This window comes from Acinetobacter sp. ANC_7504, assembly GCF_056779995.1.
On record NZ_JBWYIZ010000006.1, the window covers coordinates 1 to 57671 of the forward strand.

Genomic DNA, 57671 nt, shown 5'->3' on the forward strand with positions numbered 1-57671 from the left:
CAATGCCACAAACTCGTGAACACATCCTTCTTTCTCGCCAAGTAGGTGTTCCATACATCGTTGTATTCTTAAACAAATGTGACCTTGTAGACGACGAAGAGCTTCTTGAGCTGGTTGAAATGGAAGTTCGTGAACTTCTTTCTACTTATGACTTCCCAGGTGATGACACTCCAGTTATCCGTGGTTCTGCTCTTGCTGCACTTAACGGTGAAGCTGGTCAGTTCGGTGAAGATGCAGTTGTTGCTCTTGTTGAAGCGCTTGACACTTACATCCCAGAGCCAGAGCGTGCTATTGATAAAGCATTCTTAATGCCAATCGAAGATGTATTCTCTATTTCTGGTCGTGGTACAGTAGTAACTGGCCGTGTAGAAGCTGGTATCGTGAAAGTAGGCGAAGAAGTTGAAATCGTAGGTATCAAAGACACAGTTAAAACTACAGTAACTGGCGTTGAAATGTTCCGTAAACTTCTAGACGAAGGTCGTGCGGGCGAGAACTGTGGTATCTTATTACGTGGTACTAAGCGTGAAGACGTACAACGTGGTCAAGTACTTTCTAAACCAGGTGCGATCAAGCCACACACTAAATTCGATGCAGAAGTATACGTACTTTCTAAAGAAGAAGGTGGTCGTCATACTCCATTCCTTAACGGTTACCGTCCACAGTTCTACTTCCGTACAACTGACGTAACTGGCGCGATTCAATTGCAAGAAGGCGTTGAAATGGTTATGCCTGGTGACAACGTAGAAATGTCAGTAGAATTAATCCACCCAATCGCAATGGACCCAGGTCTACGTTTTGCGATCCGTGAAGGTGGTCGTACAGTTGGTGCTGGTGTTGTTGCTAAAGTAACTGCATAATAGAAGTACAAACGAAAACCGAGAGTTTCGATTCTCGGTTTTGTTATAGGTCAGTAGTTCAATTGGTAGAGCGTCGGTCTCCAAAACCGAATGTTGGGGGTTCGAGTCCCTCCTGGCCTGCCAAATTATTTTTGATAAAAAGCTTGATGCTGGCTAAACTGGTCATATAATAAGTCGCGAATTCAACGACGAGTACAAAAATGTCGAATGATAAATCGCGTGACGCATTAAGCGACGCGCCAATTCCTCAAAGAAACAATTCCGCTGAAGTCGTTAAATCTGGTTCACCAGTTGACGTGATTTTATGGATTATTGCATTGGCATTACTTGCTGGTGCACTTATGGTAAATCAACATCTTCCAGCATATTGGGTTCCCGCAAACAATATTTGGGTGCGTGTTGGGGTAATTTTGGCTTGTATCGTTGTGGCTTTAGGTTTATTATACGCCACCCATCAAGGCAAAGGCTTTGTTCGTTTGTTGAAAGACTCGCGCATTGAACTGCGTCGAGTGATTTGGCCAACAAAGCAAGAAACAGTAACTGCATCATGGCAAGTGTTACTTGTTGTTGTAATCACCGCTATTGGTTTATGGTGTTTTGATTACATTATTAGTTGGTTGATGAAGTTTATTATCGGGTAAAAGAGCTATGAAACGTTGGTACATTATTCATGCCTATTCAGGTTATGAAAAACAAGTGATGCGTTCGCTTAATGATCGAATCCAGCGTAGCGCTGTTGCCGATAGCTTTGGTGAAGTCCTTGTTCCTACCGAAGAAGTGGTGGAAATGAAGGATGGTAAGAAACGTAAGTCAGAGCGTAAATTCTTTCCAGGCTATGTGTTAGTTGAAATGGAAATGAATGACGATACTTGGCACATTGTTAAAGAATGTCCAAAAGTACTCGGATTTATTGGTGGTACGGCAGAAAAGCCTGCTCCAATTACGCAAAAAGAAGCTGACGCGATTCTTGCACGTGTACGCAATACTGGCGAAGCACCTCGTCCTAAGACAATGTTCGAGCCAGGCGAAGAATTATTGGTTACTGATGGTCCATTCACAGACTTTAAAGGTGTGGTGGAAGAAGTTCAGTACGAAAAGTCACGCTTAACGTTGACGATTAATGTATTTAATCGACCAACTCAAGTTGAATTGGAATTTCGCCAAGTCGAAAAAACAATTTAATCTGAATTGGTTGAAAACGCCCGATTTTATTAATCGGGCATTGTTGTTGTAACGGTATCGTTACTTGTAAATATTGGGGAGCCTTAATCGGCGTTTGTACCCAGAGGTAATTGAAATGGCTAAGAAGATTGACGGCTATATCAAGCTGCAAGTTCCAGCTGGTAAAGCGAATCCATCTCCACCAATCGGTCCTGCACTAGGTCAACGTGGTGTAAACATCATGGCATTCTGTAAAGAATTCAATGCTGCTACACAAAAACTTGAAGCTGGTCTTCCGATTCCTGTAGTGATCACTGTGTACAACGACAAGTCGTTCACATTTATCATGAAAACTCCACCTGCTGCTATTCTGCTTAAGAAAGCTGCTGGTATCCAAAAGGGTTCAGCTGTACCTAACAAAACTAAAGTTGGTAAGTTGACTCGTGCTCAATTAGAAGAGATCGCGACTACTAAAGAACCAGATTTAACTGGTGCTGACTTAGACGCGCGTGTACGTACCATTGCTGGTTCTGCACGTTCTATGGGCTTGGAAGTGGAGCTTTAAGACATGGCTAAATTAACTAAACGTCAAAAAGCGATTGCAGCTGCTGTAGAAGCGAACAAAGTTTATACTTTGGAAGAAGCTGTAGCAGTACTTTCTAGCCTTCCAGCTGCTAAATTCAAAGAATCTTTGGATGTAGCTGTAAATCTAGGTGTTGATCCTCGTAAATCTGACCAAGTTGTTCGTGGCGCGACTACACTTCCTGCAGGTACTGGTAAAACTGTACGTGTAGCTGTGTTTGCTCAAGGCGCTGCTGCTGAAGCTGCTAAAGCTGAAGGTGCGGACGTAGTTGGTTTTGATGACCTTGCTGAAAGCATTCAAGCGGGTAACCTTGACTTTGACGTAGTGATTGCTGCTCCAGATGCAATGCGCGTTGTAGGTAAGTTAGGTACAATCCTTGGTCCACGTGGCTTAATGCCAAACCCTAAAGTGGGTACTGTAACTCCTGACGTAGCAACTGCAGTTAAAAATGCAAAAGCTGGTCAAGCACGTTACCGTGTAGACAAAGCGGGTATCATCCATGCTGCGATCGGTCAAGTAGGTTTCACTGCTGAAGCTGTTCGTCAAAACGTTGAAGCTCTTGTAGCTGACCTTAAGAAAGCAAAACCTGCAACTTCTAAAGGTGTTTATATCAAAAAGATCACTTTAAGCTCAACTATGGGTCCTGGTCTTACTATTGATGTAACTAACGTTTCTAACTAAGTTTAACTTAGACAGAATTTTAAAGCCCTGAGTAAGATTTGAAGCGCTGCTTCAAATCTTACGCAAGATACCGGTTTTGGATTTCTTGCGAACTTAGGCAAACTTTGAATTGGTAAATGAGAATTTATCAGCGTCAAAGACCTCAGGCGAGGGGAGTTTTATGCTTCGCTCTTAATATTCCAGCCTGCGTAGACGCGGTGGTGTGATTTAGTTCATCCTCCGCGTGTTGACTCAGTGATGAGTTAACGAACTGGGAGTGTACTTCGCGTGAGTACATAAATCACCGTTAGGAGGTTTTACAATGGCTCTTCTTATCGAAGACAAAAAACAGATCGTAGCTGAAGTTAACGCTGTTGCTTCTACTGCTTTCACTGCTGTTGTTGCTGACTACCAAGGTTTAACTGTTGAGCAATTAACTGCTCTTCGTGTTGAAGCTCGTAAACTAGGTGTTACTACACGTATCGTGCGTAATACTTTAGCTAAACGTGCTCTTCAAGATACTCAGTTCGATATCTTGAACGACAACCTTGTTGGCCCAACAATTTTAGCTTTCTCGACTTCTGAAGACGACATGGGCGCAGCTGCTCGTTTGTTTGAAGAATTTGCTAAAACTAATAAAGCATTTGAACTTAAAGCTGCTGCATTCGATGGCAAGGTTTATCAAGGTGCTGAAGTTAGCGTAATCGCGAACCTTCCGAACCAAGAAAAAGCGCTTACTATGCTTGCAAATGTTCTTCAAGCTCCTATTTCGAAATTGGGTCGCCTTATTACTGCGCTCAAAGAGAAAAACGAGTCAGAAGCTGCTTAAGCTTAATAAATCAATTTCCACACCATTCAATATCCATTTGGAGTTATTCTCATGGCTTTAACTAACGAAGAAATCTTAAACGCAGTTGCTGAAAAAACTGTTCTTGAACTTGTTGAACTTATCTCTGCTTTTGAAGAGAAATTCAATGTATCTGCTGCTGCTGTAGCTGTAGCTGCTGCTCCAGGTGCTGGCGCTGCTGCTGCTGAAGAACAAACTGAATTCAACGTAGAGTTGACTTCTTTCGGTGCTAACAAAGTTGCTGTAATTAAAGCAGTTCGTGAAGCAACTGGTCTTGGTCTTAAAGAAGCTAAAGATTTAGTTGAAGGCGCTCCAGCTCTTCTTAAAGAAGGTGTTTCTAAAGAAGAAGCTGAAGAACTTAAGAAGAAACTTGAAGAAGCTGGTGCTCAAGTTACTGTTAAGTAATTTCGCCATGGGGTCAATATTAATTTGACCCCAAAAATTGGCTGATGGCTCTTGGGTCATCAGCCTTTTTGCGTTACAATTATCGGCTCGATTTTTGTTAACTTGGTGTAAAAATCATCAATACTAACTATAATTGAATAAAATCAAACGCTTACCAATATTTTTCCATGTTTAAAAATATTGTTAAGCGTTTTAATACCACTGAACATTGCAGCATTTGAACAAAGTGGTGGTCATATCGACCTGCGTAATTCCTTCTAGACCCGTTCTGCAGGCGGGTTTAGTTTACTTTCCGAGGACTCCAGATGGCATACTCATATACCGAAAAGAAACGGATCCGTAAGAATTTTGGTAAATTGCCCCAAGTGATGGATGCTCCGTACCTGCTCGCGATTCAAGTCGACTCGTACAGAACGTTCCTTCAAGATGGCAAAACACCAAAAAACCGCGAAGATATCGGTCTCCAAGCCGCATTTCGTTCAGTTTTTCCAATTGAAAGTTATTCTGGGAATGCTGCTTTAGAATTCGTTGAGTATAGCCTTGGTAAACCAGAGTTTGACGTTCGCGAATGTATTCTTCGTGGCTCAACTTATGCGGCACCAATGCGCGTAAAAATTCGTTTGATCATTAAAGATCGCGAAACGAAATCAATTAAAGACGTACGTGAACAAGAAGTGTACATGGGTGAAATGCCACTTATGACACAGAATGGTACGTTCGTGATCAATGGTACTGAGCGTGTAATCGTATCTCAATTACATCGTTCACCTGGTGTGTTCTTTGATCATGACAAGGGTAAGACGCATTCAAGTGGTAAGGTGCTTTATTCAGCACGTATCATTCCTTACCGTGGTTCATGGTTAGACTTTGAGTTTGATGCTAAAGATTTAGTATACGTTCGTATTGACCGTCGTCGTAAGTTACTTGCGACTGTGATTCTTCGTGCCTTGAACTATACAAACGAACAAATTCTAGACATGTTCTATGAAAAGGTTCCTGTATATCTAGACATGGGCAGCTATCAAATTGACTTGGTTCCAGAGCGTCTGCGTGGCGAGATGGCACAATTTGATATCACAGACAATGACGGTAAGACAATCGTTGAGCAAGGTAAACGTATTAATGCGCGTCATGTTCGTCAAATGGAAGCTGCAGGCTTAACTAAACTTCCAGTACCTGATGAATATTTATATGAGCGTATTACTGCTGAAGATATTACATTACACAATGGTGATGTGATTGCTGCAAACACGGTTCTTAGCCATGAAGTGATGGTTAAAATCGCTGAAGGCGGCGTTAAGCAATTTAACGTACTTTATACCAATGACATCGATCGTGGTTCATTCGTAGCTGATTCATTACGTGCTGATACGACTTCTGGTCGTGAAGAAGCGCTTGTAGAAATTTACAAGGTAATGCGTCCAGGTGAGCCACCAACGAAAGAAGCTGCAGAAAACTTATTCAATAACTTATTCTTCTCTTCTGAACGTTATGACTTATCACCAGTTGGTCGTATGAAGTTCAACCGTCGTTTGGGTCGTCCTTACGAAGTGGGTACAGATCAGAAGTCACGTGAAGTTGAAGGTATTCTTTCAAACGATGACATCATTGACGTATTAAAAACGCTGGTTGAAATCCGTAACGGTAAAGGTGAAGTCGATGATATCGACCACCTAGGTAACCGTCGCGTACGTTCTGTTGGCGAAATGACAGAAAACCAATTCCGTGTTGGTCTAGTTCGTGTTGAACGTGCTGTGAAAGAGCGTTTATCACAAGCAGAGACAGATAACTTGTCTCCACAAGACTTGATCAATGCAAAACCAGTAGCGGCTGCAATCAAAGAATTCTTTGGTTCAAGTCAGTTATCTCAGTTCATGGATCAAAACAACCCATTGTCTGAAATTACACACAAACGTCGTGTATCAGCATTAGGTCCAGGTGGTTTAACACGTGAACGTGCGGGCTTCGAAGTACGTGACGTACATCAAACTCACTACGGTCGTGTTTGTCCAATTGAAACGCCTGAAGGTCCAAACATTGGTTTGATCAACTCATTATCTGTATATGCGAAAGCGAATAGCTTTGGTTTCTTAGAAACTCCATATCGTAAAGTTGTTGATGGTCGTGTAACGGATGAAGTTGAATATTTATCAGCAATTGAAGAAGTAGGTACTGTGATTGCACAGGCCGATTCTCAATTGGATAAAGATGGCAACTTAACAGAAGAGTTCGTATCTGTTCGTCACCAAGGTGACTTCGTACGTATGCCGCCAGAAAAAGTAACGCACATGGACGTATCTGCTCAGCAGGTTGTTTCTGTGGCTGCGTCACTGATTCCATTCCTTGAACACGATGATGCGAACCGTGCATTGATGGGTTCAAACATGCAACGTCAGGCTGTTCCTACGCTGATTGCTGACAAGCCTCTTGTTGGTACAGGTATGGAAGCGAACGTGGCGCATGACTCAGGCGTGTGTGTGATCGCGAAACGTGGCGGGCGTATTGAATACGTAGATGCATCTCGTGTCGTTATTCGTGTGAATGAAGATGAAATGGTTGCGGGTGAAGCAGGTGTAGATATCTACAACTTGATTAAGTACACACGTTCAAACCAAAACACATGTATTAACCAAAAAGTGCTTGTGAACCTAGGCGACAAAGTTGGTCGTGGTGATGTACTTGCTGATGGTCCATCAACTGATGGCGGTGAATTGGCACTTGGTCAAAACATGCGTGTCGCGTTCATGACTTGGAACGGTTATAACTACGAAGACTCGATCTTATTATCTGAGCGTGTTCTTCAAGAAGATCGTTTGACGTCTATTCACATTCAAGAACTCTCTTGTGTCGCGCGTGATACTAAACTTGGTTCAGAAGAAATTACTGCTGATATCCCGAACGTAGGTGAGGCTGCACTTTCTAAGCTTGATGAATCAGGTATTGTCTATATCGGTGCTGAAGTAACTGCTGGCGACATCTTAGTTGGTAAAGTAACACCTAAGGGCGAAACGCAGTTGACTCCTGAAGAAAAATTGCTTCGTGCAATATTTGGTGAAAAAGCAGCTGATGTGAAAGACTCTTCACTTCGTGTTCCATCTGGTACGAAGGGTACAGTCATCGACGTTCAAGTGTTTACTCGTGATGGTATCGAGAAAGACGAACGTGCTCAAGCGATTGAAAAAGCTCAACTTGATGCATACCGTAAAGATTTGAAAGAAGAATACAAAATCTTCGAAGAAGCTGCACGTGAGCGTGTTGTACGTTTGTTGAATGGTCAAGAGTCTAATGGCGGCGGTACAACAAAACGTGGCGATAAGTTAACTGATGAAGTTCTTTCAAATCTAGAACTTGTTGATCTACTTGATATCCAACCAGTAGATGAAGGCATCGCGGAGCGTTTAACTCAAATTCAAGTATTCTTGAAAGAGAAGAGTCTTGAAATCGATGAGAAATTCGCTGAGAAAAAACGCAAGCTTTCTACAGGTGATGAGTTAACAACTGGCGTATTGAAAGTTGTTAAAGTTTACCTAGCAGTAAAACGTCGTATTCAGCCTGGTGATAAGATGGCGGGTCGTCATGGTAACAAAGGTGTTGTATCAAACATCTTGCCAGTTGAAGACATGCCACATGATGCGAATGGTGTTCCAGTAGATATCGTATTGAACCCACTAGGTGTACCTTCACGTATGAACGTGGGTCAGATTCTTGAAACTCACTTGGGTATGGCTGCGAAAGGTCTTGGTGACAAGATCGATCAAATGTTGAAAGAACAACGTACTGTACTTGAACTTCGTGAATTCTTAGACAAGATTTACAACAAAGTTGGTGGCGAGCAAGAAGATCTTGATAGCTTAACTGATGATGAAATCTTGGCACTTTCAGGCAACCTCCGTAAAGGTGTTCCACTTGCAACACCAGTATTTGACGGTGCCGAAGAAGGTCAAATCAAAGAGTTATTAGAACTATCTGGTCTTTCACGTACTGGTCAGACAGTACTGTATGATGGCCGTACTGGTGAACGTTTTGACCGTCCTGTAACTGTAGGTTACATGTACATGTTGAAATTGAACCACTTGGTTGATGACAAGATGCATGCGCGTTCTACAGGTTCTTACTCGCTTGTAACGCAACAGCCGCTTGGTGGTAAAGCACAATTCGGTGGTCAGCGTTTCGGTGAGATGGAGGTCTGGGCACTCGAAGCATATGGCGCAGCTTATACGCTTCAAGAAATGCTGACTGTGAAGTCGGATGACGTTGAGGGTCGTACCCGTATCTATAAGAACATTGTAGATGGTAACCATTATATGGACCCAGGTATGCCTGAATCGTTCAACGTATTGACCAAAGAGATCCGTTCTTTAGGTATCAACATTGAACTGAAAAATGGTGACTAATTAGTTCCATTTAATCCCCCCAGCCCCCTTTGAGAAAGGGGGAGTTCCAACTCGAAAGGGAAGGAGCTTCCTTCCTTAGAAAAATGAGGGACTGAGGGAGGATTACTCAGTTATAAAACAATATTTGTGACCCAGTTGTGAAGTGAAAATCTCCACAACACACGGAGAAAAAAATTGAAAGACTTGCTCGATATCATGCGCAAAAAGACGGATTCAGACGGTCATGCTCCTGTAGAGTTTGATCGCATCCGTATTGGTCTTGCGTCACCAGAAATGATTAAGTCATGGTCTCATGGTGAAGTTAAAAAGCCAGAGACAATTAACTATCGTACATTCAAACCTGAACGTGATGGTTTATTCTGTGCCAAAATTTTTGGTCCAGTAAAAGATTACGAATGCTTGTGTGGTAAATACAAGCGTATGAAATACAAAGGCGTCATTTGTGAAAAATGTGGCGTTGAAGTAACAACTGCGAAAGTTCGTCGTGAGCGTATGGGTCACATTGAGCTTGCTTCACCAGTTGCACACATTTGGTTCTTAAAATCACTGCCTAGCCGTATCGGTCTTCTTTTAGACATGACGCTACGTGATATCGAACGTGTATTGTATTTCGAATCTTACGTTGTGACAGATCCTGGTATGACGCCATTTGAGAAATACCAACTTCTGAATGACGAAGAATACTTCACAGCATTAGAAGAGCACGGTGATGAATTCACTGCGAAAATGGGTGCTGAAGCAGTTCAAGATTTGTTGAAAGACATCGATCTTGAAGCTGAGATTTCTCGTTTACGTGAAGAAATTCCGAATACAACTTCTGAAACGAAGCTTAAGAAAGCATCTAAGCGTTTGAAGTTAATGGAAGCGTTCAAAGAGTCGAATAACAAACCAGAATGGATGGTGTTGACTGTACTTCCAGTACTTCCACCAGATCTTCGTCCGCTTGTACCACTTGAAGGTGGTCGTTTCGCGACATCTGATTTGAACGATCTTTATCGTCGTGTGATTAACCGTAACAATCGTTTAAAGCGTCTTCTTGATCTAGCTGCTCCAGATATCATCGTACGTAACGAAAAACGTATGTTACAAGAGTCTGTAGATGCATTGTTAGATAACGGTCGTCGTGGTCGTGCAATTACTGGTTCGAACAAACGTCCTCTTAAATCTTTGGCAGACATGATCAAAGGTAAACAAGGTCGTTTCCGTCAGAACTTACTTGGTAAGCGTGTTGACTATTCTGGTCGTTCGGTAATTACTGTAGGTCCTACTTTACGTCTTCACCAATGTGGTCTTCCTAAGAAAATGGCACTTGAGTTATTCAAGCCGTTTATTTTCGCGAAATTACAAGCATCTGGCCAAGCAACTACCATTAAAGCTGCGAAGAAAATGGTTGAGCGTGAGACTCCAGAAGTTTGGGACGTTCTTGCATCTGTGATTCGTCAACATCCAGTGATGTTGAACCGTGCGCCAACACTTCACCGTTTAGGTCTTCAAGCATTTGAACCTGTATTGATCGAAGGTAAAGCGATCCGTCTACACCCACTCGTATGTGCTGCGTTCAACGCCGACTTCGATGGTGACCAAATGGCGGTACACGTTCCATTAACACTTGAAGCTCAATTAGAAGCTCGTGCGTTAATGATGTCAACGAACAACATCTTGTCTCCAGCAAACGGTGAACCAATCATCGTTCCATCGCAAGACGTTGTCTTAGGCTTGTATTACATCACGCGTGATGCAATCAATGCCAAAGGTGAAGGCATGGTGTTCGCGGATACTCACGAAGTAAACCGTGCGCTTGCAACAGGTCAAGTTGATTTACATGCTCGCGTTAAAGCTCGTGTACATCAAACTGTGATCAATGAAAATGGTGAGCGTGAGCAACAAACGATTATCGTTGATACAACGCCAGGCCGTTGTTTACTTTGGGAAGTTGTGCCAGAAGGTTTAAGCTTCGAGCAAATCAATGTTGAGATGACCAAAAAGAACATCTCTAAATTGATCAACTCTTGCTACCGTAAGCTTGGTTTGAAAGATACTGTTATTTTTGCTGACCAATTGATGTACCTCGGTTTCCGTCAAGCAACACGTTCAGGCGTGTCTGTTGGTATGGAAGACATGGTGATTCCACCTGCGAAGTATTCAATCATCGAGAAAGCTGAAGTTGAAGTTCGTGAAATTGAGCAACAGTTCGAACAAGGTTTCGTAACTGCCGGTGAACGTTATAACAAAGTTGTCGATATTTGGGCACGTACAAACGACCAAGTAGCGAAAGCGATGATGGATAACTTGTCTTACACGACTGTTAAGAACAAACAGGGCGAAGATGAGAAACAAAAATCATTCAACTCCATCTACATGATGTCTGACTCTGGTGCCCGTGGTAGTGCAGCACAGATTCGTCAGCTTGCAGGTATGCGTGGTTTGATGGCAAAACCGGATGGCTCGATTATTGAGACACCAATTAAAGCGAACTTCCGTGAAGGTTTGACAGTACTTCAGTACTTCATTTCAACACACGGTGCGCGTAAAGGTTTGGCCGATACAGCATTGAAGACAGCGAACTCGGGTTACTTGACACGTCGTCTTGTAGACGTAGCGCAAGACTTAGTGATTACTGAGCCAGATTGCGGTACTTTTGACGGTCTCGTAATGACGCCATTCATTCAAGGTGGTGATGTTATCGAGAACTTAGGTACTCGTGTGCTTGGTCGTGTATTAGCTGAAGATGCGAAGCGACCAGGTTCTGATGAAGTAGTACTGCCACGTAATACACTCATCGATGAGAAACTTGCAAACTACCTAGAAGAGCAAGGTGTCGATGAAGTTAAAGTGCGTTCAGTAGTAAACTGTGCATCTACTTTTGGTGTATGTGCGAAATGTTATGGTCGTGACCTTGCACGTGGTCACTTGGTGAATCCAGGTGAATCAGTGGGTGTAATGGCTGCTCAATCCATTGGTGAGCCAGGTACACAGTTAACGATGCGTACATTCCACGTGGGTGGTGCTGCGAGCCGAACTTCTGCTGCGAACAGTGTTCAAGTACGTAATGCAGGCTTTGTCCGTTTCCATAATGTGAAGACAGTTCAACACGCTAAAGGTCACTTAGTGTCTGTTTCTCGTTCTGGTGAGATTGGTATCACTGATGACATCGGTCGTGAGCGTGAGCGTTATAAACTTCCTTACGGTGCCTCAATCTTGATTAAAGATGGTGGTGCGGTAGAAGCTGGCGGTATTGTAGCGACTTGGGATCCGCATACGCATCCATTGGTAACAGAAGTTGCTGGTAAAGCACGTTTCAGCCAAATCGCTGATGGTGTAACTGCAACCTCGAAAACAGATGATGCAACTGGTATGACGACAGTTGAAATTTTACCTGTAACGTCTCGTCCAGCTTCTGGTAAAGACTTACGTCCAGCGATTGTATTAGATACAGTTGATGGTGGTGAACAGTTCTACTTCTTACCACAAAATACAATTGTGACTGTCCGAGATGGCGAAACAATTGGTGTGGGTGATGTAATTGGTCGTGTACCTCAAGAAACTTCACGTACTCGTGATATTACCGGTGGTCTTCCACGTGTAGCTGACTTGTTTGAAGCACGTAAGCCGAAAGAACATGCGATCCTTGCAGAAGTTTCAGGTGTTGTAAGCTTTGGTAAAGAAACTAAAGGTAAGAATCGTTTGGTGATCACACCGGATGATGGCTCAGAGATTTACGAAGAGTTAATTCCTAAGTGGCGTACGATTAACGTGTTTGAAGGTGAGCATGTTAACCGTGGTGAAACGATTTCTGATGGTCCGCAAAATCCACATGACATCTTACGTTTGAAAGGCGAAGTTGCACTTACGAACTACATCGTGAATGAAGTTCAAGACGTATATCGTCTCCAAGGTGTAAAAATCAACGATAAGCACATTGAAGTCATCGTACGTCAAATGTTGCGTAAAGTTGAGATCATCGATGGTGGTGATACAAGCTTCATCAAAGGCGAGCAAGTGGATTACATCCGTGTTGTCCAAGAAAACCAAGCAGTACTTGCTCAGAACAAGTTCCCTGCGAAGTTTGAACGTCAATTGATGGGTATCACGAAAGCTTCACTTTCTACTGACTCGTTCATTTCTGCTGCATCGTTCCAGGAAACAACACGTGTGTTAACTGAAGCTGCTGTAACAGGTAAAGAAGATGATTTACGCGGTCTAAAAGAAAACGTGGTTGTTGGTCGCTTGATCCCAGCGGGTACAGGTTTGGCTTACCACTTAGAGCGTCGTCGTCAAGAAGCAGAAGCTGCTGAACACGAATTGGTTAATGACTTCTCTGAAGTTGACCAAGCGTTCTCACAAGCATTAAATGAAGATCAGTTTTAATCTAAACTGAATTAAGAAGGCACCTACGGGTGCCTTTTTTTATTGAGTTTGATAATGTGAATTTGAGGCTAAATATCTATTTTGAAAAAAACTCTTTACAAATAGCATCATTTTCGCGTTGTCTTGTAACAGAAATTGAAAATTTTATTCTCTAGATCGCGATATGCTTATATAAATAGACAAAGAGGGACATCAAGATGAAAAAGTTAACAGCTGTCATGGCGATGGCAACCGTATCTACAATGCTACTTGCAGGTTGTGAAAGCATGACGCCGAATCAACAGCGTATTGGTGCAGCTGCTGCAGGCGGTGCACTTGGTGGTGGTGTTGGTAATAATGTTGGTGGTGGTGTTGGTGCAACGCTTGGTGGTGGTGCAGGTGCCGCTGTAGGTAGTAAAGCTCAAGGGGGCTCAGATCGTAATGCCACTTATAGTGGTGTAGGCGGTGCAATCGGGTCTGCAGTCGGTAAAAGTATTTTTGGTGGTAACTCTGGCGCTGCAATTGGTGGTGCAATTGGCGGCGGTGCAGGAGCAGCGATAGAGCAAAAGCGATAGAACAAAATAATCGTTAATTTGCTAAAGTAATAAAAAAAGCGCTCATAGAGCGCTTTTTTTATTAACGGAAACGTGTGGCTTTTGCCTTCTTGCGACGGATATACACAGTTTTGTGAACTTCTGCGATCCGTAAGCCTGATTCATCCATAATATTCACAGTATAGTTACGGTAAACAGGAGCATGATTGCTAGCGAGCTCTTTGATGAGTTGTATTTCACTGGAATCAATGCGGATATCTGCATAAACAGTGCTACGACCAGGAGTTAAAAAATCGATGCTTGCAGCCTTATCCCAAACAATATATTTATCACCTAAGTGATACATGAGTAATGTCATATAGAATGGGTCAACCATAGAATAAAGGCTACCGCCAAAGTGGACACCCACAATATTTTTATTTTTTCGTGTAAGTGGCATTTTTACACGAATATGATGATTTTTTAAGTCGATTTTATCGATAGTAATGCCTGCGCCTTGAAAGGGTGCAAAGCTATTAAACATATACTTGGAGATTAACGGAATTGTCGTTAGCTTTTTCAAAATACTCATTTAGGTCAATTATTTTTATTTCATTAGTTAGCATACTAAAGTACAAAAAATATTCTGGCATTGATCGAAAATCATCGTAGACCAAGAAAACGGTCAATCAATAACAAAAAAGGTTGAGCATATTATGCAATTTGAATCGCATTGGATTAACACCACAGATCAACAAAAACTCTATGCTAAAACATGGGGAGATCGGAATAAGCCGGCATTGGTGCTTGTGCATGGTTATCCAGACAATCAAGAAGTATGGGAACCAATCATTTCGAATTTAATCGAAGATTATTTTGTTGTAACTTATGATGTGCGTGGCGCTGGTCAATCGAGCGTACCGAAAAAGATTCGCGCTTATGCATTAGCTCAACTGTCTTTGGATTTGGAGAGTGTGGTAAATCATCTGTTGCCAAATCGAAACTTTCATGTGGCAGCACACGATTGGGGCTCAATTCAAACATGGGAATCCGTAACAGAATCTAAATTTAAAGGTCGTATTCTTTCATATACCACTATATCTGGACCATGCTTGGACCATGCTGCTTATTGGATGCGTGAACAATTCAAACATCAAAAACCAAAGTTCTTTAAGCAATTGATTAAGTCTTGGTACATCGTACTATTTCAGCTACCCGTAGTTGCACCGACGATGTGGAATTTTCTCAATCCAGATCGCTGGGGCAAAATATTTGAAATTCTTGAAGATACAAAAGGCTTACCTGTAAACCAAAATATCTCTAAGGATGGTGAGTATGGTGTGGCACTGTATCGCGCGAACTTTATTCCACGTCTAACGATGCCTCGTCAACGTCATGCGATTTGTCCCGTTCAAGCGGTGGTCTTAAAACGTGATAAATATGTAAGTCCTGAGTTGATTGATGAAATTCCAAAATGGGCGACAGGTTTTGAACGTGTTGAGGTAGATGCGAATCACTGGGCAGTTTTAAGTCGTGCACAAGAGATCGCATCGTATATTAAACAATTTGCAAAAAAAAATGCGCAAGGCGAATAGAATCTGACGAGTGAAGGTTTCAACCCCTGATGAGCAGATTTATTACAAACAAATTCTGATAAAATAGTTTTTTTGTCTGATTCCTATTTCTTATGTTTGCAATTCTTGCTGCCATTGGGGTCATGTTTGGCCTCTCTTTGGCTCGTGTGCCTGTGGTATTTGCACTGATCATTGGTGCTGTAACAGGAGGCCTATTGGCTGGTCTTGGTTTACAAGGCACTATGGAAGCGTTTAATGGTGGTTTGGGCAAGGGTGCCCAGATTGCTTTAGCTTATGGTGTACTTGGTGCATTTGCCTTAACTTTGGCTCGTTCAGGTTTGCCAGATCTTCTAGCATATAAAATGATTAATTCACTTAAAGGTGAGGCTAATCTTAAAATACAAAATCGTGTCAAATATGCCATCTTTGCAACGGTTGCAATAGCGGCTGTTTGTTCTCAAAACGTAATTCCCGTGCATATTGCTTTTATTCCTGTATTGATTCCACCATTATTGATGGTATTCAACCATTTAAAGCTTGATCGACGATTGGTTGCATGTCTACTCACATTTGGTTTATGTGCAACTTATATGTTGATCCCAGTCGGTTTTGGTGCAATTTTCCTAAATGATATTTTAGGTCAAAACATCAATACTTTTGGTGAACCACTTGGCTTCCAAATTGATTATGATCAAATCCCTTCTGCGATGGCGATTCCTGTGTTTGGGATGTTCGTAGGTTTATTAATCGCAGTGTTTTATAGCTATCGTAAACCACGAGAATATCGTGACATTCATCTCGAAGAACAACCACAAAGCATTTCGGGTGAAATGGGTGTTCAAGAAGGTTCTGCGAGACCGGAGGTTTCTAAATTTACGATTTATATGGCGGGGGGTGCTGTTTTAGCAACGCTTGCAGTGCAATTGTATTCTGATTCGATGATTTTAGCTGGTTTAGTCGGCGTGGCGATCCTAAGCTGTGCAGGTATTTTCAAGTGGAAAGAAGCTGACGATGTCATCATTACTGGTATGCGTATGATGGCACTCGTGGGTTTTATTATGATCGCAGCACAAGGTTTTGCAGCCGTGATCGGCGCTACTGGTCAGGTTCCAACGCTAGTTGAGGCTTCAGTCGCATGGATTGGTGATAGTCAAGGTTGGGCAGCATTCTGGATGTTACTCATCGGATTGTTAATTACACTAGGTATAGGATCATCATTCTCCACAGTGCCAATTCTTGCAATCATTTATGTCCCATTATGTATTCAGTTTGGTTTTAGTCCAGCAGCAACAATTGCGCTCATAGGTACTGCTGCAGCTCTAGGTGATGCAGGCTCTCCAGCTTCAGACTCGACTTTAGGACCAACATCAGGCTTGAATATGGATGGTCAACATGATCATATGAAAGACAGTGTGATTCCGACATTTATTCATTTCAATATTCCATTGATGATTTTTGGTTGGATCGCGGCAATGGTGCTATAACTATATTTAAAAAATGATTGAATAAAAGGCGATTAATATAATCGCCTTTTTTATTTTAAATCAGATTAAAGTAGTGGGTTTAAATAAAAAAATCCCGAGTAAAATAATATGATTAATAATTTATTTAAAATAATTGATGATTTTATAATTGACTAAATTAGTATGATTTAAAATAAATTATCATTGTAATCAATTGTTTATAAATACAATGTATTTTATTTAAATTTTAAGAGTTGCATATTAATTTTTGACATGTTTATTATATTTAAATAGTGGTTTATTTAGATCAATCTTCCAGAGGTTATAATAATGTTAAATAAAATTGCACTGATTGTTTTGCTTGGAATGTCTGCAAATGCACTGGCAGGAGAATGGCAACTTAAGTTAGGTGCATCTGCAATTTCTCCAACGCAAGATACCGCTGTGGCCTCTCTAGGAGGAGCTAAAGTGGAAGCCGATGATGAATTTGCTTTTACCCCTTCGGTGGAATATTTCTTTAATGATCAAATTTCTGCTGAATTATTATTAGCCACACCAGTTCGCCATGATGTTTTGATTAATGGCGCTGATGCAGTGACGATTAAACATTTACCACCAACACTGACTGCGAAATATCATTTTAAAAATAACTCGGGATTTACACCTTATGTTGGTCTTGGTGCAACAGCATTTATTGCTTGGGATGAGCAAGGCGTTCAAAGTGTAAAAGAAGATTTTGGTTATGCAGCGCAGTTAGGTTTCAATTTCCAACCAGCTGATGCAAAAAACTGGGGTGTATTCGCTGACGTACGTTATGCAGATTTGAACCCTGAAGTGAATGTAGATGGAACAACAAAGTTCAAGCTAGATATAGATCCAGTCATCTATAGCATTGGTTACAGCTACAAATTCTAAAAATAAAGTTGCGCCTAGCCCTATTATTCAATAGGGCTTTTTTTATGTGTTGTACTATAACAGGTAGAAAATACCATATAAAAAAACAATTTTTTTCAATAATCTAGAAAGCTCATAACCGAGTAGTATGCATGAAGAACCAATTCATAAAACTCATCATTGTACTGGCTGCATGTGGAAGTGTTCCAGTATTTGCAGCGAGTTTTGATTGCAAAAAGGCGCAGTCCGAAACTGAGAAAGCTATTTGTGAACATCGTATCTTGAATGATGCAGATGTTAAAATGGCTACGACTTATCAAATTCTACGTCGTTTAGTACCGATGGGAATGCGATCAATCATTCAGAATGAACAAGTCAAATGGCTGGAATTACGTGATCAATGCCAAGCAAATTTGCAATGCTTAAATCATGTCTATCAAATGCGTCAGCAAAAACTAGAAATACATCTTGATCGAATTTACAAACAAGGTCCTTTTTAAAAAAATTTAATTTTGACCATTGAAAAAATTAGAAGCTACACCATTCATTAAGCATTCAAAAAAATTGTTTTGATGTGTTTAAGGAGTAGTTTATGAGCGAGCAGAATACACAAAAACATAGTTTCCAAGCGGAAGTTGCTCAGCTTTTACATTTAGTGACGCATTCACTTTATTCAAATCCAGAAATTTTCCTTCGTGAGCTAATTTCAAACGCTTCAGACGCATGTGATAAATTACGTTTTGAAGGGATTAATCATCCTGAATACTATGAAAATGATCCAGATTTACGTGTACGCGTACAATTGGATAAAGATAATAAAACCATCACCATTTCAGACAACGGTATTGGTTTAAGCCAACAAGAAGCTATTGATAATTTGGGTACGATTGCTAAATCTGGTACTAAAGACTTTATGTCTAAATTAACCGGTGATCAAAAGTCAGATGCACAGTTAATTGGTCAGTTTGGTGTCGGTTTTTATTCTGGCTTTATTGTCGCTGATAAAATCACAGTTGAATCACGTCGTGCAGGGGCTGAAGCTTCAGAAGGTGTACGTTGGATCAGTGGTGGTACAGGCGAATTTGAAGTTGAGCAAATTACAAAAGAAGGTCGCGGTACAGATATTATTCTACACTTGCGCGAAGACGCATTAGATTATTTGCAAAGTTATAAAGTAAAGCAAATTATCAATAAATATTCAGACCATATCAGTTTACCAATTCAAATGGAAAAAGAGGTATGGCAACAAGAAGAAGCAGCTGAGGGCGAAGAAGCGAAACCAGGCCAGTATGTCAAAACGGGTGAATGGGAGGCGATCAATTCTGCCAGCGCATTGTGGACACGTAGTAAGAATGACATTACTGAAGAACAGTATATTGAGTTTTATAAAAACTTAAGTCACGACTTTGAAGCACCGATTACTTGGGCGCATAACCGCGTAGAAGGGAGCACTGAATATACGCAATTACTGTATATACCAAGTAAAGCACCGCACAACATTTTCTCACGGGAAGCGAAAGCAGGTATCAAGCTCTATGTGAAACGTGTCTTCATCATGGATGATGCAGATAATCTCATCCCGAACTATTTACGTTTCGTACAAGGTGTTGTGGATAGCGCAGACTTACCGTTGAATGTGAGTCGTGAATTACTTCAAGAAAGTCGAGATGTTAAAACCATCCGTGAAGGCAACACACGTCGAATCTTAACAACTTTAGATACTTTAGCTAAATCTGAAGATGAAGCAGATCAAGAGAAATTTAAGAAGTTTTATGCTGAGTTTGGGTCTGTCTTAAAAGAAGGTTTGGGTGAAGATTTCACCAATCGTGACCGAATTTTGAAGCTTCTACGCTTTGCAACTTCAAACAATGATGAGGTCACTACTTCATTGGCTGACTACAAAGCAGCAATGAAAGAAGGTCAAAAGGCGATTTATTATGTAACGGCGGAAAGCTTAGCCGCTGCTAAAAACTCGCCACAACTTGAGTTATTCAAGAAAAAAGGCATCGATGTTCTGCTAATGACTGAACGTGTAGATGAATGGGCAATGGAATTTGTTCATGAGTTTGACGGGACACCAATGCAGAATGTCGCAAAAGGTGCTGTAGACTTAGGTGATTTACAGGATGCTGAAGAGAAAAAAGCATTAGAAGCGGCGGCTGAGCAGTTTAAACCTGTGGTTGAAAAGCTGTCTGAGTCATTAAAAGACAAAACCAAAGAAGTACGTGTAACCACTCGTTTGGTTGATTCTCCAGCGTGTCTAGTAACTGGTGAAGGCGAATTGTCTCCACAGTTGATTCGCATGTTAAAACAAGCAGGTCAAGCAGTCCCAGAAAGCAAGCCAATTTTAGAGATTAACCCTGAGCATCCATTGGTGAAAAAGTTGGATGGTTCAGCACAATTTGACGATCTTGCAAATGTGATTTTTGATCAAGCGATGATTGCGGAAGGTGGTTTACCAGAAGATCCAGCTGCATATTTAAAACGCATTAACAGCTTATTATTGAAATAAGCGCATATTTTAAATTGTGATCGAAAGCCTATCTTCGGATAGGCTTTTTTAATGCAGCGCCGTCGTAGGATGCAAAATGAGCTATTTAAGCTTTGGGTTAAACTAGATAAATTTTTTCGATGTTGATGATAAAAAAATACGTCCAAGTTTCGATTTGTAAAACATATTAAAAAACAATAATTAATCTATAATAGCGATCATTAAATATTGGGAATATTCTATGAAAACTTCAATGATGCTCGCATTTAGCATGTTTTGTCTGAGCTTAACCAATGTCTCTTATGCAGAACAAGATGTGAAAAAAATTGTTCGAAATGATCGTGTAACCGTGGTGAAGCATCAAATTCCACAGTTTGATATTAATCCTTTTGTGGATAGTAAACGTATCGCACGCACAGATCGTGTCGGTTATGTTTTACCTAAAACTGAAGCTGAAGTGGCGCCTAAAAAAACACGTATTATACGTAATGATCGTATCGTGATTCAAAAGCCTGTCATTTGAGAATCTAAGATCCAAAAAAGCCCATCAATGATGGGCTTGATTTATGACTATTATCGAGCGCTAAAATCTAGCTTCAAGACGAACTAAAGCACGAGGATAGTGTGATCGATCTTCACGCTTGTCATTAAAATAGTTAAGATCACCTTGAACAAAGAACCATTCGCGGAATAAGGGTTGGCGCCACGAAACAAAAGGTCCCCAACTGTTCATACGTAAATCATCGTTGTTGTAATAACCACCCACATACATACCGTAGTTAAAGCGGTTATCATGGAAAAACTGATGTTGGCGATAGGTACGATTATCCCAAGTCCAATCATCATCCTGCTCATCTGCATAAGTTAGATAAAGCTGATTTGAAATAAACGCTTCATTTGGACGTGCGTGGGTGAGTTCCAAATTGGTTCTTAGATAATTTTCACTATCTATACCATAACGATAGATTTGTTCAGCATGAAAGGAAAAATCATTCCCGAGAGTCCAATCTTTTTTTGCCTTCAAGCGGGCATAAATGTCATCTCCAGATCGAATACCTAAATCAGCATCTAAATCGAAAGGTAACTTATCAGACAGTTGTGACCAACGTAAGGCGATCGAACTGTTATCTTCACGGATTCGCTTAGTGTCGACATTTTTGTCGGGATCAGCAGCGGGATTTTCATTGGTAATGGCAATATTGTTGTCAATTTCATTATCCAGTGAATCATCACCAAAGACTAAACTTAATTTACGCTCTAAGGTTGGTAAGTCGATTTTACCGCGTATACGTGGCTTGAATTCGTAATCATCATACTTATTCCATTTATTATCAAAGATTACACGTAGCGTTGCTTTGGCGGTTTCATCTTCATAACCTTCACCAAACCAACCATCGATTCGCTGAGCGGTTCGGTCTGCCCAGTGGCGAATCGATTTTTGACGTCGGTCAATCCATGATAAATCTTCAGTCGCTTGGGTCGGGGCGTATATTCTTTTATTGGATTGTTCAGGGAATAGTGTGGGGGTTGAATCTACCATGCGAGGAACGTAGTTAATCCAACCTAAGCTATTTTCATCCGATGTTGGCCAATCTTTTTGTTGAAATTCTAAAGGATAGTCTAAAGTAGGGAATTCGCTACTGACACTGATTTCATCTGTTTGATAAGGATCAGTCAAGTGATCTATCTGATCTTGGCTATACACGAAAGTACTTAAAAAGCTACAACTTAAGACAAGACTTAAGGTTGACGGTTTGAACTGCTGCATGATTCTTTTCATATTCGCTCTAAGTCATTTTCATTGTTAAGCCGCTGAATTTATTTATAAAATTAAAAATGGGCTTAAGCATCGTGATATTATTAAAAATCAATGTTTGATCTATTCTAATGAATTGTTCAACAAAATTCACAATAAACAACAATGAATTTAAAGTGATTTAAAATTGGAACAGATAATGAGAAGACTTGAAACTGAAATAATTTTATTAAATGATTGTTTTATAGATAAAAAAAGACCTCCTTGGGGAAAGAGGTCTATAAAAATTTACCATGTATAGAGTCATGCAGTGAATCTATACATGAAGTATATTCAGTTCCGATTCACTTGAATAGGCTTGTTTATGCAACGCTGAATTCTATTTTTATAACAGTCTAAATATGGCTTAAGTCATGCAACCTTAAGCCAGTATTTAGGTTCTCGAAGATGTTTTATGATTTGCTTGGTGGCACGTCACAATGTTCATCAGTACAAGTTTCTGCATCTTCAACAGTGGGTTGATCTGTTTGTTCATTGGCAGTCGTTAATACTTTGTTGATCACATCTTGGAAGACTTGAGTCGGTTGAGCACCAGCCAAAGCCACACGCTGATCGAATACAAAAAATGGTACGCCAGTCACTTTTAATTGATCACGTGCAAGTTCTTCATCAAATTGGACAAAATCGGCATATTGATCAGAATCCAAAATATCATCCACTTCAACTGGATTTAAACCAATGCGCGAAGCAACATCTTCGAGAGTTTCACGCTCGCCAATGGCTAAACCTTGGGTCATATAGCTATAAAAAAAGGCTTCTTTTGCTTCCGAACCCAATCCTAAGCTTTGTGCATGATGAATAATTCGATGGGCGTTGAATGTATTTCCTGAGTTGGCATTTTCCCAATTGAACTCGATGCCTTCTGCTTTTGCCATTTCCGCAATATTGCGTTGCATTTCTTCAACTTCAGCGACAGTACGCCCATATTTCAATGCCAAACGTTCGCTATTTGAGACTTCTTGACGTGGCGGTGAATCAGGATCTAACTGGAAACTGTGCCAATGGACTTCAAGTTCAACACCAGTTGCAGCAGCTGCTGCTTCTAAACGTTTTTTTCCGATATAGCAAAAAGGGCATACTACATCTGACCACACATCTACACGCATAAAAAATCTCTAATCATCATTTATGAATCTATAGTGTGGGCAATGACAACAAAATTAAAGGTCTAAATCTGAAACGCAGAGTTTCAATCCGATATATTTCTGTCGAAAATATGAATTTTGCGTAATAAATTATTGAAACTTGATCACAGAATCACGAATAAATCGACAAAATCACAGCAATATCCACTAAATTCATTCCTATTTCTGCTTAAAAAATATGCTATACAATACACATCATGTGCTTGTCATTGTTCGCAAGTGATTCATTACTCAAACAAAAAAAAGGATAGGAGTTTGAGATGCGCGGAATTTTAGCGGTGGTTATCGTCATGGTGACCTTATTATTTGGTTATTGTGCCTACGCGCAAAATGAAAAAAATGATGAAGTGCAACGTCAACAATTTGATTTGGTGATGACGGAAAAAATTGAGCAGCTTTATGTTCAAGCGAAGGATTGGAAAACCCCTCTGAATTTTAAAGTTGAAGATGAGCGTTTGGATGGTGACTATAAGGTACTTTCTGAATTTATTTTGAAGTATTGGGTAGACAATATTGAATCACGAAATATGTATTTACGTGAGTTAGATCAAGCCAAGTGGGATGAGTTTCTGAACGTTCGTCGCCTAGAATTAGATAAAAAGAATAAATATCAAAACACCGAAAAGATGTTTGTCCAAGTGAAGAAAATTCAATCTGAATATCAAATGCGTGACCAACAAATTTATGCGACAGCTTTACAAGCGCTTGATGCTTTGGACATGAAATCAGACTTGCGTGAGCCAATGAAAGAAAAGTTAAAATTCAGCCGACAGCATAATAATGATCAAGCTTTGTTTGCTTTAGAACTTAAGATCACAAAAAAAGCTGAAGAAATGTTTGAGTTTTTGAAGAATCATGACTGGCAACGCCGTAACGAAATGATCCTATTTAAAAGTGATCTCAGTGTGAATCGCTTTAACGAGTTATATCGCGAATTAAATCAATTACAACGTGAAATTGATCAGTTAAAAAATCAAAATGCCGAAGTGATTGAAGCACAAACAGTGAATCAAAGTCCAAGTTCAGAGCCTGCTGTTCAGGAAGAAACGCAATAAACAAACTTTCTTGGTTGTTTCTTTCAGCGTGGTTATAAAAAATGGACGCATGCTTTACTCACGGAGTAAGGCAGAAAAGGCTTTACTTGAAAGTAAATGTACATCATGAACATGCTCAATTTTAGGATTAATGTGTGCTTTTTCTTTCCATTGATCTAATGTGATACCATTATCGAGTACTTTTTTGTCATATAAATAGTTTGGAATTAAACCTGGTAAGGTCACGCGATAATCTCGTGGAATTTGTCCTACTGCATGTTCTAATAAATCAAACAAGATGGTCGTACAATTACTGATATAGGTGTTATACCAAACTGGGGTATGATTTAGCCGATTGGCTTTGTTCAGGAATTCTAAAAACAACATCTGAATTTCGGTTTGATTCATTTTAATTGGATAAATATAGACATCTTCTTCGCGAATATTTGAGCGAGTATAAATCAAATCATTTTCATCACCTACGACCAGTGCCAATTCATACTGCCGAAAAAACCCGCCAATGGTGGAGAAACCTTCATCCTTTTCCTGACGAACCTCTAAAGAAAATGCGAGATGTTCGCCACCATCAAAACCAAATGTAATAAAAACATGCGCAATAGGACCTTGCATAAAATGAGATACCACTAAATCTATACGATCTAACTTTTCTAAATCGTATTGTCGTGTTTCCCATCGCGTCACGTAGTCTTTATCACTGTGCCAAATAAAATTTCTGACATTCTGTAATTCCACTTTGCCATCTTTGAATTGGAATTGAATAATTTTGTCGGTTTCATCCTGCCAAACGCGATCATTGCGCGGCTCTAAGGAAAAAAAGCTAATCATGGCAATCAAAAAAATAATCAAATACGCCCATGTGAAATAGGGCTTATAGCTGTGTTGCTTGAAATGGAATATCCCTGTAATGATGGCAAGTCCAACCCAAAACAAGATCAGTGCATAAGTGAAAATGGCATTAACAGGCTGATGTGTCCAAATGAATAAGATTGCCCAAAGTGATGTGAGACATAAAAATATAACGAGTAGGCTGTTTTTTATTTTAGTTTTCATGGCTGATGGATATGTATGAGTTTTCTATTTTTATAATGAATTGAAGTTAAGCTTTGAAGTCCATATTTGTAAAATCAGACCGAGTCTTGAAATTCAGTTGCTTAGCAAAACTTTTAAAAAAAACTTGAAACATTTATCTGAGTGCTGATGAATAAGTAAATAAATTGGTGTAGTTTAATTAAAGAATGGCTCTATTTGTTTAGTTATTCTTGTTTCTTGATGCTCAATTTGAACGATGCATGTCAGAGTCTTACTTATGACTAATTCTAAATTATGTTTGATGTTCGGTGTGATCTCAGCCTTGCTGATGAGTTTGTCTCATGCTGAAGATGTTGCAAGCCTGCCTTCAATTCAATTGATGGCGGACGATGACTTACGTGATGAAGTTGTGACGACTGTTACACCTTTTCAAGAGGATCAAAAGGTGCGTCAATCTTTGCAACATCAAGTGATCAAAAAAGAGCAGAATATTCAAAATGCTGCTTTAGAGCAAAGTTCACCTGCACTGAATATTCAACCGAAAACTCCAGTGCCTGATATGAGTCATCTATCACCTTTACAGCAGCAGTATGTTTTGTCTGTTGCAGCAGGTTTACAGTCGAATGATCCGAGTTCAGGCATTTTTAGAATGTTGGAGCCTTTAGGGATTGATCGGGACAAAGCATTGACTCATATCCAGCAGGGTGGAGGCGCGATTCCAATGACCTTTGATGAGCAACGTTTAAATCAGTTGTTGGGTGATGGATGGCGGAGTAATCTAAAATAAAATTTGATTTCTAAAGTATAAAAATCCCGCAAACAGCGGGATTTCTTCTAGTCACGTATCTAAACTTAAACACGTTTGATAATTTGCAAATTATCTTAAAGCCTAGGTAAATTATAGTAGATTAATTCACATGAATTTAAAGTGTTAAGATCTAAATTGATATTTTGTTGAGCAGATACATGGTTGCTCAAGTGTTGATTTTGTTGTGCACTAAAGCCCAAAAAAGAATTATAACCTTCAATTTGAATTTTATATTTCTGAATATTAAGGTTCAAATTTTGAGTTAAGCAATACTGCTTTAATGAGTATTCTCTCTTATTATCAGATAGCGTAAAATTTATCTTGTGAGTAACAGTATCAATAACATAAATAGAATGTTTGTGTGAGCCAATATTAATTTTTTGTTGATGAGTTGGATTAGCTTGTACCGTACCGTTAAATAGAAATTCTTTGATAACTGGCTTGCCAATGACTTCATTTATTTTGATCAGAGCGAAGTTTGTAAGCGTGATAAATTGCGGGGAAAATAACCTCTAAACAAAAAATAACACAAACCCTGTAAGAAGTATAAATATAAAATAATTCATGAATTTATTAATTTTTTTATAACGGAATTTTTTGCGATTCTCCTCAATTTCTCGGACATAAAACTGATTGATAACAACAAGAAAAATGGGAGTTAAAAAAGTAATAGCCAGTCCATAAGCAATACTAGAAACTAATAGAGGATTAAAGAAAGGCAATTCATATTGATTTTCTAACTTCCATCCAAAATAGAAAATTATAAGACTGAGAACGATATAAAATACTGGATAGAAATATGTCTTTTTTTTCTTCATATTTATAAATTTTTTAACAAGATTTTTTTTTAGAGAAAAAACCCCGCATTAAGCGGGGTTTCTGTTGGTCACGTATTTAAAACTTAAACACGTTCGATCACAGTTGCGATACCTTGACCAAGACCGATACACATCGTCGCAAGACCGATTTGTGTATCTTGTTGTTCCATCACGTTTAACAACGTCGTTGTGATACGCGCACCAGAACAACCCAATGGGTGACCAAGCGCAATCGCACCACCGTTTAAGTTCACGATGTCTTGTTTGTCATGTAAACCTAGACCTTTCAATACTGAAAGACCTTGAGCAGCAAATGCTTCGTTTAACTCAACAGTCTGAATGTCACCAATGCTCAAGCCAGCACGTTTCAGCGCTTTTTGAGTTGCTGGAACTGGTCCATAACCCATGATCGCAGCATCACAACCTGCAACTGCCATAGATCGAATTACAGCACGTGGCTTAAGACCGAGTGCTTGCGCACGCTCAGCAGACATCAATAACATTGCAGATGCACCGTCAGACAACGCTGATGATGTAGCAGCAGTCACTGTACCGCCTTTAGGGTCAAACACAGGACGCAACGCTTTAAATGCTTCAAGGTTCGCATCTGGACGAATCACTTCGTCTACATCACAAAGGATTTTGAAGCCATTTGCATCATGACCTTCAACACCAATGATTTCGTTTTTGAAACGACCTTCTTGAGTAGCAGCCCAAGCACGACGGTGAGATTCAACACCAAAAGCGTCTTGCTCTTCACGGCTAATGCCATTCATACGACCTAACATTTCAGCAGTTAAGCCCATCATGTTAGATGCTTTTGCATAATGTTTAGATGCTTGTGGGTTCAAGTCGATACCATGCATCATGCCAACGTGGCCCATGTGCTCAACACCACCGATGATGAAGATATCACCTTGGTTTGTCGCAATTTGAGCAGCTGCGGTATGAATTGCTTGCATTGAAGAACCGCAAAGACGGTTAACAGTTTGACCTGCAACAGTTTTTGGTAAGTCTGCCAATAACACGATGTTACGACCGATGTTCATGCCTTGCTCTAGAGTTTGGTTCACACAACCCCAGATCACATCTTCAACTTCGTTCACATCAAACTGGTTACGAGCAACCAATGCACGAACTAATTCAGCAGATAAGTTATCGGCACGTACATTGCGGAACATACCATTTTTGGTTTTACCCATTGCTGAACGTACGCCATCAACGATGACAACGTCACGTGGATTTAAAGTAGCCATTCACGTTGCTCCTTAACCGTAGAATTTTTTGTTGTTAGCAGCCATGTCACGCAACATTTGTGGCGCTTCATAAGCCTTACCTAAATGCGCATACTTGTCGCAAAGCGCAACATACTCAGCTACACCAGTTTGATCGATGTAACGGCATGGACCACCACGGAATGGAGGGAAGCCTACACCCATTATCATTGCCATATCTGCTTCGTTTGGTGTTGCAACGATGTTGTCTTCTAAGCAACGAACAGTTTCGTTACAGAAAGCAATCATCATACGGTCAATGATCTCTTGAGAATCAAATTCACGTTTTTCACCAGTCACGACAGAAGCAATTACGTCATACGCTGTTGGATCAACAGTTTTTGCTTTCTTGCCTTTCTTGTCCAATTCATATTTGTAGAAACCAACATCGTTCTTTTGACCGAGACGTTGTGCTTCATACATTGTTTGGATTGAACCTTTGAAATCAGGCTTCATACGGTCAGGGAAACCTTCAGCCATCACTTCTGCACCGTGAACGCCAGTATCAATACCGACAACGTCCATTAAGTATGCAGGACCCATTGGCCAGCCAAATTTTTCCATCACTTTGTCGACTTGTTGGAAGTCAGCGCCGTCTTTAAGAAGAAGGTCAAAGGCACCAAAGTAAGGGAACAATACGCGGTTTACAAGGAAGCCCGGACAGTCGTTTACAACGATCGGAGTTTTACCCATTTTTTGAGCGAGGACGACAGTCGTTGCAATCGCTTCAGGTGAAGTTTTTTCACCACGAATCACTTCAACCAAAGGCATCATATGCACTGGGTTAAAGAAGTGCATCCCTACAAAGTTCTCAGGACGCTCTAGGTTTTCAGCCAAACGCGTGATTGAGATCGTAGAAGTGTTTGATGCAATGATCGTGTTTTCACGTACTTTAGACTCAGTTTCTTTGAGTACGATGCCTTTCACTTTCGGATTTTCTGTTACCGCTTCGATCACGATATCGACTTCTTTAAACTCATCATAGCTTAATGTCGGACGGATACGTGCAAGCGTTTCACCCATTTGAGCAGGCTTGATTTTCTTACGTTCAACTTGTTTAGTCAGAAGACCGTTTGCTTCTTTCATTCCTAAAGCAAGTTGTGGGTTACCAATATCTTTCATGATAATTGGTGTGCCTTTGCTTGCCGCTTGATAAGCAATACCACCACCCATGATACCTGCACCAAGTACTGCAGCTTGATTTACAGGGTGAGCGCCTTGTTCATATTTTTTCGAAGTTTTCTTCACAACTTGGTCGTTGATGAATAGACCAATCAACGCGCCTGCTTGTGGCGTTACCGCTGCTTTTGCAAAGTGTTCAGCTTCTTGGCGAAGTGCACCAGCACGATCTAAGCTTGAACCTGCTTGCATAGAATCAAGCAATAATTTTGGCGCAGGGTATTGTGCAGGATTAGCTTTCGCAAGCACCACACCTTTAGACGAGTTGAAAGCCATCATTTGTTCTAATGGATTCAACTTAATTGGATCTAATTTTTCTTGACGCTTCGCTTTCCAGTCTAAACGACCTTCGATTGCTTGTTTAACGATAGAGATCGCAGCATCTTGTAATTTATCAGCAGCAACCACCGCATCGACCGCACCATCTTTAAGTGCAGCAGGTGCTTTTTTCGGGTTCGCCATTGCCATCCATTCAACAGCGTTATCGATACCGATAACACGGCTTAGACGAACAGTACCACCGAAACCAGGAATGATCCCAAGTTTAATTTCTGGAAGACCAACTTGTGCTGATTCTGACATCACGCGATAGTCACACACCAAGCACATTTCGAAACCGCCGCCCAATGCCATACCATTGATTGCAGCAACTTTAGGAATATTTAAATCTTCGAATGAATTGAAAATTTCATGAACAGGCATCGCCCAATCTACAATGACTTGTTCGCCTTGCGCAAAGTTTTCACCAAACTCAGTGATGTCTGCACCAACGATAAATGTAGATTTACCAGATGTAACGATAAGACCTTTGATCTCAGCGTTTGATTGAACAGCAGCAATTGCAGCTTTAAAGTCGTCAATTGTTGCGCGGTTGAATTTATTAACCGACTCACCTTGTAAGTCAAAGCGGAATTCTGCAATTCCGTCCGAAAGCATTTGGACGGTAATGGCATTGCCAGCGTGGATCATGCCCTGATCTCCTTTTTTTTGGAGGACTTCTAAGTTGATGTTGTGAAGCAAGTGCGTATTTCCTGCGCACATTAAAGCTTCGCTAATCTTACGATAACTATATCGAAAAAGAACATAACAAGTTGTATCAAGCCGTGACGCAATGGTCATCTATTTATTGCACCAGCATGCGTTATAAAACAGCAGATGCGAATGTAGAGTTTGTTCTTCTTACAATAAAGCGATTGTTTCAATTGGCATTTTATTTAAAAACACTTCAACTTATATCTGGGGTAGGTAGGTAATTTCAAGTTATTTTGCACTTTAAATTTCGTCATAAAAGTCAATAAACTGAAATATAAAGCCATCAAAAGTCTATTTGTAGAACACAATGTTTCGTTGTTTGGGGTAGTCGTTATACAATTTACGTGATTATCTATACATCTAAATTGGAACAATTCATTTTCAATTTAGGTGCAGCATCTCCTCATTTAACCCGCTAACCAAAGATAAACCGAGTCAATCAATGATCAAGTGGATTATTCTCGCGATATTCATCATATCGGCACTGTATATTCAACGTCGTGGAAAAGTACGACATTCGTTGTATCGTCAATTCTTTGATCATTCGACCATTTTGGCACCTATTAATTTTTTGATGTATATGTTCTCTAAGGTGCCAAACCAGCCTTATATCGACACACAGCATTTTAAAGATTTAAAAGTGTTAGATGAAAATTGGGAAATGATTCGTGATGAAGCCAAAGCTTTATATGAGCAGGGTGGGATCAAAGCCTCTGAAAAATATGATGACCTAGGCTTTAACTCATTTTTTAAAACTGGTTGGAAGCGTTTTTATTTAAAATGGTATGACTCTGCACATCCTTCAGCAGCAGAACTGTGCCCTAAAACGACAGCATTGCTTAAAACATTGCCAACCATTAAAGCGGCGATGTTTACTGAGCTTGCTCCTGATAGTCGCTTGGTTCGTCATCGTGATCCTTATGCGGGATCTTTACGCTATCATTTAGGGTTGTTGACGCCAAATGATGATCGTTGCTTTATTGATGTAGATGGTCAGCGGTATTCATGGAGAGATGGTGAAAGCGTTGTGTTTGATGAAACCTACATTCATTATGCAGAAAACACGACGGATCAAAATCGTATTATTTTCTTTGCTGATGTAGAGCGCCCTTTAAAGACACGTTGGATGGAACGGTTTAATCATTGGTTTGGTAAAAATGTAATGACTGCGGCAAGTTCACCGAATGAAGCAGGGGATCAAACGGGTGGTCTGAACAAAGCATTTGGTTATATTTATCGCTTGCGTGTGAAAGCAAAAGCACTGAAAGCGAAGAACCGTCAGTTATATTACTTTTTAAAATGGTTCTTGATGTTAGGGATATTCTTCCTGATTTTTATTCGACCTTATGTGTTTTAAGAGCATTCAGATCAAAATGCGCCTCAGGGCGCATTTTTTAATTTTACTTAAAATTATGTAAATTAAAATTGAGAAGTTGTTCAATAAAAGCTATGCTTTTGTGTGTAAAATATACAAAAGAAAATTCAAATGAATCTCAAAAAAACAATATTGGCTCTAAGTGTTTTACCGTTTTTTTTAAGTGCCTGTGGCGGCGGTGGGTCGGGAGATTCGTATGAATCATCACCGAGTACACAATTTCGAAACGGTGATCAACTCTATTCAATTTACTATAATTCCAATGATCGATTCGGCTTAAATTATATTGAATTTCAAAATGGACAATTTACTTATACGGATAGTTTTAAACCGTTGAATAGTGTGATTGTGACGCGAAATCGTATCTATCAAACCTATGATCAAGCCCAAAATACGCTCAGTGTGAATAGTCCTAGTCATTGGACGATGAATATCATTGGTGACATACAAACGGATATCGAAATGGAGCGTGTAAACCTATCGGGTAAAAATGTTTTTGATACAGTTTTACCAGGTTATCGCAACATTGATCGAAATGATTTGAGCCCTAATGTGAGATTGTTTATCGCCAAAGATGGTCTTAAAAATTTTTCTTCAGGTAGCTATTGTTATAGAAAGAAAGCAGAACAAAACCGAGTAGATTATTTACAACTCTATCCAAACACGAGTGAACCATTGGAAGAGAGTTTTAACCAATTTTATGAAGATAACTTGCTGTATCTTGATCTTTTAAATGAAAAAAATCCAATAGTTAAATTTCAACTTGCTAAAGATCGTTGGATGGGTATGAATTTTAGCAGTATTTTTGACACCAGTATGAAGATTAGTTTAGATGATTCAACAGCCATTGAATTTGAAAGCAAACTATATCCTGCTGAATATCATCAAACTTTGAAGCGTACGACTGATGATGAATATAAGCTCTATGAAAAATTGCTAATGAACGATGATGTTGCAGAAAATAGACAGCGTTATCAGTTATTAATGGCAAATATTGAAAAAGGGTGTACGTATTATAATAAAACGGCAGCAGAATCCTTTGTCACGATTCCTGGTTTAAGATGATTTGTTTAAAAAAAGCCCATAATGGGCTTTTTTTATTAATTGATGATCGTGAGCTGACCGTCTTTGCAATCCAGCTGGAGATGAAGTTGATCTGGATGCTTTAGAAAGTAGATCGCAATAATGGGTTCTAGTTCAGTTCTTATTTTACGTGCTAAATGACGTGCCCCAAAGCGGATATCATGACCCTGATAGAAATATGCTTTGGCAAGGTCTGATAAATGAACCTGACGTTTTTGATGTTGCAAACGAATGTTGAGTTTTTCCAGTTCAATATCAACCAATTTAGGGAGTGCATCATCTTGAACAGGTTGATAATGAAGGATACGATCAATTCGATTCAGAAATTCGGGATCAAAACTGCGATGCAGTATTTTTTCAATAATGGCTTTCGTGGGTAGGCGTTTTAAACATAGATTTTGAAGTTTTTGCGGTAAAACATTTAATTTATCTAAATATTGTTGTGCTGCGCGTGCTCCTGCATTACTGGTCATAAAGATCATACAATTACGAAAATCAATCGTTTTTGTTCCAGCAGTAAGGGTTAGACGACCTGTATCCAACACATTCATTAAGCCACGAATCACTTCGGGAGAGGCTTTTTCAAGTTCATCAAACAGCATAATGCCAGGACGGGTATGAGAGCCATTAATCGCAGTTTCATCGAATAAACTGTGACCTTCTTTCGAACCGACATATCCGGGCGGAGCGCCTGTTAAAGCGGCTGCATAATGTTCTTGAGCCAGTGTATTCATATCGATACGACAAAACGCATCAGGACGACCATAAATCGCTTCAGCAATCAAACGAACAGTCTCTGTTTTACCAACACCTGTTGGTCCAAGCATTAAGGTGACGGACAAGGGGCGTTCAGGACTTGAAAAGTCAGCTTTGACCACGTGAAGCAGTTTTTCGATTTCATCTAAGGCTGGATTTTGCCCAATGATACGATCACGCAATAACTGCATCACTTTGGCTGGTTCAAAATGAAAGCGAGACTTTCCAATGAGTCGATCTTTTTCTGAAGGACTATGGGATGAGAGTGCAGGTTGTATGGCGTGAAAAGCACGATCGGTCGCAGTCATGTTGGCGCATCCATGAATGAATCAGTTGAAAAGCATATCAAACTTGAATTTAACAACTCAGACTTTTTAACAATCAGCTGATTATAAAATCTGCGATCATTGCCCTGAACTGTTGGATCAACAAGGTTTTAAAATCGTCTACCGAAATGCACTTGAAATAGAGCGCGTTACCATCACAATAAGCTCATGCTGTTGCATGAATGACTGACTCTACATTAAAGGCTGCTTGTGAACGAAAACGCACGTGAACACATTGAAAAAATCTTAGCCAATCTTACGACTTTGCCTGGTGTCTATCGCATGTTAGGTAAAGATGGAGAGTTGTTGTATGTGGGAAAAGCCAAGAATTTAAAAAATCGTGTTTCTAGCTATTTTGTTAAAACTATTGAGCATCCCAAAACACAGGCTTTAGTTGCCCGCATTCATGATATTGAAACCATGGTGGTCCGCTCAGAAACGGAAGCATTACTTCTTGAACAAAACTTAATTAAGCTTCATCGACCGCCGTATAACATCATGCTGCGAGATGATAAATCTTACGTCTATATTTTTGTGTCCAGTGATAAGCCTTATCCACGTATTGCAGCAGGTCGTGGTAAGGGGAAACATCAAGCAGGTAAATTTTTTGGACCTTATCCAAGTGCTTTTAATGCACGTGATACATTGGTGGTCTTACAAAAATTATTCAATGTCCGCCAATGTGAAAATAGTTATTTTGCGCAACGTAAAAGACCGTGTTTGCAGTATCAAATTAAACGTTGCTCAGCTCCATGTGTGGGCATGATATCACCTGAAGATTATAAAGATGATGTCGATAACTCAATTCGTTTTTTACAAGGGGATACACGTGAGCTTAATCAAGAATTAATTGCCAAAATGGAAGCGGCAGCAGATGCTCTTGAATTTGAAAAAGCCGTTTTTTATCGTGATCGGATGGCATTATTGCGTGATGTACAAACGCAACAAGCGATTTATAAAGTCAAAGGTGAAGCAGATATATTGGCGATCGCATACCAAGCGGGGGTAACGTGCGTTCAGATTATGCATGTGCGTAATGGGAAGATGTTGGGTGGAAAAAGTTATTTCCCAGATATGTTGGGCGATGATTTGGGACAAATGCTGGCAGATTTTATCGCGAACTTTTATTTCCAAGTTGCCGATGAGATTCCAACAGAATTAATCGTCAACGTGGAGCTGCCAGACAAAAAAGACATAGAAGAGGCACTACAACAAAATTTTGGCAAAAAAATTCTGATTAAATCAAAAGTTCGAGAAACCCGTGCAGAATGGCTCGAGCTTGCGATCATGAATGTACAGCATGCCATTAAAGGACAACTTGCTAACCATTATGAATTGAATGAACGTTTTCATCAGTTAGAAGAGGTGGTCGGACGTCCAATTGATCGTATCGAATGTTTTGATATATCCCATACGATGGGCGAAGCAACAATTGCTTCTTGTGTTGTCTTTGATAGTGGAGGGGCTCGCAAGCGCGATTACCGTCAGTTTGCTATCGAAGATATCACTGGCGGTGATGATTATGCTGCCATGCGTCAGGCTTTAACACGACGCTATAAGAAAGCAATGCTGCCAGATTTGCTTCTCATCGATGGTGGTAAAGGGCAATTACATATGGCAATGCAGGTCATGCAAGATCTTGGATTGGATGCATTCATGGTGGGGGTTTCAAAAGGGGAAGGGCGTAAGCCTGGTTTGGAAACCTTACATTTCACTGATGGTACAAAGATTCAACTGCCTGAAGACCATAAAGCGCTACATTTAATTCAACAGGTTCGTGATGAGGCGCATCGATTTGCCATTACTAAACATCGTGCCAAGCGCGATAAACGTCGTGGGCAGTCAGTTTTAGAAGCTATTCCAGGGCTAGGACCAAAACGTCGCCGTGATTTATTAACACATTTTGGTGGGATTCAAGGGGTATTAAAAGCCTCTGAAAAGGATCTGAATTTAGTCCCAGGTTTTGGTGCAAATCTCGCTCGGACTGTGTACAAAATCTTGCATGAGTAATCATGCATATCAATTTGCCAAAATGATCATTGACCTGCGAGTCATTGATCATTTACCTCAATCTGAAAATTCAGCATGCTAGCGCGATAAGAAATTTAAAATAAAAGGGTTGCACATGTCATTTGGACAGGTATTTCAAGAAATTGATCAACAAGAATGGGTGGGGATCCCTGAGGGTTGGTTGCAAGGTCGTACCATTTTTGGTGGTTTAACCACGGCGATGATGCTACACAAAGCAACACAAATGATTCATGACCCTCAAAAAAGATTATTGAGCACCAGTGTGGTATTTGTGGGTCCTGTTCAGGAAAAGCCAGTCAAAGTGACAGTGGAAATTTTAAGGCAAGGTAAATCTGTGACTAATATTGAGGCTCGGATTTGGCAGGATGATGCTGTACAGGGAATTCTGCTGGCAAGTTTTGGTTCAGACCGTGAATCAGTTGTGAATATGGATCAAACTCGCACAGCACCACAGTATGATTCACCTGAAAGTTTAGTTAAGTTGCCTTATCATCCTCTTATGCCGCAATGCTATCAGAACTATGATCTGATTTGGGCTGAAGGGAAATACCCTTGTACGGCTGCTGAAAAGCCCGATTTTGGTGGGTGGTTTCGATATGCAGAATCTAGATTTGAAGCAGGTCCGCTGAGCATGCCTGAATTTATAGCAATGTTAGATATTTGGCCTGCAGGAATTTTTCCTATATTAAAAAAACCAGCACCAGGAAGTTCAATTTCTTGGTATGTGACGCTGTTAGAACCTATTCAAGCTGACCGACGAGATTGGTTTAAATATAAAGTATTTACAGATCATTCTGCGCATGGTTATTCTACTGAATATGCCCATATTTGGGACCATAATGACCGTCTCGTTGCAATTTGTAGACAGACTGTCGCGATTTTTGCCTAGTCGACAGCGGGTAGTGAATCGTTTAAAGTAAGCGGATTAAAGAATCAAAGCTCAAGTTTTTATTGCAAATTTTAGCTGTAATTGGGGCAAACTGGCGGTGTCTATGTCTACAGGTCGCATCCTGAATATACCAAATATCTTGACGCTAGCACGTATTGCGTTAATACCTGTTTTTTTAATTATTGCCTATTGGCCTCCTGCGATTGGTGTGGGTGGGCATGAAGGGGGTATGACGCGTCATATCATTCTGACTGCAATTTTTGTGATTGCTGCTGTCACAGATTGGTTTGATGGTTACTTGGCAAGAACATTGAATCAGACTTCTGCATTCGGACGTTTTTTAGATCCTGTTGCGGATAAATTAATGGTCGCGGCAGCATTGATTGTTTTGGTGCAATGGCAACCTACAATTTCGATGGCTTTTGCTGCGATTGTGATTATTTCACGCGAGATTACGGTTTCTGCTTTACGTGAGTGGATGGCTGAGCTCGGTGCACGTACCAATGTAGCTGTATCTACGGTTGGCAAATATAAAACAGCTTTTCAGATGATTGCTATTTCCGTGTTCTTACTCAATTGGAAACCACTTGAATTAGTTGCATATGGTTTGTTATATACCGCTGTAATTTTAACACTGTGGTCCATGTTTATTTATTTAAGAGCGGCATGGCCATATCTAAAACAACCCTAATGTATTTAAAGCGCCAAAAGGCGCTTTTTTTATTTCGTTGAGAACGTGATTTAAAAAATGAGAAGTAAATTTGCTATTGCTTTGAGTATCTTGTCGAGTTCAAGCATTTATGCGGATGATTTATCACGGGCACAAGAGTATTTGCATAATGATGGAATCGCGTATTGTCTATCTCATTCTGAGATTTATGCAAATGAAGCAAATATTGCGAGAGGTGGATATTTTCAACTCGGTGAGCATAGCCATGAGGCGGCAAAACAAGTGCAAAATTATATTGATCAAGCGCTCAAAGAAGCGTTAGGCAGCTATCAATATTCAAAAGAGAAAGCATACCTTATGCGTTGTTTGGAAATCTCTTATTCAACGCAGTATCGAAATTATATTAAAACTGTTTATGCGTTAGATGTTATCGAAAATCAAAAATAACCTTAATTGCTTAAGCTTTTCTGGTGATGGTTAAAGTAATTCATATTGTGAGATTCAACTGCTTTAAAGTTGAATCATCTTAGAGATTAAAAATAACAATGAAAAAAATACACTTTCAAAAAGTCATTGATGACTTAAACCTTATGGAAATACTCAAGTGGTATCAAGTTACAGTGGTCGGTACGCCACCTTTAGGAATTGCAACAGCACAAAGTGATATCGACCTCATTTGTAGTTATCCGATTGAGCAAGAGAATCATTTGATTGAAACACTAAAATTATTTCAAACATTTAAGGCATGGTGCATTGAGCGAAGTTATTTTGAACGTGATACTTGGATTTACCGATTTGAATATTGTGCTTGGTCAATTGAGATATTTTGTTCTACAACACCAATTGATCAGCAGGCGGGATTCCAGCACTTCTACGTTGAACATAGAATATTAGATTTGGCAAATGACCAATTTAAACAGGAAATCATTCGCCTTAAGCAAAAAGATATAAAAACTGAACCTGCATTTGCACAAATATTAGCGCTCGATGGTGATCCTTACACGAAGTTAAGTCAGCTATATGAAGCAGATGACTGTGTATTGATTCAACTGCTTCAATGCCAAGGTTACCTAGATTAAACTTTAACTATGGGTTTCCTCATCCCCATCGTCTTCAAAAGTTTTTGCAATTTTTTCGATATTCAAACTTTTAGCCATCGCATCAAAAATTTGTTTATATACACCGTCTTGATGGTAAAGAGCATCATGTTCTCCATGCTCGGCAATTTCGCCTTCTTTCATGACATAGGTGTAATCCGCATCAATAATTTGCGACAGGCTGTGCGAGATAATAATGACAGTACGTCCTTGTTTAATCTCATCAAGGCTTTGTTTAATTTGTTCCGAAGCAATGGCATCCAAACTCGCTGTCGGTTCATCTAAAAAGATAATCGGTGGATTTTTCAAGAACATACGAGCAATCGCAATACGCTGTTGTTGTCCTCCAGAGAGTTGCAATGCATCGGAATGATAGCCATCTGGAAGTTGTAAAATTTGCTCATGAATGGATGCTTTTTTAGCAGCAATGATCACGTCTTCTTCAGTAGCATCTGTTTTACCATAGCGAATATTTTCAAGAATAGTCCCTTGGAAAATATGATTTTTTTGTAGGACTAATCCAATATGATCTCTCAAATATTGTGTATCAATTTGATTGAGATCGATGCCATCGAGTTCGATACACCCCTGATTAGGTTCATAAAATTTATCTAAAAGACTGATTAAGGTTGATTTTCCCGCACCTGATAAGCCAACTAATGCAGTAATTTTATTGGGTCGAATCTCCATATTGATATTCTTTAGTGCGTGATGACCGTTTGGATAAAAGAATTCAACATTTTTCAGCGTAAATTTTCCTTGAATTTGCGGTTTGAGTTGACCTGTAGGTTCAATTTGATCATCTGCTTCTAAAATTTTAAAGAAGCTTTCCGAATAGATCATGGCATCATTCACTTCATCATATATACGATGTAAGGAGCGAATTGGCGCGGATACATTATTGAACAAGAGCACATGAAACATGATCATACCGATGCTCATCTGACCATCAAGCACAAAATACGCAGTTAGGATGATGATTAAAACAATACCTATTTGTTCAATAAAGGTTTTTAACCCATCAAATAAAAAGCTGACTTGACGGGTTTGCATTTGATTATCTGTGAGTTCTTTTTGTAGTTTGAGTTGTTTGGTTGATTCTATTGACTCGCGGTTGAAAGATTTGATAACCGTAATTGAATTAATAATTCCGAGGATACCTTGGCTTTTCTTTTCTCGACCATCACGTAAATTTCGACGCCAGCCTCCGAGTTTTTGTGCTTGTTTATAAGTTAACCAGAAGTAGATTGGAACGATAGTGGTCGCCACCAAGCCAACATAAAAGTTGGCGTAGTACATTAATCCTAAAGCCACGATCGCACTGGTAAATAACGGCAAAATGTCAATAAAGAATATTTGAACTAGACGAGTCAGAGAGCCAATACCACGATCGATTCGTGTTTGTAATTTGCCCGCCTGATTATTCTCTTCGTTGAAAAAAGCTAATCTATAGGTCAGAAATTTTTCAATGATGCCTTGTGCTAAATCTTGTGAAATAAAAATTCTAAGTTTTTCACCATAAAACTTTTGTCCGAATTGCACAAAAGCATTAATCACTTCTTTACCCAATAATATCGCTGTAATGGTAATCAGGATATTCCAGCCTTCAGCTAAGCCAAAACCATTTTCAACCAGCGCATTAATTTCATCAACCGCATACTGCAAAGTGAGTGCATTCACTTGAGCTGTGAAAGAGCCGATGAGTGTAAGAAAGAGAGTGGCAATCACTAAAAAGCGATAAGGTCGAACGAAAGGTTTAAGTTTTAGAAAAAGTTGCCATAAATTCATAAGCGATTGTTTTTATTGTCTAGATTTATGCCAGTCTAAGCTTGATTGTCCAGTGTCACAAGCGTTCACAATGTTTCAATTTGTCAGTTAAAATATTCAGCTAATATACGGTTATATTTTCATGGCAAATTGGTTATGAACTTCGAGCTGTTTGCACCCGAACCCAATTCAAACCTCCTACCTTGTGATGGGATTGTAGAAGATTACGGCCTTATACTTACTTATGCTGAATCACAGGATTATTTCGATTATTTTTTAGAAGGTTTGGCTTGGAAACAGGATGAAGTGATTTTATACGGCCAATATTTTAAGACGGGTCGTAAAGTCGTATGGTATGGTGACCAAAACTATCAATATCACTATTCAGGAATGGATAAACAAGCACAGATTTGGGATTTGAAATTATTAGCACTCAAGCAAAAAATTGAACTTATAACAGGAGTTCAATTTAATTCTTGTTTGGCCAATTTGTACGAAGATGGAACTCAAGGTTTAGGATGGCACAGTGATGATGAGGCTGCATTAAGAGATCCTGAACATGGCGAGACCGTCATTGCCTCACTGAGTCTCGGCGCAACCCGAAAATTTAGATTTAAACATCGTGATAAAATTCATAATGCGGAAATGTATCTACAATCAGGACAGTTGATTGTGATGAAAGGTCAAACACAGCGTTTTTGGAAACACACTTTAGCGAAATCAACCAAAGTATTAGAGCCTAGAATCAATTTAACCTTTCGCTATTTTTATCCTAGATGAAATGATAAGTATTCTATTAAGGTTGAATACCTTGAGGATTACGATACCAACTTTCAATAAATAAAGCAGCTGCCAAGCTGTCTGCGGACAACTTTTTTCCACGCCCTTGCGCCTGATAATGATCGAGTTCATCACGCGCTTCGCGAGTTGTTAATCGCTCATCCACCATCCATGTTTCTATATTGGTTTGGTGTCTTAAACGACGAGCAAATTTACGTGCTCGTGTTGATAGTTCCGATTCGCTATCATCCATATTCAGTGGTAGCCCGACTAAAAACAGATTTGGAGAATGCTGTTTTACAATTTTGAGTAGATCATCCCAATTGGGAATGCCATCTTTCATCGGTAAAAGTGAAAGTGGCGTAGCACTTTCAATAATGGACGATCCTACAGCCATTCCTGTTTTTTGTGTGCCAAAGTCAAAGGCCATAATGAGTTGAGCGGTAGTTGAATCAGGCATGTCCAATCTCAGATGAAAGCCATGTACGATCGACCCCCATTTTTCTATAGGCAGCGTCCCAGCGATCGTCATAGGGTAAGTTAAAAATCAAATCCATATCAGAGTCACAAATGAGCCAGTCACCTCGAGCGATTTCTTGCTCCAACTGGTTTTTACTCCAACTTGCATAGCCTAAAGCAATTTGATAGCGACCAACACCTTCATTGTGTGCGATTGCATCAAGAATATCCTTTGAAGTTGTTAAACAGAGATTTTCACCTACAGCGATGGACGCATGCCAAGTAGGTTGACCCGTATGAAGTACAAAACCCGCTTCTGGTCGTAAAGGACCACCTTGTAAGACATCATGTGGGTGAACATGATCTGCAACGATATCAAGATCTGTTAAGAGTTCTTTAACCTGAATCCCAGCTGGACGATTGATCATAATTCCCTGCGCACCTTCATGATCATGACGAGCAATATAGACCACACTATTTGCGAAGAAATCATCTGCTAAATCAGGTGGGGCAATCAGGCAACGGTGCGTTAGAAATTGTTTACTCACCTAATGGCTTCTCCTATGTTTGAGTATCACTTTACTTCAACATACTAGACTTATGGGTTTTCAACAATCCTTTTAAAATAATCAAGATGTGCTGGTCTGAAACTTTAATTGCCTTAATTGTTTTGCATGTTGAAGGGTGGTCTCGCTAATTTCGACACCACCAGTCATGCGAGCAAGCTCTAATATCCGTTGATCTTCATCAAGCTCAACGATAGTGCTGCTAGCAGGGTCTGTTTGCAGTTTTTTCACTAACAAATGTTGGTCCGATTGCGCTGCAACTTGGGCTTGATGTGTAATACATAGAATTTGAACATGTTGACCTAATCCAGCCAATAAGCGACCGACAATTTCAGCTGTTCCACCGCTGATGCCCACATCAATTTCGTCAAAAACGAGTACTTCAGCTTCAGTTTTTTCTGCATTCATGACTTGCATGACCAATGCAATACGTGACAATTCACCACCAGACGCAACCTTCGCAAGTGGTTGAGGTGGAATCCCTTTGTTTGCTGTGAACAATAATTGAATAAAACTAAACCCTTCAGATGAAGGTTGCTCCAGAGGATCAAAACGGAATTCAAAATGAGCTTCTGGTAAAGCCAGTTGCTTGACTTGTTCTGTTAAGAGTTTGGCTAAGGGTTCTGCTGCTTTACGACGGATATCATCCAGATATTGAGCTTTCTCTATAAACTGTTGATGTGAAATTTCAACTTGTTCAGCCAAAGTCTCTGGATCTTCAAGCTGATGTAATTGTTCTAGCTCTGCCTGCCAATGTTCGTATTCTGATTTTAAATCTTCGGGTTGTACTCGATATTTGCGCGCTAAACGATGGAATATTTCCAGTTGTGTGTTTAACTCTTCCATTCGTTCAGGATCAAAACTCTGACGGTCAATGAATTGTTTTAAATTCGCACTGGCATCATCGAGTTCACTTTGCGCATTTAATAATGAGTTATAAATTTCAGAGAGTAAATCACTACGACCTGCATGAGATTCAAGCTTGCGAATAATACTTGAAATTTCCTGAGTGATATTTTGATCAGACTCATCTAAAACGTTGATTGCATAACTACAATCTTGCATGATGTGTTCATGATGACTTAAGCGATCGAACTCTTGTTCAATTTCTTTATAGTCAAGTCGAACCACTTCTTCTAATTCTTCTAATTGAAGATTAAGTGTCTCAATGCGTTGAAGGCGGGTGGTCTGTGCATCAAGCGCAGCTTGATGCTGTCGGATATTTTTTTGCCATGTGTTATAACTGTCTTTGACAGCAAGCGTATGTTGACCAAAGTTGCTGTAACGATCTAACCAATGTTTTGGATAGGGCGGTTCTAACAGTTGTTGCTGACTATGCTGGCTGTAAAGTTGGACTAAGAGTCTGCCTATTTCCTTTAATTCTGACAGACTACTTGGACGTCCATTGATCCAAGCTTTACTACGACCTGTAGCAAATATTACCCGTCTTAGATGAATTTCACCCGATTCATCTGCCAGCTCATGAGTGCTTAACCATTCAGCTTCAGGACTTTGATCTTGATAACTAAATACGGCTGTAACATCAGCCTTATCTGAACCATAACGAACGTAATTCGTATCAGTACGCTCGCCTAAACACGCTGATAATGCATCGAGTAATAAAGATTTACCTGCACCAGTTTCACCCGTAAGAACATTGAAACCTTGATCAATATCAATGGCTAAGTTATCGGCTAAAGCAAAGTTGATCAGATTAAGGTGTGTCAGCATAAACGCATCCGAGCTGCGAAAGTGTGGATTCTAAGATAGAGAAATTTTGTTTTAGTCTCAAGTCACGACATTTGAATATGAGAACTTTTAGTTTGCATTTTAACTGAAATTAGGTTGATTACTAGTGACTGAATATATTCTTTTACCTGTGTACAAAAGATATATAGAAGAAATCAAAAAAATCTTTAAATTTCATCATTAGGGAACAAAAGTTGCTTATAAAAACCATTGCAAAACACTGATTGATTAGTTGCTCGAGCGCAATTAAACTACGGCAATTAAAATTTATAAAATGCGCATTATTTGGAGAATACGCATGTCATCACAATTTGATCATGTATCTGTCGTAAAAAAATCAAATGTTTATTTTGGCGGGACGTGTATTAGCCACACTGTTCAATTTGAAGACGGTACGAAAAAAACACTTGGGGTTATTCTACCGACGGAACAACCGCTTATTTTTGAAACACATGTACCAGAGCGTATGGAAATTATTTCTGGTGAATGTCGTGTCACAATTGCAGACAATGAAGAACATGAGCTTTTCCGTGCAGGGCAGTCGTTTTACGTGCCTGGTGAGAGCCGTTTCAAAATCGAAACAGATGACGTATTAGACTACGTTTGTCATTTCGAAGGCTAATTACCCAAAAAAAATTTGACCAACATTCAATGGTCAAATCGGTTAAACTATTCGCTATATAAAATCCTGTAAAGTTGGCTTTGCGGGATTTTTCTTTTCTATATTATTGTATTGTCTTAGTGAGTTGAGGTCGTTCATGGCTAAACCCGAATATTATTATGGCGTTCATTCTGTGGAGTCATTGTTGGAGTTAGAACCTGAACGCGTTTTGACTCTATTTGCACTAAAAGGTCGTGAAGATCAACGTTTAAAACGTATTTTTGAGTTGGCTGAACCTTTCGGAATTAGTATTCAAAAAGCGAGCCGAGACAGCCTTGAAAAACTGGCTGGACAACCTTTTCATCAAGGTGTCGTTGCTGCAGTTCGTCCTCATCCAACGCTGAATGAAAATGATCTTGAGCAATTAATCAAAAGTACAGACAATGTTTTTTTACTGGCGCTTGACCAAGTGACGGACCCGCATAATTTGGGTGCGTGTATTCGAACTGCGGCAGCCATGGGCGTACACGCGGTTGTTGTTCCTCGTGATCGTTCTGCGAGCTTAACACCAACGGCTCGTAAGGTTGCTGCTGGTGGTGCAGAGAAAGTTAAATTTATCCAAGTGACGAATTTGGCTCGTACTTTAGCCAAAATCAAAGATGATTTTAATGTACGAGTGATTGGCACGATGTTAGATGAGCATGCTCTACCTATTCACGAATGTGATTTGACTGGTCCTGTTGCAGTGATTATGGGTGCTGAAGATACTGGTTTAAGACCGATTACACAGGCGCAATGTGATCATAAAGTTTATATTCCAATGAGTGGCAATTTACAAAGTTTGAATGTGAGTGTGGCGACAGGCATGGCACTTTACGAAGCTTGTAGACAACGTCAAGCCTAATTAGAGATGGCACTTTCAGATCGAGCCCAAGGCTATTTTTTTCTTATTACTACCATGTGCATCTGGGGGGGATTTACCCTCACTGCACGATTAAATGCGCTATGGCATATCAATACGTGGGACATTGTGGCACTGCGTTTTTCACTGGCTTTTTTGATCTTAATGCCGATTCTACTTTATCGTAGAGAAGCCTCTTTTTTACTTAAAAAAGAACCATTTATCTTGGCAATGATTGGTGGTGTGATCTATTGTTTGTTGGCTTATAGCGCATTTCACTATGCACCGACTGCGCATGCTGCAATTTTTCTCAATGGTTGTATTCCTATTTGTACTGCCATTGTGGCTTTTATATTGATGAAGCAGGCTTTTGATCGTCATACATGGGCAAGTTTGATCATTATGATCACCGTGCTCGGTATTATGAGTCTCCTGATGTATCGTGAATCAGGCATTCCTTTTGGTGCTGGTGATGGATTATTCTTCTTGAGCGCCATTTTTTGGGCAATATTTACCGTATTACTGCGTAAATTCCAACTGAGTGCATGGCAGGCGATGTGTGGAGTTGCCATCTGGTCAGCCGTGATTTATGTACCCATTTACGTGTTATTTTTACCTAAAAATCTTAGTACTCCTGAGCCTCAGCATTTACTGTTTCAAACAATATTTCATGGCATATTCGTGGTCATTATTGCAACATTAACTTATGTGGAAGCGATTAAAAGACTCGGGGCTTTTAAAGCAGGGAGCATTACCAATTTAGCGCCTTTTTTAGCTGCAATTTTGGCAGTGCCTTTGTTAAATGAACCTTTAAGTATTGCAATGTTATTTGGGTTGTTGGGTATGGCGATAGGCGCATTACAACCATGGCGATGGCTGGGTCGCCAAGATGCACTAAGCCAAAAACTTGAGCAACAAAAAAAGCAGTCTTCTTAGACTGCTTTTTTTTAATCTAAGCTTGTTGTGCAAGACTAAGATAATATTGGTGTTTTACAGCGAGTTGTTGATAGAGATGATCAAGCTCACCATCATTTATAACAACATCGTCTGCACGTTTTAATTTTTCTTCACGAGACATTTGCGCACTCATTATCTTTTTAATTTGCTCAATGTCTTGATGATCACGTTGCGAAGCACGCAAGATTTGTAATTCTGTTGATGCATCGATCAGTAAAGTACGTTGAGTAAGTTGGTGTTGATTGGTTTCAAACAAGAGTGGGGAAACTAAAATGGCATAAGGACTGGTCGCCCGTTGTAGTTGTTCAATAATCGATAGGCGAATTGCAGGATGCGTAATATTTTCTAATATCTTTCTAGCTTCAGGATGTTTAAAAATATGGTCTCTTAACGCTCTGCGGTCGAGTGCGCCATCTTCCAATAGCACCCAATCCCCAAAATGATCTTTAATTTTTTGTAGTGCAGGTTTTCCAATTTCAACCACTTCACGTGCCACGATATCTGCATCAACAACGGTAATCCTTTGTTTTTCAAACCACTGACTTGCAGCAGTTTTTCCACTACCAATACCACCTGTTAAGCCCAAAATAAAGCGCATGTAAAAAAACCTTGTAATTATCATAATGGGGCTTATTTTAGCTTAACCCCCTAAATAAACCTTCATAATTTCGTTACCCCATAAGAATGCAATCCATCCAGCAATCGCAATATAAGGTCCAAAAGCAAAGGGCTGATTTTCTTTTTTGACTTTCATCAAAATGATGCCGATGATTGCACCGACTAAGGATGAAAGTAGGACAATGAGCGGTAATAAAAATGGACCCATCCATGCACCAAGCGCGGCCAGTAATTTGAAGTCGCCATATCCCATTCCTTCTTTGCCTGTCACGATTTTAAATAAATAGTACACCACCCATAAACAGAGGAAACCAATCAAATATCCCCAAATTGCGGAGGTAGGTGAGGTGTAGAGTGCATAGCTATTTACCGCTAAACCAAGTGCAGCCAAGGGGAGAGTATATCGATCGGGTAAAAGTTGTGTATCGAAGTCGATGAATGTGAGTGCGATCAGTGTCCACGTTAAAATTAAGCCAAAAAGCATTTGTAGGCTTGGACCAAATACCGCGACGACCATTAATGAGCAAACAGCAGTCAAAACTTCTACCAGTGGATAACGAATGCTGATCGGATTTTCACATTCACCACATTTTCCACGCAAAAATAACCAACTTATCACGGGGATATTTTGATACCAACGAATAGGTGTTTTACATTTTGGGCAGGTCGATGCAGGTTTACTTAGCGTGAGCTTATCTTCATCAATTATGGCTTGGTCGGGATGTAAAAACATCTGACAGTCTTGACGCCATTCTTGCTCCATCATTTTAGGTGTGCGGTAAATGACAACATTTAAAAAACTGCCGACACATAAGCTGATGATTCCTACAGTTAAATAGAGTGCTGTAGGCGATTGAATTAAATACGCAATTATTTCGTTCATTACACCACAGAACCCATTTGGAAGATTGGAAGATACATTGCGATGACTAAACCGCCGACCAAGACACCTAGAATGGCCATAATCAAAGGCTCCATCATGGAGGTTAAGCCATCGACAGCATTGTCGACTTCACTTTCATAATGGGTTGCAACCTTATCTAGCATAGCATCGAGTGAACCCGATTCTTCACCAATCGCTACCATTTGCACAGCCATAGATGGGAATAAATTGGTCGAGCGCATAGCGAAATGAAGTTGTTGACCAGTCGCAACGTCGTCACGAATACGCATAACTGCTTGCTCATATACCACGTTATTCGTTGCACCAGCTGTTGATTGGAGTGCATCGATTAAAGGGACGCCGGCAGCAAATGTGGTTGAAAGTGTACGGCTATAACGTGCGATAATTGCTTTATAAACCAAATCACCAAAAATAGGCAGCCTTAAAGCCGTGCGATCTAATGCATCCGCAAATTTTTGACTACGTTTTTTGGCTTCAATAAAGCCGATAATGGTCAGCGCGATACCGATAATTAAAATAAACCAATATTTTTGCACCCACTCAGACATTGCCACTACGAGTTGCGTGAACGCAGGTAAGTCTGCGCCAAATGAGCTAAACATCTCAGAGAAGACAGGAACCACTTTGACCATCAAAATAATGGTCACAATAATTGCAACAACAATGACAGCAATTGGATACTTCATCGCTTTTTTAATTTTTTGTTTGAGAACTTCACTTTTTTCTTTATAAATCGCGACTCGATCGAGCATGGTTTCAAGCGCACCTGATTGCTCACCTGATTCTACCAATGAGCAGAATAACTGATCAAAATGCTGAGGATATTTGCGTAGTGCACCTGCAAAAGTATTACCACCTTCGACCTCAGTTTTAATACCCAAAACCACTTCACGCATTGCAGGATTATCTAAGCCTTCTGCAACAATTTCAAAGCTTTGAACAAGTGGTACACCTGCTTTCATCATGGTGGCAAGCTGACGCGTAAAGATGGTGATGTCCAAAGTAGACACTTTCTTCTTCATTAAGCCTTCAAGAATATTCTTGCGCTTCTCGCGGATACTACGCACCGTAATGCCTTGTTTGCGGAGCATGACTTTTGCAAGTTGAATATTACGCGCAGGCATTTCACCTTTAACTTTGGTTCCCTTGCGATCCACGCCGTCATATACAAACGTTGGCATCATCTGTGCTTTTTTCACCGCCATAATGATTTCCTTATTTTTAATTATTCACTGGTCACTCGATTCACTTCTTGTAAAGAAGTAAGTCCGTTCATGACCTTAATTAATCCTGAACGTCGAAGATTCTTAAACCCCAGTCTTTCAGATGCAGCTGCAATCTCTAATGCATTGCCATCATCCATAATAATCTTCGAAATTTCAGGTGTCACTTTCATGACTTCATAAATACCGACACGTCCTTTATAACCATCACGGCACTCAGGACAACCGACAGGTTGATAAATTTTAAAATCTGGATCTGCTAAATCCTGTTCTGTGAATCCCATTTCTAACAAACTTGGTTTAGGAATATCAGCAGGTACTTTACAGTGTACACACAGTCGTCTAGCAAGTCGTTGAGCAATGACGAGATTCACCGAAGTTGCAATATTAAAAGAGGGAACCCCCATATTGCGCAACCGGGTTAAGGTTTCAGGAGCACTATTGGTATGAAGTGTAGACATCACCATGTGGCCTGTTTGTGCTGCCTTAATTGCAATTTCAGCTGTTTCGAGATCTCGAATCTCCCCGACCATAATAATATCAGGATCTTGACGCAGGAATGATTTCAATGCGACTGAGAAGCTTAAGCCCACTTTATAGTTGACGTTGACCTGATTAATGCCTTCTAAGTTAATTTCTACGGGATCTTCTGCTGTAGAGATGTTGGCATTTTCAGTATTTAAAATATTCAATCCTGTATAAAGCGATACTGTTTTACCAGAACCTGTTGGACCCGTAATCAGTAACATGCCTTGAGGCTTCTCAAGTGCCTCAAGGAATAAAGCTTTCTGATCTTCTTCATAACCTAATGCATCAATACCGAGCATTGCACTAGACGGATCCAAAATACGTAATACGATTTTTTCACCAAATAAGGTTGGCAATGAGTTAACACGAAAATCAATCGCTTTAGTACGAGATAATTTAAGCTTAATACGGCCATCTTGAGGAATACGCTTTTCTGAAATATCCATTTGAGACATAACTTTCAAGCGTGAAGCTAATCGATTCGCGAGTTGCAATGGTGGATTTGCAATAGTTCTTAAAACACCATCAACGCGGTATCGAACTCGGTACGTTTTTTCATAAGGTTCGAAGTGTAAATCTGATGCACCCATGCGAATGGCGTCAACCAAAAGCTTGTTGATGTACTTAACAATCGGGGAATCATCACCTGAAGGACCATCATCGTTATTATTTTGCGGTGTATCGTTCTCGACCACGTTAACGTCAAGATCTTCATCACCGAAATTGAAATTCTCATTTTCAGAAAAATGCTTTTCGATCAGTTTTTCAAGTTTATTATGTTCTACAGTAATAGGAACGACGTTTAATTTACTATTAAATCGAATTGCTTCCAATGCTTCGATATCTGTAGGATCACTCGTCGCTACAAATAAAGATATACCTCGTTGATATAAAGGTAAGATTAAATGTTTTGTAACAAGATTTTCTGCAACGATATCTTTGGGTAGTAACTCAACATTATATGCATCTAAATCGAACAATGGCTCCCCAAACTCTTGAGCAACCATTTCAGCAATCGTATTTGCTCGTATTTTGAGATGTTCAACGAGGTAAGGTACTAATTTTTGATGAGATTTTTTTGAATTAATAATAGCATTTTGCATTTGCTGGGAGGTCAAAATGCCTTCATCAACCAAACGACGACTTAACCCAGAAAATTTTGGCCCACTTTGATCTAAAGTCATCCCCAATACGCCTTAAATTCATTTTATAATTCGAATATTAAAATTATACGGTTATAAGTAGAAAATTCTATACTTAAAATCATTAATATTATCCGAAAACTATGAAAAAATTGAATTTTTTCACTTATTCTGTTGGGTATTGTGTCTTATGTTGTCTTTTTTTAAAGAATTCTAGGTGCTGAATCTGTATCCATTGAATTTTTACGTTAATTTTTTAAAATCCGTGTAGAATGTGCGCATTTTTGATAGAAGGTTAGATCTATGTCGGGTTCGACAATTACTCCGTGGGTTGTAGGCAATTGGAAAATGAACCCAATGCAGGCTAACACGCAACAGCTTTTAGCTGATTTGAAACAACAGCTTGAGCAAGCTTCAATCGCTCATGATGTTTGTAAAATTGGTGTTGCGCCAACTTTATTGGCTTTACTCCAAGTAAAAAATGAACTTGCAACAGATGCTCATGAAGTGTTTGTGGTCGCTCAAGATGTATCACGTATTGCGGGTACTGGTGCATTTACAGGTGAAGTTAGCGCAGATCTTTTAAAGGATAGCCAAGTCGATTATGTATTAATTGGACATTCTGAACGTCGTGAAATATTTAATGACACGCCTGCGATTCTTAATGAAAAAATAAAAAATGCTTTAGCTGCTAACTTACATATCATCTATTGTGTGGGTGAAAGCCTTGAACAGCGTGAAAGTGGGCAAGCTGAGCAAGTGGTGTTACAACAAATTTGTGACATTGCAGGTGTTGTGAATCCAGAGCAATGGGTGCATATTACCGTCGCCTACGAGCCAATTTGGGCAATTGGAACTGGTAAAACAGCTTCCCCGGATGATGCACAAGCAATGCATGCTAAAATTCGTGAAGGATTGAGTCAAATTACACCTGAAGGTCAAAACATAGCAATTCTTTATGGTGGTAGTGTAAAACCTGAGAATGCTGTTGAATTGGCAGCATGCCCTGATATCAATGGTGCCCTCGTAGGCGGTGCATCACTCAATGCAGAATCATTTGTTCAAATTGCGCAAGCATTTGCCCAATCAAAATAATTAGGAGTTCATCATGCAATCTTTTGTACTGGTGCTACACATCATTTTAGCGTTATTGATGATTATTTTAATTCTAGTACAGCATGGTAAAGGTGCAGATGCAGGTGCGTCTTTTGGCGGTGGCGGTGCAGCGACTGTATTCGGCGCTTCTGGTTCTGGTAACTTCTTAACTCGTTTAACCGGGATACTTACTGCTTTATTCTTTATCACAAGTATTAGCTTGGCTTACTTTGCGAAGCAGCAAACGACAGATGCTTATGGTTTGAAAACGATTAACTCAACTGAGCAAGTTGATCAAAAATCGCCTGAAACTTCATCAACTGCACCAAAACCAGCTGAATAATTGAATATTTCGCTTTCAATTTTTCATTGAAACCACTAGAATGCGTCACAGCTGCGGTGGTGGTGGAATTGGTAGACACGCTACCTTGAGGTGGTAGTGCTTTCGGGCGTGGGGGTTCAAGTCCCCCCTTCCGCACCAACTTATAATCCAGAAGTTTAAGTTGGTGTTTGCGGCAAAATCTGTTGATGCGGGATGGAGCAGTCTGGTAGCTCGTCGGGCTCATAACCCGAAGGTCGTTGGTTCAAATCCAGCTCCCGCTACCAATCAATCCTATAATTAAGATGCAAACTTAAGATAGGCAACTTAAACAAAGTTTGAGTTGAGATATACTTTTTGCACGTTGATGCGGGATGGAGCAGTCTGGTAGCTCGTCGGGCTCATAACCCGAAGGTCGTTGGTTCAAATCCAGCTCCCGCTACCACTTTTGATTAAGGTGCAACTTAATCAAGTCTAATTAGAAAGTTTTTCTGATTGAAAAATGATTCAAATTTAGATATAATTTTGCACGTTGATGCGGGATGGAGCAGTCTGGTAGCTCGTCGGGCTCATAACCCGAAGGTCGTTGGTTCAAATCCAGCTCCCGCTACCAAGTTTCTAAAGAGGCTCACAACTAGGTGGGCCTTTTTGCACAGTGGGCATTGCTTTTCTGTGCAATAATGGGGGCGAATGCGCCCTTTTTTGTTATCTATCGTGTAGTGTGGACATCAATTGGTCAAATAATCATGCTATCACTATAGTTAGTCTGTGTCGGTCTGTTGGCCGATTGAATCGCACATAAATGACGAGAGTAAATGAAGTTATCAAATAAAACCCAAGCATTGTATGAACTGATCGCACCCGCTGTTGAGGCGTGCGATGTTGAACTATGGGGTTTAGAATTTACACCTCAGGGTAAGCGTTCGCTAGTACGTATCTACATTGACAAGCCTGAAGATCCAAACAAAGAACCTGTTATTTCCGAAGACGGTGAAATTGATCTTGGTCGTGGTGTGGGTGTGCAAGATTGTGTACGTGTTACCCAACAAGTTGGTGCAATCCTCGATGTTCATGATCCAATTTCTGGTGAATATGCATTAGAAGTTTCATCACCAGGTTGGGATCGCACTTTCTTTAAACTTGAACAGATGCAAGCATATATTGGTCAACAAGTTGCTTTACGTTTGATTTCTGCAGTGGATAACCGCCGTAAATTCCAAGCGAAACTGGTTGCTGTAGATGTAGAAAATGAAATGATCCAAGTTGAAGTTGAAAAGCAACAAGTGCTCGAGATCGATAGTCACAATATCGATAAGGCCAACTTGATCTACCAAGACTAAATTAATCTTAACTAAAAGAATTTGAATAGTAGGTGACTTATGGGCCGTGAAATTCTTACCGTTGCTGAGACGGTTAGTAATGAAAAAGGTGTTAGTCGTGAAGCGATTTTCGAAGCGCTCGAGCAAGCTCTAGTTGCTGCAACGAAGAAAAAATTCTACGAAGGCACAAATTCTGAAGAAGCACAGTTGCGCGTTGAAATCGATCGTAAGACTGGTGAATACCGTACTTTCCGTCAATGGACTGTAGTAGCAGATGAAGATCATGAAATGCCTGCATGCCAAGACGCGATTTCTGATGTGGACCCAGCGAAATGGTCAATCGGTGATGTGCGTGAGCTTGAAGTAGAATCAATTGAATTTGGTCGTATTGCAGCTCAAATCGCGAAGCAAGTTATTGTTCAGAAAATTCGTGAAGCTGAACGTGCGCTTATTGCAGATGCATATGAATCTAAAGTTGGTGAGTTAATTTACGGTGAAGTAAAGAAACAAACTAAAGATGGTTTCATTATTGACCTCGGTGAGAATGCGGAAGCATATCTTGCACGTGAAGAAATGATCGCAAAAGAAATTTTACGTCCTAAACAGCGTGTAAATGCGATTTTATTTAACGTAAACCGTGAAGGTCGTGGTGCACAGCTACAACTTTCTCGTGCTAAGCCAGAAATGTTAATGGCATTGATGAAAAAAGAAATTCCAGAAATTTCTGAAGAAATCATCGAAATTAAAGCTGCTGCACGTCAACCGGGTGTTCGTGCTAAAATTGCAGTGAAAACGAACGATCATCGTATTGATCCAGTTGGTGCATGTATTGGTATGCGTGGAACACGTATCCAAGCTGTACAGCAAGAATTGAACGGTGAGCGTATTGATGTTGTAGTTTGGTCAGATGATCCAGCTCAATATATCGCAAGTGCTTTAGAGCCAGCAGATGTATCGGGTATTGTGATTGATGAAGAAGAACGCACAGCAGATATTATTTTTGCTACAAGCGATCAATTGGCGCGTGCAATTGGTTCTCAAGGTCAAAACGTACGTTTAGCTTCTGAGTTAACTGGTTACAAGCTCAATATGATGCTTGAAGAAGAGTACCGTGCTCGTCAACAAAATGAAGCACAGCAATATCTCGATATGTTTGTAGGTCGTCTTGATATTGAAGAAGACCTTGCGATGGCATTGGTAGAAATGGGCTTTACTTCACTTGAAGAGATTGCTTACGTTCCAGCTGAAACATTTGATGAAATCGAATTAGATGCAGAAACGGTTGAGCTTTTACAAAGCCGTGCGAAAGAAGTTGCATTAGCAGATGCACTGAAAGAGCAAGAAAATATTCAAGAACCGAGCGAAGAGCTTCTAGCGATGGAAGGAATGAGTTCAGAGCTTGCTTATGCATTAGCGGCTCGCGGTGTAATCACAGTAGATGATTTAGCAGATCAGGCAACTGATGATATCTCTGATATCGAAGGTTTAGGTGCTGAGAAAGCAGGTCAATTGATCATGAAAGCACGTGAATCATGGTTTAATTAACGAGGAGGTCATACATGACGGATAAGTCAATTAAAGAGTTAGCAGTCAGCGTAGGTCTTCCAGTTGAAAAACTATTAGATCAGGTGCGAGATGCTGGGTTGCCTCAATCTAAGGCAGAAGACACAATCTCAGTAGAACAGCAAGACCGTTTAGTCGCTCATTTGAAAAAAGCGCATGGGCAAGACAGCGGCAGCGCAGGAAAAATCACGTTGAAACGTAAAACTACGAGTACTGCAAAAGTAGCAAGTACATCAGGTAAAGCTAAAACTATTAACGTAGAAGTTCGTAAGAAGCATACGTTCACTAAGCCAGATCCTGAACAAATTAAAGCTGAAGCATTGGCAAAAGCAAAAGCTGAAACTGAAGCAAAGGCACAGCAAAAAGTTGAAGTTAAACCAGCTCAAGCTGAAGAGAAAGCGCAACCTGCAGTAAGTAAAGCGAAAGCGAACTTAGATGCAATGCGTGCTGCAGCGAAACAATCGAGTGAGAAGCAAGAAGTTGCTAAAGCTGCGGTTGTGGTTAAGCGCAAGTCAACAAATAAACCGATTGTTAAACAAGCAACTAAGCCAACTGAAACTGCAGAACAGAAAAAAGCACGTGAAGCTGAAGCTGCTAAATTAAAAGCAGTCGAAGAAGCAGCACGTCGTAAAGCAGCTGAAGAAGCACAACAACGTACGCTTGAACAAATGCGTCAGATGGCTTCTAAGTACTCTAATGAAGATGCAACTGCAACGATTCGTGTGGTCGATGATTCTCCATTGGCTGCTGGTCTTGTTGGTCAAGCATACGAAGATTCATTCGCGAAAGAAGACCGTGACATTAAGCGTGGTAATAACACACCAGGTGCACGTTCTCCTAAGAAAGGTGGTCGTCGTGGTCAAGAAGAGCAATCTTTCCGTGACAACTCTCATAAACGTGGTTTGAAATCAAGCCAAGCTAATAAACATGGTTTCGAGAAGCCAGTTAAAAAGCAAGTTTATGATGTTGAAATCGGTGCAACTATTGTTGTTGCTGACCTTGCTGCCAAAATGGCGATTAAGGTTCGTGAAGTAATTAAAACACTCATGAAAATGGGTGAGCTTGTCACTCAAAACCAATCAATCGACCAAGATACAGCAGTTCTAGTGGTTGAAGAAATGGGTCATAACCCAGTTCTAGTATCAGATACTCAAGCGGAAGATAACTTGCTTGAAGCGGCTGAAGAAGCACGTGGTGCACAAACAACGCGTCCACCAGTGGTTACTATCATGGGTCACGTTGACCATGGTAAGACATCGCTTCTTGATCGTATTCGTCGTGCGAAAGTAGCGCAAGGTGAAGCGGGCGGTATTACACAGCATATCGGTGCTTATCACGTTACAACGGATAAAGGTATTATCACTTTCTTAGATACTCCGGGACACGCAGCATTTACTGCGATGCGTTCACGTGGTGCGAAAGCAACTGATATCGTTGTATTGGTGGTTGCAGCTGATGATGGTGTTATGCCACAAACAGCGGAAGCGATTGACCATGCTCGTGCAGCAGGTACGCCAATCATTGTTGCAATCAACAAGATGGATAAAGAATCTGCTGATCCAGATCGCGTATTGAATGAATTGACAACTAAAGAAATCGTGCCTGAGCAATGGGGTGGTGATGTCCCTGTCGCGATGGTTTCTGCGCACACCGGTGCAGGTATTGATGAACTTCTTGACTTGATCTTGATTCAATCTGAACTTCTAGAGCTTAAAGCTTCTGAAGAAGGTGCGGCACAAGGTGTTGTAATCGAAGCACGTGTTGATAAAGGCCGTGGTGCGGTTACTTCGATTCTTGTTCAAAATGGTACATTAAAAGTAGGTGACCTTGTTCTAGCTGGTGCATCTTACGGTCGTGTACGTGCGATGACTGATGAAAATGGTCAACGTATTAAGTCTGCAGGTCCATCGATTCCAGTTGAAATCTTAGGTCTTCCAGAAGCGCCAATGGCAGGTGACGAAGTTCTTGTTGTAAATGATGAGAAGAAAGCACGTGAAGTGGCTGATGCGCGTATGGATCGTGAACGTCAAAAACGTTTAGAGCGTCAATCTGCAATGCGTCTTGAAAACTTAATGGCTTCTATGGGCAAAAAAGATGTGCCGATTGTGAATGTTGTTCTGAAGACAGATGTTCGCGGTACATTGGAAGCGCTTCATGTTGCATTGGCTGAACTTTCAACTGATGAAGTGAAAGTGCGTGTAATTGGTTCAGGTGTTGGTGCGATTACTGAGTCTGATGTCACACTTGCAGAATCTTCAGAAGCATTCTTATTAGGCTTTAACGTTCGTGCAGATAATACAGCGCGCCAAAAAGCTGACGCAGATGGTATCGACATCCGTTACTACTCAATCATTTACCAATTGATTGATGATGTGAAAGATGCAATGAGTGGTAAGCTTGCACCAGAACATCGTGAAACAATTCTTGGTGTGGCTGAAGTACGTGAAGTATTCCACTCGAGTAAGTTTGGTGCTGCAGCAGGTTGTATGGTTCTTGAGGGCTTATTACACCGCAATAAACCAATTCGTGTCTTACGTGATGACGTGGTTGTGTTCCAAGGTGAACTTGAATCACTTCGCCGTTATAAA

Annotated in this window: 49 protein-coding genes and 5 tRNA genes (1 of these 54 running past the window's edge); 39 read left to right on the forward strand and 15 right to left on the reverse strand. The window is 40.2% G+C overall.

From position 1 onward, the window contains the following. From AC1M9F_RS07900 to AC1M9F_RS07950, 11 genes are all read left to right on the forward strand, one after another. Positions 1-857 (forward strand): elongation factor Tu (locus AC1M9F_RS07900; protein WP_481597492.1); only part of this gene is annotated, 857 nt, incomplete at its 5' end. A 47-nt stretch (positions 858-904) separates the two neighbouring features. Then, positions 905-980 (forward strand) — tRNA-Trp (locus AC1M9F_RS07905). 77 nt (positions 981-1057) lie between these two features. Further along, positions 1058-1498 carry a preprotein translocase subunit SecE gene (gene secE, locus AC1M9F_RS07910; protein WP_035265936.1) on the forward strand — a complete coding sequence of 147 codons (441 nt, stop codon included), beginning with the start codon at positions 1058-1060 and terminating at the stop codon, positions 1496-1498. A gap of 7 nt (positions 1499-1505) precedes the next feature. Then, positions 1506-2039, forward strand: coding sequence for a transcription termination/antitermination protein NusG (gene nusG / locus AC1M9F_RS07915; protein ID WP_035265938.1), 534 nt, complete (start codon positions 1506-1508; stop codon positions 2037-2039). 115 nt (positions 2040-2154) lie between these two features. After that, positions 2155-2583, forward strand: coding sequence for a 50S ribosomal protein L11 (rplK, locus tag AC1M9F_RS07920; RefSeq protein WP_004813566.1), 429 nt, complete (start codon positions 2155-2157; stop codon positions 2581-2583). A gap of 3 nt (positions 2584-2586) precedes the next feature. Next, on the forward strand, positions 2587-3282 hold the full coding sequence (gene rplA, locus AC1M9F_RS07925; protein ID WP_035265940.1) for a 50S ribosomal protein L1: 696 nt from the start codon (positions 2587-2589) through the stop codon (positions 3280-3282). Between the two features lie 301 nt (positions 3283-3583). Continuing rightward, a complete protein-coding gene (gene rplJ / locus AC1M9F_RS07930) occupies positions 3584-4090 on the forward strand; it encodes a 50S ribosomal protein L10 (RefSeq protein ID WP_035265941.1) in 507 nt (168 codons plus the stop codon). 51 nt (positions 4091-4141) lie between these two features. Further along, positions 4142-4513 carry a 50S ribosomal protein L7/L12 gene (gene rplL, locus AC1M9F_RS07935; protein ID WP_035265942.1) on the forward strand — a complete coding sequence of 124 codons (372 nt, stop codon included), beginning with the start codon at positions 4142-4144 and terminating at the stop codon, positions 4511-4513. 305 nt (positions 4514-4818) lie between these two features. Then, positions 4819-8907 (forward strand): DNA-directed RNA polymerase subunit beta, encoded by a 4089-nt coding sequence (gene rpoB / locus AC1M9F_RS07940; RefSeq protein ID WP_481590119.1) that lies wholly within the window; start codon positions 4819-4821, stop codon positions 8905-8907. Between the two features lie 174 nt (positions 8908-9081). Continuing rightward, the gene (rpoC, locus tag AC1M9F_RS07945; RefSeq protein ID WP_035265945.1) at positions 9082-13275 is read left to right on the forward strand and encodes a DNA-directed RNA polymerase subunit beta'; all 4194 of its coding nucleotides are present in this window, start codon (positions 9082-9084) and stop codon (positions 13273-13275) included. 197 nt (positions 13276-13472) lie between these two features. Next, positions 13473-13829 carry a hypothetical protein gene (locus AC1M9F_RS07950; RefSeq protein WP_035265949.1) on the forward strand — a complete coding sequence of 119 codons (357 nt, stop codon included), beginning with the start codon at positions 13473-13475 and terminating at the stop codon, positions 13827-13829. A 61-nt stretch (positions 13830-13890) separates the two neighbouring features. Here the strand turns inward: AC1M9F_RS07950 and AC1M9F_RS07955 are convergent, their stop codons facing one another. Further along, positions 13891-14379, reverse strand: a complete 489-nt coding sequence (locus AC1M9F_RS07955) for a DUF4442 domain-containing protein (protein WP_035265952.1) — start codon at positions 14377-14379, stop codon at positions 13891-13893. 124 nt (positions 14380-14503) lie between these two features. Here AC1M9F_RS07955 and AC1M9F_RS07960 point away from each other — a divergent pair, with 124 nt between their 5' ends. From AC1M9F_RS07960 to AC1M9F_RS07985, 6 genes are all read left to right on the forward strand, one after another. Beyond that, complete coding sequence (locus AC1M9F_RS07960; protein ID WP_481587408.1) at positions 14504-15382, forward strand: alpha/beta fold hydrolase; 879 nt, start codon at positions 14504-14506, stop codon at positions 15380-15382. A 92-nt stretch (positions 15383-15474) separates the two neighbouring features. After that, a complete protein-coding gene (locus AC1M9F_RS07965) occupies positions 15475-16845 on the forward strand; it encodes a Na+/H+ antiporter family protein (RefSeq protein ID WP_481597493.1) in 1371 nt (456 codons plus the stop codon). A 309-nt stretch (positions 16846-17154) separates the two neighbouring features. Beyond that, entirely contained in the window at positions 17155-17739 is a 585-nt protein-coding gene (locus AC1M9F_RS07970; RefSeq protein ID WP_481597494.1) for an OmpW/AlkL family protein, read from the forward strand. A 131-nt stretch (positions 17740-17870) separates the two neighbouring features. Further along, on the forward strand, positions 17871-18218 hold the full coding sequence (locus tag AC1M9F_RS07975; RefSeq protein ID WP_481597495.1) for a lysozyme inhibitor LprI family protein: 348 nt from the start codon (positions 17871-17873) through the stop codon (positions 18216-18218). A gap of 92 nt (positions 18219-18310) precedes the next feature. Then, positions 18311-20230, forward strand: coding sequence for a molecular chaperone HtpG (gene htpG, locus AC1M9F_RS07980; protein ID WP_180028982.1), 1920 nt, complete (start codon positions 18311-18313; stop codon positions 20228-20230). A 220-nt stretch (positions 20231-20450) separates the two neighbouring features. After that, the gene (locus AC1M9F_RS07985; RefSeq protein ID WP_481597496.1) at positions 20451-20732 is read left to right on the forward strand and encodes a hypothetical protein; all 282 of its coding nucleotides are present in this window, start codon (positions 20451-20453) and stop codon (positions 20730-20732) included. 60 nt (positions 20733-20792) lie between these two features. Here the strand turns inward: AC1M9F_RS07985 and AC1M9F_RS07990 are convergent, their stop codons facing one another. Both AC1M9F_RS07990 and AC1M9F_RS07995 read right to left on the reverse strand, forming a co-directional pair. Beyond that, positions 20793-21989: a hypothetical protein gene (locus AC1M9F_RS07990; protein WP_481597497.1), complete on the reverse strand. Its 1197-nt coding sequence runs from the start codon at positions 21987-21989 to the stop codon at positions 20793-20795. Between the two features lie 428 nt (positions 21990-22417). After that, a complete protein-coding gene (locus AC1M9F_RS07995; protein WP_481597498.1) occupies positions 22418-23131 on the reverse strand; it encodes a DsbA family oxidoreductase in 714 nt (237 codons plus the stop codon). A 299-nt stretch (positions 23132-23430) separates the two neighbouring features. On the opposite strand from AC1M9F_RS07995, the gene AC1M9F_RS08000 reads away from it, so the two are divergent. Further along, positions 23431-24225 carry a hypothetical protein gene (locus AC1M9F_RS08000; RefSeq protein WP_481597499.1) on the forward strand — a complete coding sequence of 265 codons (795 nt, stop codon included), beginning with the start codon at positions 23431-23433 and terminating at the stop codon, positions 24223-24225. A 54-nt stretch (positions 24226-24279) separates the two neighbouring features. On the opposite strand, the gene AC1M9F_RS08005 is transcribed toward AC1M9F_RS08000, so the two are convergent. Further along, positions 24280-25275, reverse strand: coding sequence for an Lnb N-terminal periplasmic domain-containing protein (locus AC1M9F_RS08005; RefSeq protein WP_481597500.1), 996 nt, complete (start codon positions 25273-25275; stop codon positions 24280-24282). A 256-nt stretch (positions 25276-25531) separates the two neighbouring features. On the opposite strand from AC1M9F_RS08005, the gene AC1M9F_RS08010 reads away from it, so the two are divergent. After that, on the forward strand, positions 25532-26041 hold the full coding sequence (locus AC1M9F_RS08010; protein ID WP_481597501.1) for a hypothetical protein: 510 nt from the start codon (positions 25532-25534) through the stop codon (positions 26039-26041). 922 nt (positions 26042-26963) lie between these two features. Here the strand turns inward: AC1M9F_RS08010 and fadA are convergent. Both fadA and fadB read right to left on the reverse strand, forming a co-directional pair. Further along, positions 26964-28136, reverse strand: a complete 1173-nt coding sequence (fadA, locus tag AC1M9F_RS08015) for an acetyl-CoA C-acyltransferase FadA (RefSeq protein WP_035265978.1) — start codon at positions 28134-28136, stop codon at positions 26964-26966. A 12-nt stretch (positions 28137-28148) separates the two neighbouring features. Then, positions 28149-30302 (reverse strand): fatty acid oxidation complex subunit alpha FadB, encoded by a 2154-nt coding sequence (gene fadB / locus AC1M9F_RS08020; RefSeq protein ID WP_092766638.1) that lies wholly within the window; start codon positions 30300-30302, stop codon positions 28149-28151. Between the two features lie 505 nt (positions 30303-30807). On the opposite strand from fadB, the gene lpxO reads away from it, so the two are divergent. Further along, positions 30808-31722, forward strand: coding sequence for a lipid A hydroxylase LpxO (lpxO, locus tag AC1M9F_RS08025; RefSeq protein ID WP_481597502.1), 915 nt, complete (start codon positions 30808-30810; stop codon positions 31720-31722). Between the two features lie 129 nt (positions 31723-31851). Continuing rightward, the gene (locus AC1M9F_RS08030) at positions 31852-32805 is read left to right on the forward strand and encodes a hypothetical protein (protein WP_179998808.1); all 954 of its coding nucleotides are present in this window, start codon (positions 31852-31854) and stop codon (positions 32803-32805) included. A gap of 35 nt (positions 32806-32840) precedes the next feature. On the opposite strand, the gene AC1M9F_RS08035 is transcribed toward AC1M9F_RS08030, so the two are convergent. Continuing rightward, positions 32841-33887 (reverse strand): AAA family ATPase, encoded by a 1047-nt coding sequence (locus tag AC1M9F_RS08035; RefSeq protein ID WP_481597503.1) that lies wholly within the window; start codon positions 33885-33887, stop codon positions 32841-32843. A gap of 228 nt (positions 33888-34115) precedes the next feature. Between AC1M9F_RS08035 and uvrC the strand changes: the two genes are divergently transcribed. From uvrC to AC1M9F_RS08060, 5 genes are all read left to right on the forward strand, one after another. Continuing rightward, complete coding sequence (gene uvrC / locus AC1M9F_RS08040) at positions 34116-35915, forward strand: excinuclease ABC subunit UvrC (protein ID WP_481597504.1); 1800 nt, start codon at positions 34116-34118, stop codon at positions 35913-35915. Positions 35916-36030: 115 nt separating this feature from the next. Continuing rightward, entirely contained in the window at positions 36031-36825 is a 795-nt protein-coding gene (locus tag AC1M9F_RS08045; RefSeq protein WP_035265992.1) for an acyl-CoA thioesterase, read from the forward strand. Positions 36826-36928: 103 nt separating this feature from the next. Then, positions 36929-37516: a CDP-diacylglycerol--glycerol-3-phosphate 3-phosphatidyltransferase gene (pgsA, locus tag AC1M9F_RS08050; RefSeq protein WP_035265993.1), complete on the forward strand. Its 588-nt coding sequence runs from the start codon at positions 36929-36931 to the stop codon at positions 37514-37516. A 57-nt stretch (positions 37517-37573) separates the two neighbouring features. Then, positions 37574-37942 (forward strand): hypothetical protein, encoded by a 369-nt coding sequence (locus tag AC1M9F_RS08055; RefSeq protein WP_481594804.1) that lies wholly within the window; start codon positions 37574-37576, stop codon positions 37940-37942. Between the two features lie 98 nt (positions 37943-38040). Further along, positions 38041-38574, forward strand: coding sequence for a DUF4269 domain-containing protein (locus AC1M9F_RS08060; protein WP_481597505.1), 534 nt, complete (start codon positions 38041-38043; stop codon positions 38572-38574). A gap of 3 nt (positions 38575-38577) precedes the next feature. Here the strand turns inward: AC1M9F_RS08060 and AC1M9F_RS08065 are convergent, their stop codons facing one another. After that, positions 38578-40380 (reverse strand): ABC transporter ATP-binding protein, encoded by a 1803-nt coding sequence (locus AC1M9F_RS08065; protein WP_481588591.1) that lies wholly within the window; start codon positions 40378-40380, stop codon positions 38578-38580. Positions 40381-40515: 135 nt separating this feature from the next. On the opposite strand from AC1M9F_RS08065, the gene AC1M9F_RS08070 reads away from it, so the two are divergent. Beyond that, on the forward strand, positions 40516-41139 hold the full coding sequence (locus AC1M9F_RS08070) for an alpha-ketoglutarate-dependent dioxygenase AlkB family protein (protein ID WP_481597506.1): 624 nt from the start codon (positions 40516-40518) through the stop codon (positions 41137-41139). 16 nt (positions 41140-41155) lie between these two features. Here AC1M9F_RS08070 and ruvX read toward each other — a convergent pair whose 3' ends face one another. The 3 genes from ruvX to recN all read right to left on the reverse strand — a co-directional run bounded on the left by ruvX (position 41156) and on the right by recN (position 43895). Next, positions 41156-41599 (reverse strand): Holliday junction resolvase RuvX, encoded by a 444-nt coding sequence (gene ruvX, locus AC1M9F_RS08075; RefSeq protein ID WP_035266001.1) that lies wholly within the window; start codon positions 41597-41599, stop codon positions 41156-41158. Further along, positions 41592-42146, reverse strand: a complete 555-nt coding sequence (locus AC1M9F_RS08080) for a YqgE/AlgH family protein (RefSeq protein WP_035266003.1) — start codon at positions 42144-42146, stop codon at positions 41592-41594. The genes ruvX and AC1M9F_RS08080 overlap by 8 nt, the downstream gene beginning before the upstream one ends. An 81-nt stretch (positions 42147-42227) precedes the next feature. Further along, positions 42228-43895: a DNA repair protein RecN gene (gene recN / locus AC1M9F_RS08085; RefSeq protein WP_035266004.1), complete on the reverse strand. Its 1668-nt coding sequence runs from the start codon at positions 43893-43895 to the stop codon at positions 42228-42230. 316 nt (positions 43896-44211) lie between these two features. On the opposite strand from recN, the gene ppnP reads away from it, so the two are divergent. The 3 genes from ppnP (at position 44212) to AC1M9F_RS08100 (ending at position 46351) form a co-directional block, all read left to right on the forward strand. Then, entirely contained in the window at positions 44212-44535 is a 324-nt protein-coding gene (gene ppnP, locus AC1M9F_RS08090) for a pyrimidine/purine nucleoside phosphorylase (RefSeq protein WP_035266006.1), read from the forward strand. A 136-nt stretch (positions 44536-44671) separates the two neighbouring features. Beyond that, entirely contained in the window at positions 44672-45418 is a 747-nt protein-coding gene (gene rlmB, locus AC1M9F_RS08095; RefSeq protein ID WP_035266007.1) for a 23S rRNA (guanosine(2251)-2'-O)-methyltransferase RlmB, read from the forward strand. A gap of 6 nt (positions 45419-45424) precedes the next feature. Further along, positions 45425-46351, forward strand: coding sequence for a DMT family transporter (locus tag AC1M9F_RS08100; RefSeq protein WP_481597507.1), 927 nt, complete (start codon positions 45425-45427; stop codon positions 46349-46351). 16 nt (positions 46352-46367) lie between these two features. Here AC1M9F_RS08100 and coaE read toward each other — a convergent pair whose 3' ends face one another. From coaE to pilB, 4 genes are read right to left on the reverse strand one after another with little or no spacing between them, the layout of a single operon-like run. After that, positions 46368-46970 carry a dephospho-CoA kinase gene (gene coaE, locus AC1M9F_RS08105; RefSeq protein WP_481597508.1) on the reverse strand — a complete coding sequence of 201 codons (603 nt, stop codon included), beginning with the start codon at positions 46968-46970 and terminating at the stop codon, positions 46368-46370. A 42-nt stretch (positions 46971-47012) separates the two neighbouring features. Continuing rightward, positions 47013-47873, reverse strand: a complete 861-nt coding sequence (locus tag AC1M9F_RS08110) for a prepilin peptidase (protein ID WP_481597509.1) — start codon at positions 47871-47873, stop codon at positions 47013-47015. Further along, entirely contained in the window at positions 47873-49099 is a 1227-nt protein-coding gene (locus AC1M9F_RS08115; RefSeq protein ID WP_035266014.1) for a type II secretion system F family protein, read from the reverse strand. Before AC1M9F_RS08115 ends, AC1M9F_RS08110 begins: the two co-directional genes overlap by 1 nt. A gap of 20 nt (positions 49100-49119) precedes the next feature. Then, complete coding sequence (gene pilB / locus AC1M9F_RS08120) at positions 49120-50829, reverse strand: type IV-A pilus assembly ATPase PilB (RefSeq protein WP_035266015.1); 1710 nt, start codon at positions 50827-50829, stop codon at positions 49120-49122. 261 nt (positions 50830-51090) lie between these two features. Between pilB and tpiA the strand changes: the two genes are divergently transcribed. The 9 genes from tpiA to infB all read left to right on the forward strand — a co-directional run. Continuing rightward, a complete protein-coding gene (gene tpiA / locus AC1M9F_RS08125; RefSeq protein ID WP_035266016.1) occupies positions 51091-51882 on the forward strand; it encodes a triose-phosphate isomerase in 792 nt (263 codons plus the stop codon). A gap of 13 nt (positions 51883-51895) precedes the next feature. Further along, positions 51896-52225 (forward strand): preprotein translocase subunit SecG, encoded by a 330-nt coding sequence (secG, locus tag AC1M9F_RS08130; protein WP_481597510.1) that lies wholly within the window; start codon positions 51896-51898, stop codon positions 52223-52225. 53 nt (positions 52226-52278) lie between these two features. Then, positions 52279-52363: transfer RNA gene (locus tag AC1M9F_RS08135), tRNA-Leu, on the forward strand. 48 nt (positions 52364-52411) lie between these two features. After that, positions 52412-52488: transfer RNA gene (locus AC1M9F_RS08140), tRNA-Met, on the forward strand. Positions 52489-52569: 81 nt separating this feature from the next. After that, positions 52570-52646, forward strand: a tRNA-Met gene (locus AC1M9F_RS08145). A gap of 91 nt (positions 52647-52737) precedes the next feature. Beyond that, positions 52738-52814: transfer RNA gene (locus AC1M9F_RS08150), tRNA-Met, on the forward strand. Between the two features lie 202 nt (positions 52815-53016). Next, positions 53017-53541: a ribosome maturation factor RimP gene (rimP, locus tag AC1M9F_RS08155; protein ID WP_035266019.1), complete on the forward strand. Its 525-nt coding sequence runs from the start codon at positions 53017-53019 to the stop codon at positions 53539-53541. Between the two features lie 39 nt (positions 53542-53580). Continuing rightward, positions 53581-55065: a transcription termination factor NusA gene (nusA, locus tag AC1M9F_RS08160; RefSeq protein ID WP_035266021.1), complete on the forward strand. Its 1485-nt coding sequence runs from the start codon at positions 53581-53583 to the stop codon at positions 55063-55065. 14 nt (positions 55066-55079) lie between these two features. Next, on the forward strand, positions 55080-57671 hold the 5' portion of the coding sequence (gene infB, locus AC1M9F_RS08165; protein WP_035266024.1) for a translation initiation factor IF-2. Its footprint extends 123 nt past the window's final position; 2592 of the gene's 2715 nt are visible here — the first part of the coding sequence; its start codon is at positions 55080-55082; the stop codon falls past the right edge of the window.

What these genes read in the sequence shown, in the direction of transcription:
- secE (WP_035265936.1), top strand. Translation starts at nt 1,058, where the DNA reads ATGTCGAATGATAAATCGCGTGACGCATTAAGCGACGCGCCAATTCCT.
- nusG (WP_035265938.1), top strand. Translation starts at nt 1,506, where the DNA reads ATGAAACGTTGGTACATTATTCATGCCTATTCAGGTTATGAAAAACAA.
- rplK (WP_004813566.1), top strand. Translation starts at nt 2,155, where the DNA reads ATGGCTAAGAAGATTGACGGCTATATCAAGCTGCAAGTTCCAGCTGGT.
- rplA (WP_035265940.1), top strand. Translation starts at nt 2,587, where the DNA reads ATGGCTAAATTAACTAAACGTCAAAAAGCGATTGCAGCTGCTGTAGAA.
- rplJ (WP_035265941.1), top strand. Translation starts at nt 3,584, where the DNA reads ATGGCTCTTCTTATCGAAGACAAAAAACAGATCGTAGCTGAAGTTAAC.
- rplL (WP_035265942.1), top strand. Translation starts at nt 4,142, where the DNA reads ATGGCTTTAACTAACGAAGAAATCTTAAACGCAGTTGCTGAAAAAACT.
- rpoB (WP_481590119.1), top strand. Translation starts at nt 4,819, where the DNA reads ATGGCATACTCATATACCGAAAAGAAACGGATCCGTAAGAATTTTGGT.
- AC1M9F_RS07950 (WP_035265949.1), top strand. Translation starts at nt 13,473, where the DNA reads ATGAAAAAGTTAACAGCTGTCATGGCGATGGCAACCGTATCTACAATG.
- AC1M9F_RS07955 (WP_035265952.1), bottom strand. Translation starts at nt 14,379, where the DNA reads ATGAGTATTTTGAAAAAGCTAACGACAATTCCGTTAATCTCCAAGTAT.
- AC1M9F_RS07960 (WP_481587408.1), top strand. Translation starts at nt 14,504, where the DNA reads ATGCAATTTGAATCGCATTGGATTAACACCACAGATCAACAAAAACTC.
- AC1M9F_RS07965 (WP_481597493.1), top strand. Translation starts at nt 15,475, where the DNA reads ATGTTTGCAATTCTTGCTGCCATTGGGGTCATGTTTGGCCTCTCTTTG.
- AC1M9F_RS07970 (WP_481597494.1), top strand. Translation starts at nt 17,155, where the DNA reads ATGTTAAATAAAATTGCACTGATTGTTTTGCTTGGAATGTCTGCAAAT.
- AC1M9F_RS07975 (WP_481597495.1), top strand. Translation starts at nt 17,871, where the DNA reads ATGAAGAACCAATTCATAAAACTCATCATTGTACTGGCTGCATGTGGA.
- htpG (WP_180028982.1), top strand. Translation starts at nt 18,311, where the DNA reads ATGAGCGAGCAGAATACACAAAAACATAGTTTCCAAGCGGAAGTTGCT.
- AC1M9F_RS07985 (WP_481597496.1), top strand. Translation starts at nt 20,451, where the DNA reads ATGAAAACTTCAATGATGCTCGCATTTAGCATGTTTTGTCTGAGCTTA.
- AC1M9F_RS07990 (WP_481597497.1), bottom strand. Translation starts at nt 21,989, where the DNA reads ATGAAAAGAATCATGCAGCAGTTCAAACCGTCAACCTTAAGTCTTGTC.
- AC1M9F_RS07995 (WP_481597498.1), bottom strand. Translation starts at nt 23,131, where the DNA reads ATGCGTGTAGATGTGTGGTCAGATGTAGTATGCCCTTTTTGCTATATC.
- AC1M9F_RS08000 (WP_481597499.1), top strand. Translation starts at nt 23,431, where the DNA reads ATGCGCGGAATTTTAGCGGTGGTTATCGTCATGGTGACCTTATTATTT.
- AC1M9F_RS08005 (WP_481597500.1), bottom strand. Translation starts at nt 25,275, where the DNA reads ATGAAAACTAAAATAAAAAACAGCCTACTCGTTATATTTTTATGTCTC.
- AC1M9F_RS08010 (WP_481597501.1), top strand. Translation starts at nt 25,532, where the DNA reads ATGACTAATTCTAAATTATGTTTGATGTTCGGTGTGATCTCAGCCTTG.
- fadA (WP_035265978.1), bottom strand. Translation starts at nt 28,136, where the DNA reads ATGGCTACTTTAAATCCACGTGACGTTGTCATCGTTGATGGCGTACGT.
- fadB (WP_092766638.1), bottom strand. Translation starts at nt 30,302, where the DNA reads ATGATCCACGCTGGCAATGCCATTACCGTCCAAATGCTTTCGGACGGA.
- lpxO (WP_481597502.1), top strand. Translation starts at nt 30,808, where the DNA reads ATGATCAAGTGGATTATTCTCGCGATATTCATCATATCGGCACTGTAT.
- AC1M9F_RS08030 (WP_179998808.1), top strand. Translation starts at nt 31,852, where the DNA reads ATGAATCTCAAAAAAACAATATTGGCTCTAAGTGTTTTACCGTTTTTT.
- AC1M9F_RS08035 (WP_481597503.1), bottom strand. Translation starts at nt 33,887, where the DNA reads ATGACTGCGACCGATCGTGCTTTTCACGCCATACAACCTGCACTCTCA.
- AC1M9F_RS08045 (WP_035265992.1), top strand. Translation starts at nt 36,031, where the DNA reads ATGTCATTTGGACAGGTATTTCAAGAAATTGATCAACAAGAATGGGTG.
- pgsA (WP_035265993.1), top strand. Translation starts at nt 36,929, where the DNA reads ATGTCTACAGGTCGCATCCTGAATATACCAAATATCTTGACGCTAGCA.
- AC1M9F_RS08055 (WP_481594804.1), top strand. Translation starts at nt 37,574, where the DNA reads ATGAGAAGTAAATTTGCTATTGCTTTGAGTATCTTGTCGAGTTCAAGC.
- AC1M9F_RS08060 (WP_481597505.1), top strand. Translation starts at nt 38,041, where the DNA reads ATGAAAAAAATACACTTTCAAAAAGTCATTGATGACTTAAACCTTATG.
- AC1M9F_RS08065 (WP_481588591.1), bottom strand. Translation starts at nt 40,380, where the DNA reads ATGAATTTATGGCAACTTTTTCTAAAACTTAAACCTTTCGTTCGACCT.
- AC1M9F_RS08070 (WP_481597506.1), top strand. Translation starts at nt 40,516, where the DNA reads ATGAACTTCGAGCTGTTTGCACCCGAACCCAATTCAAACCTCCTACCT.
- ruvX (WP_035266001.1), bottom strand. Translation starts at nt 41,599, where the DNA reads ATGCCTGATTCAACTACCGCTCAACTCATTATGGCCTTTGACTTTGGC.
- recN (WP_035266004.1), bottom strand. Translation starts at nt 43,895, where the DNA reads ATGCTGACACACCTTAATCTGATCAACTTTGCTTTAGCCGATAACTTA.
- ppnP (WP_035266006.1), top strand. Translation starts at nt 44,212, where the DNA reads ATGTCATCACAATTTGATCATGTATCTGTCGTAAAAAAATCAAATGTT.
- rlmB (WP_035266007.1), top strand. Translation starts at nt 44,672, where the DNA reads ATGGCTAAACCCGAATATTATTATGGCGTTCATTCTGTGGAGTCATTG.
- AC1M9F_RS08100 (WP_481597507.1), top strand. Translation starts at nt 45,425, where the DNA reads ATGGCACTTTCAGATCGAGCCCAAGGCTATTTTTTTCTTATTACTACC.
- coaE (WP_481597508.1), bottom strand. Translation starts at nt 46,970, where the DNA reads ATGCGCTTTATTTTGGGCTTAACAGGTGGTATTGGTAGTGGAAAAACT.
- AC1M9F_RS08110 (WP_481597509.1), bottom strand. Translation starts at nt 47,873, where the DNA reads ATGAACGAAATAATTGCGTATTTAATTCAATCGCCTACAGCACTCTAT.
- AC1M9F_RS08115 (WP_035266014.1), bottom strand. Translation starts at nt 49,099, where the DNA reads ATGGCGGTGAAAAAAGCACAGATGATGCCAACGTTTGTATATGACGGC.
- pilB (WP_035266015.1), bottom strand. Translation starts at nt 50,829, where the DNA reads ATGACTTTAGATCAAAGTGGGCCAAAATTTTCTGGGTTAAGTCGTCGT.
- tpiA (WP_035266016.1), top strand. Translation starts at nt 51,091, where the DNA reads ATGTCGGGTTCGACAATTACTCCGTGGGTTGTAGGCAATTGGAAAATG.
- secG (WP_481597510.1), top strand. Translation starts at nt 51,896, where the DNA reads ATGCAATCTTTTGTACTGGTGCTACACATCATTTTAGCGTTATTGATG.
- rimP (WP_035266019.1), top strand. Translation starts at nt 53,017, where the DNA reads ATGAAGTTATCAAATAAAACCCAAGCATTGTATGAACTGATCGCACCC.
- nusA (WP_035266021.1), top strand. Translation starts at nt 53,581, where the DNA reads ATGGGCCGTGAAATTCTTACCGTTGCTGAGACGGTTAGTAATGAAAAA.